The organism is Flavobacterium quisquiliarum, assembly GCF_019308285.1.
Taxonomy (GTDB): domain Bacteria; phylum Bacteroidota; class Bacteroidia; order Flavobacteriales; family Flavobacteriaceae; genus Flavobacterium; species Flavobacterium quisquiliarum.
This window is the reverse complement of the sequence record NZ_WWEM01000021.1, coordinates 1-57,671: the sequence shown is the minus strand read 5'-3', so window position 1 is coordinate 57,671 and position 57,671 is coordinate 1. Positions and strand designations below refer to the sequence as shown.

The window sequence follows — 57,671 nt, the reverse complement described above, 5'->3', positions numbered from 1 at the left end:
CTATTGATTATTCGATTATTCCATTTTGTTTGGAAGCCGAAAATACAGCCGATTTTAAGTTATTAGAATCCATTGCTAAAAGTATTTCTACAGCAGTACATTCTGTAAGTTCCGAGCAACGTAAAGCGCTTCATGTAGCGGCTGTTTTTGTCAGTAATTTTACAAATCATTTATATTCTTTGGGACAAGAAGTTTGTGAAGAAAATCAGCTGCCGTTTGCAATTTTAAGACCTCTCATTCAAGAAACTGCGGACAAGATCAATACACTAAATCCAATTGATGCGCAAACTGGTCCGGCTATAAGACACGACTCAAATACTACAGAAGCTCATATGGCTTTTTTACAAAACGAAAACAAAAAAAATATCTATAAAATCCTAACACAATCTATACAGCATAATGGCAAAAAGTTATAAAGAAATAATGAATGACATCACAACTTTTGTTTTTGATGTAGACGGAGTACTAACAGACAGTTCTGTTTTTGTAACCAACCAAGGAGAAATGTTGCGAACAATGAATATTCGCGATGGCTTCGCTTTAAAGGCGGCAATCGAAAGTGGTTATAACGTATGCATTATTTCTGGCGGAAGCAATGAAGGTGTTCGTATTCGTCTTCAAAATTTGGGTGTTAAAGACATTCATTTAGGAACGCCTGACAAAGTAAAAACATTTAAAGATTACACCGAAATCAATAATATAAAGCACGAAAATGTATTATATATGGGAGACGATATTCCTGATTTTCACGTTATGAAATTAGTAGGTCTTCCAACTTGTCCTCAGGATTCTACCCCTGAAATTAAAAATATCTGCCGTTACATTTCTCATGTAAAAGGCGGACGTGGCGCAGCAAGAGACGTTATCGAACAAGTGATGAAAGTACAAGGAAAATGGATGGAATATTTTAATGGAAAACATGACTAAATTATTTTGGATTGTTGATTTTATATTTTAGATTCCTGATTATTTACAAGCAATTTGCTTTGTCAAAGTTTAAAACTTTGACAAAGCTTGAAAGTCAATTAAAACCTTTGAACCTTTGTTCCTCTGAACCTTTGCAACTTAAAAAGAATGAAATTCCTAAAACTTATTCGCTATAAAAATTTATTAATGCTGGCTTTTATGCAGCTTCTTTTTCGTTATGCTTTTCTAAAACAGCAAAATATTCCGCTTGCTTTATCAGATTGGCAGTACGGGTTATTAGTTTTAAGTACAGTTTTATTGGCCGCTGCAGGTTATGTTATTAATAATATTTACGATGTCGCAACAGACAGCATCAATAAACCAAATGATGTTGTAGTTGGAAAAGGAATAACTGAAACCACTGCTTATAACATTTATATAGGCTTAAATATTTCGGGAGTTGCGATTGGTTTTATTTTGTCTAATATTATTCTAAGACCAACTTTTGCATCACTTTTTATCTTAATTGCTACTCTATTGTATTTTTATGCTACAACCCTAAAACAAATCATGATTTTAGGAAACTTTGTGGTAGCGTTACTTCTTGCTGTAAGTGTATTAATTATTGGTGTTTTCGATATTTTTCCTGCAACAACTGCCGAAAATCAAGCGCAGATGGCTAGTCTTTTTTCAATTTTAATTGATTATGCTTTGTTTGCTTTTATGATTAATTTTATCCGTGAAATAGTTAAAGATATTGAAGATGTAAATGGAGATTACAACCAAGGAATGAATACTTTACCGATTGCTATAGGTGTTGGAAGAGCAGCAAAAATCGCTTTAGGCTTTGCCATAATTCCGTTTATTCTATCTGCTCTTTATGTGAATACTTATTTCATGGAAAATAAGCTTTATATAGCTGTTTTTTATGCTTTTGCTACAGTTCTCGCGCCTTTATTATACTTTATAGTAAAAATATTTGATGCCAAATCTCAAAAAGATTTTCATCATCTGAGTACTATTTTAAAACTAATTTTATTCTTCGGAATTCTATCAATTTTGGTTATTGCCTTAAACATCAAATACAATGCTTAAAGAAAAATTAAAGAAATATAAAATCATTCTAGCTTCGGGATCACCAAGAAGACAGCAGTTTTTTAAAGATTTAGATCTTGATTTTGAGATTCGCTTAAAAGATGTTGAAGAGATTTTTCCACCTCAATTAAAAGCAGCTGAAATTACCGATTATCTTGCGGAACTAAAAGCTAGAGCTTTTGAAGGCGAATTAAAAGAAAATGAAATTTTAGTGACCAGCGATACCATTGTATGGCACCAGAATAAAGCTTTAGGAAAACCAAAAAACGCTGAAGAAGCTTTTGAGATGATTAAATCGATGTCTAATGCAACTCATGAAGTGATAACTTCGGTTTGTTTTAAAACGAACCACTCTTCCACTCTATTGCATGATATTACCAAAGTAACATTTAATGACTTGTCTGACGAAGCTATTTTATATTATATAGAAAACTACAAACCTTATGATAAAGCGGGTGCTTATGGAATTCAGGAATGGTTTGGTTTTATGGCAGTTGCAAAAGTTGAAGGATCATATACCAATGTTATGGGACTTCCGACAGCAAAAGTCTACGAATTTTTGATTACATTAGTGTAAAAATTTTATTTATGTTTTCCTTTAAAGAGTACAGCCGCGAAATAATAGCAACCATAATTCTCATTCTAGTATTAATTGTACTTCGAATGGTAATTGCAAAACTGGTTAGAAGTTTTGCTGCTTCGAGTCAGTTATTTGAACATCGTACCAATTTAGTTATCAAGTACATTAATATTTTGATGAATATTTTGGTCACTACAAGTTTAATTGTAATTTGGGGTGTACAAACTGAAGATATTTTTCTTACTGTTTCTTCTATTGCAACTGTAATTGGTGTTGCTATGTTTGCACAATGGTCTATCTTGAGCAATATTACTTCGGGAATGGTTTTGTTTTTCTCTTTTCCATTTAGAATTGGAGATACTATAAAAATACATGATAAAGATTTTCCAATAGAAGCAGAAATTGAAGACATCAACACCTTTCATGTAAGCTTAAAAACTAAAGAAGGAGAAAAAATCATCTTTCCAAACAATTTATTACTGCAAAAGGGAATTTCAATAATACCAGCAAAATACGAAGAAAGAGAGTTCTTTGATTAAATAAACAAATGGGAATTGTATAACGGCGAGAAAAAAAGCTAGAACGTAAAAGAACAAATTAAGTGTAATATTTGTTTTATAAATCTAGCTTAATTCTTAAAATAATGACTCGGCCCGTAACTTTACCCTTTTATGCAAAACTTGCATTTATACTTATCACTTTAATCTGTTTTGCTTTTATTTTCTGTACTGGAAAAGATATTCTAACTCCAGTTTTGATGGCGTTTCTTTTTGCTGTTTTGCTGCTTCCAATTTTCACTTTTTTAAACAATAGACTAAAATTCCCAAGACATCTAGCAGCCATAGTTTGTCTCATCATTTTTCTTTCTTTTATAGTAGGAATTCTAGTCTTCATCTCTTATCAGGTTACTTATATGGCTAATGATTTTGAAACAATAAAGAAAAATGCCAATTCCTTTATTATTGAAATTCATAAGTTTATCAGAGAGAATTTCCAAGTCAGCATTGGTGATCAGAAAAAATATCTAGATTCCGTTACTCAAGATTCTGTAAAAACAGGACAGGCAAAATTAGGCTCTTTCATAATTTCGATGAGTGATGTTCTCTTAGATAGTACTATTATCATTATTTATACGTTTCTCTTTTTAATTTATAAAGAGCATTTCAAATTGTTTTTAGCTAAACTAATACGCCAGGAAAACCATACAGTTTTAAAAGATATACTTTCTCAAATTAAAGTTTCGATAAACAATTATATCGTCAGTTTGATAATAGAAATGATCGTTGTATCGGTTTTAACTAGTATAGGATTATGGATTATCGGTATTAAATACTTTATTCTTTTAGGATTAATCACAGGAATCTTAAATCTGATACCGTATATTGGAATTTTAGTAGCAGGAATTATCACCGTTTTAGCTTCATTAACTGGTTCCGCTGAGTTTTCAATTATTTTAGGAATACTTATCGTAAACATAATTGTCCAATTTATAGATAATAACCTTTTAGTTCCATTGATTATCAATTCTAAAGTAGAAATCAACGCCTTTGTATCTATTATCGGAATCATTGTAGGTGGTGCGGCGGCAGGAATCGCTGGAATGTTTTTGGCTATTCCTCTTTTAGCCATCCTGAAAATTATATTTGACCGCATCGAATCTCTTGCTCCATGGGGTTATCTGATGGGAAATCATGTACCTAGGAAATTTAGATGGAGAACCAGAAAAGCTACAGCTGAAAACTAAAAAAGTTATTTTTTAAAACCTGCTTTTTATTCCTTACATTCATAAACGATAAAACTATTTAGAAGAAAACTACCAAATGTCTTTAAATAAAAAAATACTGTTTTTTATTTTGCTTTGCTTTTGTTTACAAAGCGGATATGCTCAGGTAGATAAAACTAAAAAAGAACCTAAGACCCAAAAAGATACTACTGAAATCTATACCAAGATTCGCAATTATTCTAAGAAAAATAAGTTTACCCAAACGATGCACAAATTATTTTTCAGGTCAAAAAAACCAAAGAAAAAAGAAGAATTACTTGTACCAATAGATTCAACTCATTATGATGGTAAAATTATTCGTAATATAAATATCATCACTTTAGACCCTTTTGGACATTCAGTTGCTGATACTATGCAAGTGCCTAAAAATTGGGGAGAACGAATGGGAAACAGGCTTCATTTAAAAACCAAAAAAATAGCTATAAAAAACTTATTGTTATTTAAGAAAAACACCCCGTATAATACCTATAAAGTTTTAGAAACTGAGCGTTTAATTCGTGCACAGCGTTATGTAACAGCCGTTCGAATTTCCAATCAATCTGTCGGACAGGCTTCTGATTCTGTAGACGTTACGATACGTGTTTTAGATTCCTGGAGTACCATTCCGAGATTTTCGATTTCAAGCAGCCAAATGTCTATCGGTTTTAAAGAAAAAGACTTCTTTGGTTCAGGACAGCAATTAGAATATCGTTACACTAACCGATTTGATGATGGACGTAATGCTAACGAGGCTACATACACCGTTCCAAATATTAAAAATACTTATATTGGAACCGTTCTCCATTATAAAATGGACATCGATAATAATTACATTAAAAGTATTGATGTAGAACGTGACTTCTACTCCCCTCTAACAAAATGGGCCGGTGGTCTTTATATAGATGAATTTTATAGAAGAGATACTTTACAGGCTCCAGATCTTTCATACGCTTATCAGCCAGTTAAATATACTTCTCAGGATGTTTGGGCTGGACATGCTTTTAAAGTTTTTGAAGATAATAATAAAGCAATCACCAATCTTATTACAACAGCTCGATTTTTAAATAAAAATTATAGTGAAACACCAACTGAAGTGTACGATCCTGATCATTTTTATTCGGACGAAAAATTAATTCTCAGCGGGATTGGATTTAATACGCGAAAATTTATCAAAGACAGTTATATTTTCCGAAACGGACAAACAGAAGACGTTCCGATAGGAAGAATATATGGTATAACATTGGGGTATCAATATAAAAATACTTTTTGGAGACCCTATGTCGGTGCGCAATTTTCATTTGGAAATTATTATCGTTTAGGTTTTCTAAGCATGAATTTTGAAGCTGGAACTTACTTCCATCAATCTAAAACGTATCAGACTGCCTTTTTATTTGAATCCAACTATTTTACAAAATTGTATAGTATTGGAAAATGGAAACTGAGACAGTTCGTAAACCCAAAACTAGTTATCGGAATAAACCGTGATGATATCATTGGCGATCAGCTTAATATTAATCAGCAAAACGGTTTAGCAGGTTTTAATACAGCAATATACGGAACTAGTAAAGCAGTATTATCGCTTCAAACCCAAACCTATTCCCCTCATGCTTTATGGGGATTTCGTTTAAATCCGTTCTTTAATTATTCTGTAGCAGTTTTGGGAAGTCCAGAAGTGGCAATGACCAAAAGCAAACCTTATTCTAAACTAACTTTAGGCTTGTTGGTCAGTAATGATTACTTGGTTTTTAGTTCCTTTCAGCTTTCTATTTCTTATTATCCAAGCATTCCATTACAGGGAGACAATGTATTTAAAACAAATACTTTTGAAACTACGGATTATGGACTCCAAAGTTTTGAATTAGCAAAACCACGTGTTGTCGATTATAGGTAATTTTTTAATCTTTTTTTCAAAGTTCTATTTTGAATAAAAACCTTTAAAAACCAACATTTTATACATTAAACAAAACTAAAAATAATTCGACGAAATGCGTTTTTTACTCGACAAAATACATCTTTACTTTTTTTTGGCACAGTATATGAATATCCTTAAACAAGATTAACAATAAAAAAATAAAAAAGATGAAAACGATAAAATTAGCAATCGCCGGATTATTTCTAATGGTTGCAAGCGCCACGCAAGCCCAAGTATCGATAAACGTAAACATAGGAACTCCTCCAGCTTGGGGACCTGCAGGATATACAGATATGGAGTATTATTATCTTCCTGATATTCAAGCTTACTACGATGTACGTGCAGCTCAATTCATCTATTTTGGAAGAGGAAAATGGGTAAGAACAACTTACTTGCCAAGACAATATAGAAATTATGATTTGTATGGAGGTTATAAAGTAGTTTTAACTGATTACCATGGTAGAACCCCTTACGTTTACTATGATCGCCATAAAGTAAAATACTACAAAGGATATCATGGAGCGCCTCAAAGACCATACAAACCAAGACCAGTATATGGTTACAATGATCACAGGGATCACAAACATTATGACAAACATGACAAGCACCGTGATAAACATGATGATCGCCGCCATCACGATGACCGCGATCACGGGCATGGAAGAAGATAATTGCTAAACAACTAATTTTCAGCACAAGAGAGTATCACAAAAATGATACTCTCTTTTTTTTACATTTTTTGTTTTGATTTTTTTTCAAAAGATTGTAATTTTAGTATAAATCACTATTAAACAAGTGTTTAAATTGTCTAATTTTAAAAATTAACCTTTGTTTAATGTGATTATGATATATATTTGCACCGAATTTCTAAAACTCAAATCGAATCTTTATGAAAAAGAATGTTTATTTGCTTTCATTTTTAGCAATGTCCCTATTAATAGGCTGTGACAGTAACGATGATAACAAAAACAACAATCAGTCGTTGGACAACATTACGATTACTTCTGATCAAAACACTTTAAGCCAAAGGCTTGATTACACCAATTCTGGAGTAATTTCGATCGAAAACGGTTCTCAGACAGGTAAATCTGCAGAGAATACTGTTACCAATTTTCCGCTTGTTCAAATTGCAGAGGTAAAACCTCCAGTTGACGCTAACGGAAGAACTTTACAAGCCAGTCATGTTACGGTAAACGGAAACTATGCTTATGTTTCTTATATCACTAGAGGTGATGTTTATTCTGGAGCAATTGACGTGATTGATGTTACTGATCCTTACAAACCTAAGTTGGTTACATCTGCTTTGATTCCAAATACAGATATTACTTCTCTTACTTATACTAACGGAAACTTAATTATTGGTGCTGCAAAAGATATAGACAAAGATCCTTTACTTAAAAATAATCCAGCTGTAGTTTATAACATGCCATTAAGTTCTGGTCTTCTTACGGATAAAACTACTGCAAATTACTTAGAAAGCAGAGTCACTACAGATGTAGCAGCTAATACTAATGATTATTTTGCTGTTACTGGAGATAACGGAAGTTTGTTTAAAATGAGTGCTTCAACAAAAGCCATAACAGGTAAAGTTGCTGTGGCTGATTTACGTTCTATCGCTTTAACTTCTGATAAAGTGGTTACTTTAAGCGGTACTAAAGGTGTTAATATTTACAATCAATCTACACTTGCTTTACAAAAAAGTTTTGCGACATCTACAGATGTAAGCGGTGCAAAAAGAACAATGGATATTGACGGAACAAAACTTTTAGTTTCTGAAGGCCCTAATGGTCTTGGTGTTTATGATATTAACAGCGGTTCAAAATTGCAGACTATTGCAATTCCAACTGCTGCTGAAGATAATGTTACGAATGCAGTTTCTGTAAATGATGGTTATGCTTTCCTTGCTAATGGAGCATTAGGATTAAATGTTTATCAATCAGGAACACAATTAAGCTTGTTAGGTTCTTTAGGAATTGCTGGCTCATCAAACTATGTTAAATCTAGTGGTAATTATATTTATGTTGCTAGCGGAACAGGCGGTTTAAAAATCATTAAGATGGAAAAACCAAATACTACATTTGCAAGCTGTTCTTCATATCCTGTTTACAATCAAGGCAAAGATTTGATTTTAAATTCAAATGACATTAAATCGTATCAAGGCGCAACTGCTATTAATTCGGCTATTATTAATTCTGGAGCTGTATTAACACACTGTGGCTCTATTGCAATTTTGAATAATCTAACTTTAAACAGCGGTGGTACTTTTAACATGAGAGGAAGTTTATCTCAAGGTAAATATCAGCAATCAAATCCAACTCAACTAATTATTAACAGCAATGCAACATTACAAGTAGAAGGTTCGGTTGTAATTTGGGGAGATCTGTTATTAAACAGCGGTGCTAAAATTAATTTCATCGGTACAGGTTCTTCTATTACAATTTACGGAAAAGTTACTAAAAATAGTGGCGTAACCATTACAGGAAATTATACTGATACAGAAAACAAATTGAAATAACATTTCGTTTATTTCAAAATCAAAATACAAAAGAGCCGTTAGAACACATCTAACGGCTCTTTTTATTTTATTCCTTCTCAATTTAAGGTACAATTATTGTGCGTTAACATTTCATTTAAATAATCTTCCATAAAATAATTAGTATTTTTGGGACAATTCTAAAAACACCTAACTTTTAATCATGCGAAAAATACAGGTACAAATCTTTCTTTTATTTTTTATAGGTTTTCAGATTTCGTTTGCACAGCAGCCTCAAAAACCAAGTTCAGTTGAAATTTACAATAAAATCAAAAAATTAAACTTTTTGGGTTCCGTATTATATCTTGCTGCACATCCTGATGATGAAAATACCAGAATGATTTCGTATTTGGCCAATGATATGAATGCGAGAACGGGTTATTTGTCTTTAACTCGTGGTGATGGAGGTCAGAATTTAATTGGATCACAATTACGCGAATTATTAGGAGTTATAAGAACTCAAGAATTAATTGAAGCTAGAAAAATAGATGGCGGAGAACAGTTTTTCTCTCGCGCCAATGATTTTGGTTTTTCTAAAAATCCAAATGAAACCTTAGACATTTGGGATAAAGATAAAGTCTTAGCTGATGTGGTTTGGACAATCAGAAAATTTCAGCCAGACATTATAATCAATAGATTTGATCATCGCTCGCCGGGAACAACACACGGTCATCACACTTCTTCTGCAATGTTGAGCGTTGAAAGTTTTAAACTAACAAATGATCCAAAAGTTTATCCAGAGCAATTGAAATACGTAATGCCTTGGCAGGTAAAAAGACAATTTTTTAATCCGTCTTGGTGGTTTTATGGCAGTCAGGAAAAATTTGATGCAGCCAATAAATCAAAATTTACCAAATTAGAAACTGGTGTTTATTACACTGGAATCGGGAAATCGAATCAAGAAATTGCCGCTTTGAGTAGAAGCCGTCATCAATCACAAGGTTTTGGAAGTACTGGAGTTCGTGGTGATGAAACAGAATATCTAGAATTGATTAATGGAGAAACGCCAAAAGACCGTGATAATTTATTTGACGGAATTGATACAAGTTGGAATCGTGTCAAAAACGGAAAACCAATTGGAGATTTAATCGCTCAAATCATTTCAAATTATAATTTCAGTAATCCTTCTGCAAGTATCCCAGATTTAGTTAAAGCCTATTCGATGATAGAAGCTTTGGAAGATACCCATTGGAAAACAATCAAATCCGAAGCAATCAAAAGCATCATTGCTTCATGTTCTGGTTTATATCTTGAAGCGGTTTCAAACGAACAGGAAGCGACTCCTGGAAGTACTATCAGATTAACTCTTGAAGCTATCAACAGATGTTCGGTTGATATGCAATTAGTAAGTATTACAACATTGCCAGACAATAAAACGACTGTTCAAAACAGTGTTTTAAAAAACAACAGCGATCAAAAAATTAATCTTCAGTTGCAGCTTCCAAATACTATTGAATATACACAGCCGTATTGGTTAAAAGAAAAAGCAACTGTCGGAATGTACACGGTTTTGAATCAAGAAATTATTGGAACTCCAGATATTATAAGAGATACTAAAGTTGTTTTTAACGTAAAAATTGCTGGTGTTGAAATTCCGTTTGAACGAACAGTTGTCTACAAATACAATGACGGCGTTAAAGGAGAAATGTATAATTTCTTGGATATTGTTCCAGAAGTTACGACTTCAATTTTAGAAAGAGTTTTGATTTTTAGAGACACTAAAAGCAAAATGATTCCAGTAAAAGTTCGTGCTGGAAAAGACGAGGTAAAAGGAAATTTACAATTGGATTTACCAAAAAGCTGGAATGTATCTCCAAAAGAAATTCCGTTTACTTTGGACAAAAAAGGAAATGAACAGATTTTTTACTTTGAAGTAACACCACCTGTTAATCCAGAAGAAGTTACTGCTAAAAGTATTGCAACAGTTGACGGCAAACGTTTTGATAAAGATCAGACGATTATTGATTTTCCTCATATTACTAAACAAATGGTTTTAAAACCGGCTGAATCAAAATGCATCAGAATTGATCTAAAAACTTCAGAAGATGCGATTGCTTACATTATGGGCGCTGGCGACGAAGTTCCTGAAAGTTTAAAACAAATGGGATACAAAGTTTCAATTTTAAAACCTGAAGAAATTACGCCAGAAAAATTAGATTCATTCAGTACTGTCATTACAGGAGTTCGTGCTTACAATACCGTTAATGCTTTAGCTAACAAACAAAACATTCTTTTCAATTTTGTAAAAGGTGGTAAAAATATGATTGTACAATATAATACAAACGGAAGATTGGTCACTGATAAAATCGCGCCATATCCATTAAAATTATCGAATGATCGTGTAACCGAAGAAAATGCAAAAATCACTTTCTTAGCACCAAATCATCCTGTTTTAAATACGCCAAATAAAATCAGTTCTAAAGATTTTGAAGGCTGGACACAAGAACAAGGTTTATACTATCCAAATGAATACGATCCTGCCTTTACTCCTATTATTTCGTCTCATGATAAAGGAGAATCTGCTAAAGATGGCGCTTTATTAGTCGCTCCATACGGAAAAGGATATTATATTTACACTGGTTTAAGTTTCTTTAGAGAATTGCCAGAAGGAGTTTCTGGAGCTTATAGATTATTATCTAATATTATTTCGCTAAAACAACCTCTTGAAGCTCCAAAACAAGATATAAAGCAATAAAATATGGAAACCAAAAAACAAAAAAAATGGAAGAAAAGCTATACCTATGTTTTGGTCGCTAATGCAATCTATATTGCTATTTTCTTTTTAATCATGCAATTATATTCATAACCTATGCAGCTATTTGACTGGATCGTACTTATTGTAACTTTATTATTTATTGTTGGATATGGCTCGTGGAAAACCAAAGGAAGTAAAAATGTTGAAGATTTCATTTTAGGAAACAACGAAACACCTTGGTATACGGTTGGTCTTTCTGTAATGGCTACTCAGGCCAGCGCAATTACCTTTCTATCAACGCCAGGACAAGCTTATCATGACGGAATGGGTTTTGTGCAATTCTATTTCGGATTGCCAATTGCTATGGTTGTGATTTGTTTAACTTTTATTCCGCTCTATCATAAAAGCAAAGTTTTTACCGCCTACGAATTTTTAGAAAAGAGATTTGACGTTAAAACACGTTCTCTTGCAGCTATTTTATTCTTGGTTCAAAGAGGTTTAGGAACTGGATTAACTATTTATGCGCCAGCGATTATTTTATCTGCGCTTCTCGGCTGGAATTTAACTGTCATGAACATTATTATCGGTGTAATGGTAATTATTTATACTTTTTCAGGAGGAACAAAAGCCGTAAACGTAACACAAAAACAGCAGATGTTTGTGATTATGTCCGGGATGTTTATCACCTTCTTTTTGATTCTTCATTATCTTCCAAATGACATGACTTTTAACAGTGCGCTTCATATTGCTGGAGCAAATGATAAAATGAATATTGTAGATTTCTCTTTTGATCCTGAAGAAAAATACACCATTTGGAGTGGTATTACTGGAGGTTTCTTTTTGGCACTTGCCTATTTTGGAACAGATCAATCGCAGGTTGGTCGTTATTTATCTGGGAAATCGGTGCGTGAAAGTCAGATGGGATTAATCATGAACGGACTTTTAAAAGTTCCAATGCAATTCTTTATTCTTTTGACGGGAGTTATGGTATTTGTATTTTTTCAGTTTAATCCTGTGCCTTTAAATTTCAATCCAAACAATAAAGCAACCATTGAAAAATCAGCTTTTAAAGGAGAATACCATAATTTGGAAGAGAAGTTAGTAAAACTTTCGGAGGACAAAAAAGTAATCAACTTACTGTATATTGATCAGCTAAATCAAGATTATGACAATCCGATTCTTCGTAAAGAATTGGTAGCATTGTCTAATAAAGAAAAAGATCTTAGAGAAAAAGCCAAAGAAATTATCCTGAAAGCCGACAGCAACTCAGAAACCAATGATAAAGATTATGTCTTTTTTCACTTTATCCTAAATTATCTTCCAAAAGGACTTATCGGATTATTATTGGCCGTGATTCTTTCTGCTGCTATGTCATCAACGGCTTCAGGATTAACGGCATTGGCTTCTACAACAGCAATTGACATTTACAAAAGAAATGTAAAAGGCGAAAAATCTGAAAAGCATTATCTAAATGCAACAAAGTTTTTTACGCTGTTTTGGGGAGTTGTAGCCATTCTTTTTGCCTGCGTTGGTACTTTGTTTGAAAACTTAATTCAGCTTGTAAACATTATTGGTTCTATCTTTTACGGAACTGTTTTAGGAATCTTTTTAGTTGCATTTTATTCTAAAAAAGTTCAGGCAAAGCCAATGTTTATAAGTGCTATTATCAGCCAGCTTACCATTTTTGTGATTTATTATTTTATGGTTTACAATCAGGAAAAACTGGGTTACTTATGGCTGAACTTTATTGGAGCTATTTTAACGATTGTATTAGCAGTAGTATTGCAATTTTTATTTTTTAAAGGTAAAAATGACCTATCCACAATTGAAGAATAATTAAATTTATAAATTTAACATTGTAGCAAATGACAAAAGAAGATTTTTTATTTCATTTACAAGGAGCAAGTTTTGTGGCTCTTAGATTTGCTGAGCGCTATGTTAAAGATAAATTAGTTACAGATTTTAAGTACAATTTAATTCTTACCGTTGCAGGTAATATTGATGGTTCAAATAAATTTGATATTTATCCTGAAGAAAATGACATTATAAAACTTGATTTAACAGAAATTGAAGTTGTTGATTTATTGTATAGAAACAATAAAATTCCGATTTGGATTGATATTAGTGTTTTAAAATCAAGTAGAAAAAGCACCACTTTTAATCTATTATGTTCAGGAAAATATTCCAATGATAAAAATGATTATTACTATAATCAAAATGGTTCAGGTCCCTTTGGAGTTAAAGGTCCAAAATTTCCAATTAATTATAAGGAGGGTAAAAAATTTAAATTATAGATCGTTTATTATTCGGTCAATCTTCTCTAAATAATCCTAATACCCTAGCCCTGATGGAAACGACATCCCTTTGTGCTAATCCCGATAGCTATCGGGAGGCACAAAAGATATAGAGGACAGGATGAATAAGATTCTTTAAAATCATATACTAAATCCAGAAATAATTCTTCTTCAATTGTAAGTAAAAAATGCTATTTTAGTCGTACGAAAAATAATCTTAAAAAGATTATCCAAAAACAACCTTCAACCAAACCAAAAGTTGTTAATGAAAATTTCAGACGATTTAGAAAAAATGTTGCCGTTTGGCTATCTCTTTCTCATTATAATGGGTATTTTTAAAGATAGCATTCAATATTACCAGCTAGGAATAAATATTTTGAAATTCTCTACTTTCATGGATATTTTAATAAGTCCTTTAGCTTATTTGACCTCAAATGTAATTATTTTAATTACCATAATTTTTTTATTCATTGGGCACTATAATCTTCCAAAGCTTCTTGTAAAATATGATCATAATCCAACTGTTCAAAAGATGTTCGAACTAAAATCTGTCAAAAGTTTTTCGTTGGAAGAGAAAAAAAGATATTATAATAATATTGCTTTAAAAACACTGGCGCTTGTACTTATGTCATTCTTTATCGGAACGGGAATGGCTGGTGGTTATTTTATTTCTCAACGTATCGAAAAAGGCACTTTAGATTACAATTATAAAATCAATTTTAATGATGAAAAACCACAACAAGTAAATCTTATTGGAACAAACAGTCTATATTATTTTTATGTTACAAAAGGAGAAAAACATATTAAAATTGCTCCAATTGGTTCTATTAAAAATGTTGAGTTAATTTATAAAACTTCGAGCCAGTAAAGCTTTAAGTTGGTTTCCATTAGTTTTTATTTACTAAAAATCGAGCATTATGAAAGATTTAAAAAAATACAGCAATAAGACAAAAGCTGCTTTTGTTCTCTTAATTGTAATGCTTCTAATTTTATTAGGAAACTTTAATACGCTTCAAAATTCTAAAAATGTTAATGATAATATCAATGCCATTTATAATGATCGTTTGGTTGTAGCGCATTATATTTTTCAATATTCCAAACAACTTCATTTTATCAAGGCTGAAGCTGAAAAACTGAACCTAAGCGATAATACAAGAAGAACTGAAATCATTCATACTTTAGACATCGTACATAATATTGATGATCTCTATACCAAAACAGTACTAACAAATAAGGAAAAACAATATTTTGACGCTTTTTTACTTTCTTGCAAAGAAATTAATAATCAGGTTGAAAATAAGAGTTGGAGAGAAATTGTAAATACCAGCGAAGAAGCATTAAAAACTTTAGAATCTTTATCACAGATCCAAATTGAAGAAGGAAAAGCAAAACTTGCAGCTGCCAATGCAATGTACAGCAAGAATAACAGTATAGGCCAATTACAGATTGCTTTACTTATTATTCTGGGTGGCATTACATTCTATCTTTTAATAAAAAAAATTAAGAAAACAGTTAAAATTCCCGAGCCTCCTAGTTTAAATTAAAATTCCGATTTTTATAAACGCCAAATTTCAAAAATATAGGAGCTTAAAAATTTAACCGCAAAGCACGCAAGTTTCTTTTAATATGCTCGCTTATTAAAAAACGTAAAGTTCGCAAAGCTTTGTCAAAAAAACTTTGCGAACTTTACTTGCTTTGCGGTTAAAAAAAAATCCCAAAACCCGAAAGCTTTGGAATTTGGTATTTTATAATTGAAAATTTAAAAAACTTATCTGCTCCACTCAGCGATACTATCTTTGTTCAATTTAACGTAATCAGCATTATTTGCTGCCTCAGCAGCCGCTAGAGAAGCTTTTGCTGTTTCGATTGCTCCTTTTTTATCTCCTTGTTTTGCTTGAATCAAAGATTTTAATCTCGAAACATAATAAGGTTTATCTGAACTCATGTCCAAAGCTTTATCTACGTAAGTTCTTGCTGTCTCAATATTTCCGTTTGCTTGAAATAAATATTGAGATGCTGCAAAATAATCGTTCCAAGTTGGACCAGCAAGAGCTTTATCAATGCTTGCTGTAGCAATTTTCGCAGTTGGAACTTCAAATTTTAAAGCTACATGAGAGTTTTCCCAAGCCATTTCTAAATAACCAAAATTTGGATCTAAACCATTAATTCCTATTGTAAATGTCTCAACTGGAGTTGGTAAGGCATCTTCTTTTACAGTAGTTTTTAAAATAACATAGTTTTCATTCCAGTTTTCTGGTAATCCCCAGTTATCTGTAGAAAGATAGAAGATAACATCCCAGCTTTCAATTCTAGGCACTGTATAAATAGCGTATTTTCCTTTTTTTAATGTTTTTCCGTCGATTACTACATCGTCACTAAAATTAATGATTGTATTTTCGTTAGCTCCAGTTCTCCATAATTTCCCAAAAGGAACTAAATTTCCAAAAACAGCTCTTCCTCTTGCTCCTGGTCTTGAATACGTAACTTCAACATCCGTTAAACCAACAGTTTGTTTAATATATCCTTTAGGACTCGCTTGCGGCGTTTTTACTTGTGCTTCTGATGCTAAAGGCGCTAAGATCAGTGCGAAAGCAATAAGTAGTTTTTTCATTCTTTTTACGTTTTTTATTTTATTCAAATTTACAAATTCAATTACCGAACAAATGTTAAATTTTATATAATTCAGGCTTTGATCTGTGATATTTTTTGTGCATTTAATTCATTAAAATGATTTATAACCAAGTCAGCTTGACTATAATCTTGAAGATTCGAATGTTGACTTCTGTAACCTACACAATAAATTCCTGCTGCTTTTGCTGCTTTTATTCCATTTGTACTATCTTCAATTATAATACAATTTTCTTTTGGCGCAATAGATAACGATGCTGCATGATTAAATATTGCCGGATTTGGTTTTGATTGTGGGAAATCTTCACCGCTTACAATATGCGTAAAATACTGATGCAGATTAAATCTGGTAAAAACGCGATCAATAGTTACTTTTGAGGCTGAAGAGGCCAAAATTAGTTGTATTCCGTTGTGGTATAAGTCTTTTATCAAATCTTCTACTCCATCTAAAAGATATAAATCTTCTTTCGTATCAAAAGCATCATTGAAGATATTTCGCTTTCGCTGAATCAAATCTTCCACTTCCTGCTTTACAGATGGAAAATAACCTTTCAATGCCTGAAATGTATTTCGAGTAGAAAATCCTGTAAAAGAGGTATACATTTCCTCAGGCACTTCTATAGTTAATTCTGAAAATTGTAAATAATAAGCATAACGATGAACGGGTTCTGTGTCTACAATAACACCATCCATATCAAAAATTACTGTTTTAATCATTTTTCTTTAAGTTTCTGAGATTCTGAGATACTAAGATTCTAAGTTTTTTTTCCTTTGACTTTTTAAAAGTTATTCTAAATACTAAGTAAAACTCTTAGAAACTTAGTCTCTTAGCGCCTTTATTTAGCAAGCAAATGTCTAATCACTGTTTCTGCGGCGTGTAAGCCAAATAACCCTGGCATATAGCTGTTTGTTCCGTAGAAAGATTTTTTAAAGTTTTTCCCGTCGGTTAATTTTAAACTTTTTTCGTCTTGGATTTCAGAAGAAAAAACCACTTTTAGTTTATTGATTTTGGCTTCTTTTAAACGCTTGCGGATTGTTTTTGAAAAATAACAATTGATTGTTTTCGAAATGTCTGTTACTTTTACTTTTGAAGCCAGCATTTTTCCACCAGCTCCCATACTGCTGATAATTTTTACTCTTTTGCGTTTAGCGGCAATAATTAAGTTTAATTTTGGTGTAATACTGTCGATACAGTCTAAAACATAATCGAATTCTGGAGAAACAATTTCGAAAGCACGTTCCGGCGAAAGAAATTCTTGAACTCTTGTTAGCTTCAACTCTGGATTTATATCCATTAAACGATCTCCAACAATTTTAATTTTTGGCTGTCCCACTGTTGAATGTAAAGCGGGTAGTTGTCTGTTGATATTAGTAATATCTACAACGTCTCCATCTACAATTGTCATATTTCCTACTCCTGCTCTTGCTAAAAATTCTGCTGCAAAAGATCCTACTCCGCCTAATCCTACTACTAAAACATTAGATTTTTGCAACTTTTCTAATCCTTCTTTTGTAAATAAAAGCTCAGCTCTTTCTGTCCATTCTGCCATATAGTATTGTTTTGTTTTTTATTTGTTTGTTTTAAAATGGTTTTAAGTTTCATGTTTTCAAACCATAAAAACACTTCTATAATTACTTGAAATAATTTCTTTTAATTCTTTATTATCTAAATCTTTGTATTCAGAAGCAATCTTGTAAACCTGTTGAATTGTCTCTTCCATTGTATCCGTTTCTAAAAAGAAAAGATTATTTGGAATGCTTTGAAAAACCGTTTTTAAATCTGGATTCTTCAATAAATATTTTCCAAAAGAAATATAAAATCCCGCTGTAATTAATTGGGATGCAACTTGTATATTCTTTGAAAAGCCATGAATAATCATGGGAACTGAAATTTTCAATCTTTTCTTAATTTCAATTACTTCTTGAAAAGCGGCTACACAATGTATAACAACAGGTTTCTTGAATTTTTCAGCTAAAGCTAATTGCTTTTCGAAAACAGAAATCTGCAAATCTAACGATACTTCAATTCTTTTATCTAAACCGCATTCTCCTATTGCTAGACAATTTTCAGTTTGGAGTTTTTCTTCAATAATTTTTAAATCTTCATTTATTCGGCTTTCATCAATATACCATGGATGAATTCCGATGGAATAATATGGAATTGAAGAATCAAAATCCTTTGGATATTGATTCACCAATTCTAAAACATTTGGTTGATTGGTAAACTGATGTGTATGAAAATTGAAGTATTCCATTAATGAAAAGTCTTTACTCCTGCTTTAATTTCGATTTTTAAATCATTTTCTAAAGGCACAAGCGGGCAAGAATATTTATAATTGTAAGCACAATACGGATTGTAAGCCTGATTAAAATCAACAGCAATAGTATTTCCTTTAGGAATTTCTAAATCAATATAACGACCGCCTATATAACTTTGTTTTCCTGTCGTTAGATCTGAAAAAGGTAAAAAAAGATGATTCTTATATTTTTCCTGTACAATAAGATCCAAACTTTGGTAAACGGCAAGCTGAAAAGGTTTTCCGTTTATTTTAAAATTTAGAGTGCCGTATTTTATATATTTTGGAGTGCGAGTCCCAGAAGTTTTCATTTCAAAAACTTTTCCGCCTTTCGCTTTTACTAAAGTTGCATTTACAAAATAAGTGGCAGAAATAGGAAAAAAATCCAAACTCTTAAAAGTTTTCAAATCTTCATCCATTAACGGACTAGTCTTAGGATCAGCATATTCTGAATTTAGTTTCTTCTGGAATTTTTCGGCTTCACTTTTACTGAACTTTTGTTGGCCAAAGCCAATATTAAAAACCAACAATAAAAGCAGGGCGTTTAGAGTTTTCATCTTAGAAATTTTCTGCAAAAATAGTTCAAAAGTAACAAAACAACAACCACTTAACGAGACAAAGTTTACTAACTTTGTGACGATAATCTATCACACACAATGCTTAAAAACATTTTTACCAATTACATCAACAACTTTAGAGGATTTACAAGAGAAGTTTGGATTCTGGCTACCATTACATTCATCAACCGTGCAGGAACAATGGTACTTCCTTTTTTATCCAAATATTTAAAAGAAGATCTTCATTTTACATACAATCAGGTTGGATGGATTATGGTTGCATTTGGATTTGGATCTATGCTGGGTTCCTGGCTTGGTGGTAAACTTTCAGACAAAATTGGATTTTATAAAATCATGATTTTTAGTCTTTTTACTAGTGGGGTTTCACTTTTCTTTGTTCAATATATTACCACATTCTGGGCATTATGTGCTGCGATGTTTGTCTTGATGACAATTGCAGACATGTTTAGGCCGGCCATGTTCGTTTCTTTAGGCGCTTACGCGAAACCAGAAAACAGAACTCGTGCTTTGACTCTTGTTCGTCTTGCAGTAAATTTAGGTTTTGCCGCAGGGCCTGCACTTGGTGGATTGATCATAATGGGAATAGGTTACTCTGGTCTTTTTTGGGTTGATGGAGCCTCCTGTATCATTTCTATCTCGATTTTTGCATTATTGGTAAAAGAAAAGAAAAAGGCAGATCACGGCGATAAGACCGAAAGTGCAGTTCAAGTAAAATCAGTCTTTCATGATAAGATTTTTTGGGTTTTCTTGTTTGTAAGTTTCATAACGGCTATGATTTTCTTTCAACTGTTTACTACTTTACCTTTATATCATAATGAGAAATTTGGCTTAAGCGAATTCCAAACAGGATTATTAATGACATTAAACGGGCTTTTAATTTTTAGTTTAGAAATGCCTACAGTCGGTTTTTTAGAAAGAAAAGCCTATCCGAAAATCAGAATCATTATTGTAGGTTCTTTTATCATGGCGTTGAGTTTCTTTTTATTATTAATTAATTTCTGGGCAGGAATATTAGTTGTGAGTATGGTTTGTATTTCTATTGGCGAAGTTCTAACCTTTCCCTTTTCGAATGCTTTTGCTCTCAGCCGTGCACCACGTGGACAAGAAGGCCGATATATGGCCCTTTATACTATGAGTTTCAGCTTGGCTCATATTATTAGTTCTAAATTAGGTTTTGAAATTATTACTCGTTTTGGTTATCAAATCAACTGGTTATTTATGGCTTGTATTGGTGTCATAGCAACTGGATGTTGTATTTGGATTAAAAATACTTTAATTACCGAAAAAGCTTCTTAGCAACTTTTAACTTTTTAAATTACTAGAATTCAATTTATTACATTTAAATTTGAATCAATTTGTAGCGTCTTAAATTCAACCTTAACTTAATTTTTAGTTAAATAACTATTTTTGTAGTTGCGTAACTAAAAAAATAGTTGTAGGTTTGAATTAAAATTAGAGAAGATGCAGAAGTTAACCAACAAAGAAGAAGAAATTATGATGATTTTATGGAAGCTTAAAAAAGCTTTTGTAAAAGAAATTCAAGCAGAGATAACGGAAGACCAGCCACATTACAACACATTATCTACTATTGTGCGTAATTTGGAAGAAAAAGGATATGTATCGCATAATGCCTTTGGAAATACACATCAATACTTTCCTGTTGTAAAAATAGAAGACTACAGAAAAGGATTTATGAAAACAGCAATTGATAATTACTTTAACAGCTCGTATAAAAGTATGGTTTCATTTTTTGCTAAAGAAGAAAAAATTTCTGCCGACGAATTGCGTGAAATTTTATCAATGATCGAAAATAAGGACAAAGAAAAATAATTTTCTATGGAAGCAGTTTTCATTTATATAGCCAAATCAGCTGTTTTAATGCTTTTATTTTATTGCGTTTACTTTTTTTTACTGCGCAGGGAAACATTTTTTAACAGCAACAGATGGTTCTTACTGTCTGGTTTGATTATCTCATCAATTTTACCAATATTGAGTTATACAAAGGTTATATGGATTGATGTTGCTCCTAACTTAAATTCTAATATTCAATCGGCATTACTATCAGCTCCGGAAAAGCAAAGTTCAGACAATAATTGGAGTTTTATAATTTTAGGACTATACGTAATTGGCTTTCTTATTTTTCTTTTAAAATTGGCAGTTGACTTTTACAGTTTAAACTCTATCATAAAAGGAAAAAAAGTAAAACAGCAAGCAGATTTTAAATTCATAGATACCGAAGAAAACATTGCGCCTTTCTCCTACTTCGAATATATTGTTTACAACTCATCACTGTACACAGTTACTGAATTAGAGAATATCATTGAGCATGAAAAAGTTCACAGCGATCAAAATCATACTATAGATGTGTTGATTTCAAGGTTTTTCAGTATCATCTTTTGGTTTAATCCAATCGTTTGGCTTTACAAAAAAGCAATTAGTCAAAATTTAGAATTTATTGCAGATAGTGAAGCTTCTAAAAAACTAGCGGATAAAAAAGCATATCAGTACACGCTTTTAAAAATAACAACACACGAAAATTGTGTTGCAATCACCAATCATTTTTATCAATCATTAATCAAAAAACGAATCGTCATGTTAAACAAAAATCAATCAAAAAAGAGGAATTCATGGAAGTATTACGTTGTAATTCCGGCATTAGCAGCTTTTGTTTTATTGTTTCAAATTGAAGTAATTGCAAAAGAGAGACCACAAATTGTAAATGAAAATGAATCAAACATCAAATCTGTTGATGTTTATAAAATTCGTAAAAACTCAACAGATGCAGAATTGAACGAAATCAAAAACAATTTACAAAAGAATCATAATATAAAATTTGAAGCTTCTGATGTTAGGAGAAATTCTTCTGATGAATTAACGTCAATTGTAGTTGATGTTACAAAAGGAAAACAGCGCGCAAAATCGGTACAATCTTCAGATAAAGCTATAAATGAATTTGGAGTTCTTGTTATCACTTATAAAAATGGAGATAAAAAAATCGGAATTCAAACAATAAATGATTCAAATAATAAAGAATCAAAAGTTGCTTTAAGTAAAGGCATTACATCTGTGAATGTAAATACTGATAAAAAAAATGATACTAATTCACCATCTTCAGATTCACACATTATCATTACTAACAATCCAAACTCTAAAACCGATACCCATGTCAACATTAATTCTTCTACTAGTACAAAAACTAACAGTAATACTAATACAGATATTAGCACTGTTGTAACTACAGATTCAGACAGCAAAACAAGTACTAAAATAACTATTGTTGGCGAAAAAAGTAATATTGCATTTTCAAACTCTGCTAAAAAAAATAAAGCTGAAGGATCTCCGCTTGTAATTATCGATGGAGAAGAAATGCCTGCTAATTATGACTTAAAAAGAATTGACTCAAAACATATTGAAGCGATTAATGTTTTCAAAGGAGAGGATGCTATTAGTAGATATGGAGAAAAAGGTTCTAATGGAGTAATTGAAATTGAACTCAAAGTAGGAGATAAACACACTAAATATTAATAAAATATCACAATGCAAAAACTAACCAATAAAGAAGAAGAAATCATGCATATTTTATGGAAGCTTAAAAAAGCTTTTGTGAAAGAAATTCAAGCAGAGATTCTAGAAGACCAACCGCATTACAATACTTTGTCTACAATAGTTCGTAATCTGGAAGAGAAAGGTTATGTTGCGCACAATGCTTTTGGAAATACACATCAATATTATCCAGCAGTAAGTATCGAAGATTACCGAAAAGGTTTTATGAGTACAGCAATTGACAACTATTTTAATAGTTCTTATAAAAGTATGGTATCGTTTTTTGCCAAAGAAGAGAAAATTTCAGCAGACGAATTACGAGAAATCTTAGACATGATCGAAAATCCAAAAGAAGGCAAATAATTAAAAACTATGGAAGCACTTTTCATTTTTATCCTAAAATCAAGCGGGTTGTTAGCAATGTTTTATTTTGCCTACATCATTTTATTACGCAAAGAAACATTTTTTAACAGTAGTCGATGGTTTCTAATTGCAGGTTTGATTACTTCTGTTGTATTGCCTTTTGTAGTTTACACAAAAGTAGTCTGGATTCAGCCAGCACCAGTTGTTCCTGAGCCAGTTTTTGTAAAAACAGCTGTTGAATCTACTCCTGTTAATATTCCTGTTAGTACTCATGATATAATTTCATACAAACCTCAATCTATTTCTACTGTAATGGAAGAAGAAAAAGGTTTTGAAGTCAATTGGAATTTGGTTTTAATCGCTGTTTATGGTATTGGTTTTAGTTCTTTTATGCTAAAATTTCTACTTGATTTTTACAGTTTAAACTCTGTTTTAAAAGGAAAAAAAGTTAAACAGCAGGAAGATTTTAAATTTATAGATGTAAATGAAAACATAGCGCCGTTTTCTTATTTCGATTATATAGTGTACAACTCATCACTTTACACTTCGGCGGAATTAGAAAATATTTTGGAACACGAAAAAGTACACAGTGACCAAAAGCATACTGTTGATGTTTTAATTTCGAGAATCTTCTGCATCCTGTTTTGGTTCAATCCAATTGTATGGCTTTATAAAAAAGCAATTCTACAAAATCTTGAATTTATTGCTGATAGTGAAGCTTCCAAAAAGATATCGGACAAAAAAGCCTATCAATACACGCTTTTAAAAATCACAACGCATGAAACATGTGTTGCAATCACCAATCATTTTTATCAATCATTAATCAAAAAACGAATTGTCATGTTAAACAAAAATCAATCAAAGAAAATGAATTACTGGAAATATTATGCCGTAGTTCCTGCTCTTGGTGCCTTTATTCTTTTATTTCAGATAAAAACGATTGCACAAGAGAAAAAACAAGATTTAACTGTTGTACAAAAAGATACGGTTAAAGACACGCAAGAAATAATTAAAATCACAAAGAATACGACTGATCAAGAATTACAAGCGTTAAAAGCAAAATTAAAAGCAGATCATAATCTTGATGTTGAAGTATCTGATGTAAAAAGAAACTCTGAAAAAGAATTAACTGCCATTCAAATCCAGACAAAATCAGATTCTGGGAAAAAACAAACTATTAAAATTGATGGAGACAAAGCCATTAAAGACTGTGAACTTGCAATTGGAATTGATGAAAAAGGAACAAAAGCTATTGTAATTAGCAGTGATAAAAATTTCAAAGCACCAATGATGATCAGAAACGAAAGAGTTATTGTTCGTAATTTAGGTGATTCAGATGTTACACCTCCTACTCCGCCAACGCCACCTACTTTTCCTTCTGGACCAATGCCTCCTGCTCCAGCAGTTGACATGTCTAAAATGCCGAAACCACCAGTTGCTCCTAAGAATCCAATGGACAAAGTTGCGATGAGTAAATTTGAAAAAGAAATTGAAGCATTTCAAAAAAAGATGGAAACATTTCAGCCAGATATGGCAGCTTACGAAAAACAAATTGAAGCTCTTATGTCTCAAAGAGAAGCTATTTATGAAAAAGAAATGGAGAAGTACGAACTAGCAATGGAAAAGTACAACGAAAAAATGGAGAAATTCAATTATAATTTCAAATTTAACTTTGGAGATGATGCTGGTATTTACGAAAGAGATATGAAGCAGTATGAGCAAGACATGAAACAGTATGAACTTGACATGAAGCAACATGAAAAAAACATGAAACAACATGCTAAAGATATGAAGCAACACGCAAAGGATATGAAAGAGCATGAGAAAAATATGAAAGTAATGGAAAAAGAGAATAAAAAGGCTTAAAAGCCGAGCAACTACATATCAGCTACATGAAAAAAATATTTTTTACTGTATTGTGTTCACTCGTTTTCCTATTTGGTTTTGGCCAAGATAAAATAACAGAAGGAAAAATCGATGCTTATTTAAAAGAAGTAATAGAAGTAAATGAAATTCCAGGTGCCGCTGTTGCGGTTATCAAAAATGGTAAAATAATTTATGAAAAATATTTTGGAGAATCTTCTTTAGAAAATCAAAAACCAGTGGATCAAAACACTGGTTTTAGACTTTTTTCTACAACTAAAATTATAACTAATGTTGCGATTTTTCAGTTAATTGAAAATGGAAAACTTAGTCTTGAAGATCCTATTTCGAAATATCTTTTCAATCTTCCAAAAGAATGGCAAGATATAAAAGTTGGAAATCTATTATCACATTCTTCCGGTTTACCCAATATTGTTGCTTTTGACGATATTCCAATTTCATTACCTTATGAAAAAAGAATTGAAATACTTGCCACAAAGCCAATGGAATTTATAACAGGAAACGAGTATCGATATAATCAGACAAATTATTTATTTCTGACAAGAATTATCGAAAAAATCACTGGCCAAACTTTTGATGAATATATTTTACAAAATCAGTTTCCGAATGTAAAATCCGGGGTTACTTTTTCTTCTAATATGAATGATGTTTTTGCAAATGGTGGTGTGAGATATACTTATGATGCCAAAACAAAAAAATATCAAAAAGGAAATACAGATTTTGGAAAAGATTCTCATTCTGCAAACGGTATGATAATCACACTTCCTGAATTTATTCGTTGGAATCAAAATCTTGACAAAAATATATTTCTTAAAGAGGATACTAAAAGTTTGATGTGGAAACCATTTAAGTATGCGTCAAATTCTCGAGATTTTGCTTACGGTTGGGAAATTTACAACTCTAATAATACTACATCTTTTGGTTTTACTGGTGGAAATGAAACTGCATTTAGAAAGTTTCTTAAAGATGACATAACTATTATTTTCTTATCTAATGGTCATAAATACTCAGGAATGTATGTACAATCGCAAGTTATAAATCATGTTGCAGGACTTATAGATAGTTCTCTTGTTGATGATCATTTTTTAGCTCATGAAAAAGTGAATTATGATTTTTTGAAACTAGACATTCAAAAAGCCATAGAAAACTACAAAACACTAAAAGCATCACATCCAGAATGGGACTTTGAATACAGATTAAATGTAATCGGCTATACTTTTCTTAACTATGGAAGAATTAACGATGCTATAAAAGTTTTTGAATTAAATTCCAAAGAAAATCCTCAATCTGGCAATGCTTTTGACAGTCTTGCTGATGCTTACTTCAATAATAAGCAATTTGAATTATCAAAACAGAATTATCAAAAAGCATTAGCACTTTCACCTGACAATAATAATGCAAAAGAGATGCTTAAAAAACTCGATGGCATGATAGTTAAATAATTGTCATGAAATTTCTTAAAGCTAATTAAAACCTAATTGAAGAAAAATGAAAAATAAACTATTAATCCTTCTTTTGTTTTTTAGCTTTTCAATTTTAGCACAGCAAAACAAAGTCGAAAGAGACATTTTTATGTCAATGGACAAAACGGCTTCACTTTTAATGAGTAAGTCAAAAGCAAATTCAATTTCTATTGGAGTTGTCAAAAATGGAAAAACTTATACGCGTCATTATGGCGAAATTGATAAAGCAAAAGAAAATATTGCCAATAATAATACTGTTTTTGAAGTTGCCTCTATTACCAAATTATTTACTGGTTTACTTGTAGCTCAGGCTGTGTTGGAAGGAAAACTAAATCCAGATGATGATATTAGAAAATATATTACAGGTTCTTATCCTAATTTGCAATACAATGGAACGCCAATAACGATTAAAGATTTAGTCTCTTTTAGAACAGGTTTTGATAAAGATCTTCCGGACAATGCTGAATTAAGAAAAAACAGAAGTGACAGCAGTTATCTTGCTTTTAAGAAAATGGATGAATCTTATACTCGTGAAAATTTCTTTGAGGATCTTAAAACAATAAAACTAGATACGCTACCAGGAACTAAATTTAAATACAGTAATGGGAGTCTTAATTTGACGGCTCACATCTTAGAAAATGTCTATCAAAAAAGTTATGAAACACTTTTAAAAGAAAACATATTCTCTAAATTAGATATGAGATCAACTGGAATAAATCTAAATCCAGAAGTTGTTGTTGCGAATGGTTATAATCTAAAAGGTCTCCTAATGCCTAGAATTTCAGATAATCTTTGGGGTGCAGCAGGAAGATTAAAATCTACTTTAAATGATTTGACTAAATTCATTGCTTATGAATTGAATACGAAGAATAAAATTGTTCAAGAATCACAGCAAAATCTGCTAAACAGCCCAACAACTTGGAACGGATATTTTTGGGATTATATTCAGGTAGATGAAAATGGAAAAAACTGCTGGAAACATGGAGGTGCATTTGGAACTCAGAATATGTTAATCATTTATCCCGAACGACAATTAGGATTTTCTATTATCGTAAATATAAGTGATGAAAATACCGCGAATGCTTTAGGAGAAGTTGTTATGAGATTATCAAGTGATTTATTAAGTGAGAATAAAAAACAATCTGGTATTTATGGTTATAAACTAATCGGTGACAATGTTGTTTTTACTTATGAACATGACAAAGCATTAAATTCTGACTTGGTAAAAAGTGTTTCAATTGCAGGTTCATTTGACAATTGGAATCCGAATGATGCAAATTTTCAAATGATTAGAAAAAACAAAAACACTTTTGAATTAACAATTCCAAAATCAAAACTTGAAAAAGACAAGACACATTTGTTCAAATTTGTCATTAACAAGACCGGCTGGATAGAAGCTCCTAAAAATGCAATAAATAGAGAAACAGAAGGCGATCAAAACCTAATTCTTAAGATCTAGATTTTCACTCTTTTATACCTCAAAAGACTTTGTTTCAAACACAAAGTCTTTTTTTATATCTTTGCCCAAACAAATCTACTATGTATAAATTTCTAGCCAAACTCAATAAAATACTATTGCCTAGTTTTACCAAACAAGGATTAGACATTGCAAAAGCAAAAAAATGGCAGATGGCAATTATTGGATATCGCGCTTTTGTAACCAAACGCGCGTTAGGCAATTAATACATATACTTTTAGTTTATTAAGCAGAAATCGTTTCTTTTCTGCCAGTGATTTATGAGAAATAGAGAAATAAACCTCCCTCCCGTTCCTGCGGTATTGCTAGCAATTATTAGTGTTCAATGTGGTGCAGCGATTGCCAAAACATTATTTCCTGCAATTGGAGCTGCAGGTACTGCGTCGCTTCGTATCGGAATTTCAGCTTTAATTTTATTGTTGGCATATAGACCAAATTTAAAGACAATTACTCCAGCACAGTGGAAAATCGTAATTCCATACGGTCTATCTTTAGGTGCCATGAATTTAATATTTTACTTTGCAATCGAAAGAATTCCAATTGGATTAGCTGTTACTTTGGAGTTTGTTGGACCATTATTATTAGCAATTGCAGGCTCCAAACGTTTAATTGATTATTGCTGGGTTCTTCTTGCTGCAATCGGAATACTATTGATTGCTCCTTGGACAAATGACCGTTTAGATTCTTTAGGAATTTTGTTTGCTCTTTTAGCCGGAGGTTTTTGGACGGCGTATATAGTTTTAGGAGGTAAAATCTCCAAAATTATGAACGGAGGACAAGCGGTTTCTACTGGAATGCTGTTTGCCGCTATTTTAATTTTACCTTTCGGTTTTCTAGAAAACGGATTAACAAACTTAACACCTAAATTTTTCGGAATGGGAGTTGCTCTGGCGCTTTTATCTAGTGCGATTCCGTTTACTTTAGAAATGAAAGCTTTAGGACAGCTTCCTCCACGAACTTTTAGCATTTTGATGAGTTTGGAACCCGCTGCTGCTTCTATTTGTGCTTTTATATTTCTACAAGAAAAATTGAATATTTATGAAATTTTAGCTGTGGTTTGTGTAGTAATTGCATCTACGGGAAGTACTTTAACAGCTAAAAGATAAAAGCTCAATAAATAGTATTTACTGAGCTTTTATAACTGTTAGATTCTGTTACTTGAACTAATTATTTCTTAGGAAGTAATACCGCATCAACAACATGAATTACTCCATTTGACTGGTTAACGTCTGCAATTGTCACTTTCGATTTATCACCTTTTTCATCTGTGATGTACAAATCTTTACCTTCCATCCAAGCTGTTAAAGTACCACCGTTTACTGCTTTTATGGTTGCTTTACCTTTTCCTGCTTTTATTGCTTTTGCAATAGCAGCCGCACTCCATTTTCCTGCAACTACATGATAAGTTAAAATATTTTGAAGCATTTTTTTATTCTCAGGTTTAAGTAATGTTTCAACTGTTCCTTTTGGCAGTTTATCGAATGCTTCATTTGTTGGAGCAAAAACCGTAAACGGCCCTTTTCCTTTTAAAGTTTCAACTAAATCTGCCGCCTTTACTGCTGCAACTAAAGTTGTGTGATCTTTTGAATTAACAGCGTTTTCAATAATATTTTTGTTTGGATACATTGCTGCTCCGCCTACCATTACTGTTTTTTGAGCAAATGATGTAAATCCGAAAGCCAAAGCTAAAATTGCTACTGCTAAAAATTTTCTAGTTTTCATAATTATTTTTTTTAAGTTATAATGTCATTTACGGGGATATATTTCTTTTGGTTTTACGAAAAATGAAAAGAATTAAAAATATCTTTGAAAAATTTGCAATATCCACTGAAAAACAACGGTTTAATCCTTAAAATTATTTTTGATTATTTTTAAAACTCCATTGAATTTTGCATTCTTTTTATTATTAAATTTAGATTCAAAACCTGTTTTTTATGAAAAATCTACCTCAAAAAGTCAGAAGTAAAAAGTTAAGTTCACGAGTTGATTTAACTGCTATGGTCAGTGTTTCTTTTCTGCTGATTATATTTTTTATGGTTGTTGGCGAATTATCGAAACCAAAAGTTATGAATTTGAGTTTGCCCGATAGATACCCAACATGTTTAGGTGATTGTTCGTTTGGTTGCTACAGTGGAAACAGGTTTTATACTGTTCTGCTAGGAGAAAATAATAAAATAGTAACATATGCTGGTTTATTATATTCTCCTATTCAAGAACCAAAAGAAACCAATTACAGTGAAAGTGGATTTCGAACAGATTTAAATCTTATCAATAAAAAAATTCTTGAATATTCTGCAGCTATAGGCAGGCCGAATCGTGGAGCAATTGTTTTTATAAAACCATCTAATAAGAGTAATTACGGAAATTTAATCGATGTATTAGAAGAATTAAGATTAGCAAATATTGATACTTATGCAGTTATAGATGAATTTTCTCCAGAAGAGACAAAACTATTAGCATCCAATTAGAAATTATCAAATAACCAAAACGCAAAAAATCATGAAAAACCTACCGCAAAAAGTCAGAAGTAAAAAACTACATTCACGAGTTGATTTAACCGCTATGGTCAGTGTTTCTTTCCTGCTAATTATATTTTTTATGTTAGTTGGAGAATTATCGAAGCCTAAAATTTTAGACTTAAGTGCAGGCAGTGACTGTTGCGACTGTCCTGTTCAGCATTATGGAGAAAATAGGACATTAACAATCATACTAGGACCGGATAACAAATTGATTTATTACGCAGGACTTTTGGCAGTTCCCAAAATTAAACCTCAGACAACTCAATATGGAAAAGAAGGTATCCGTAAAAAAATAGCAGCTTACAACAATACAGCATTAAAATATGCCGAACGACTTGGCAAACCAGGAAGAAGCATTTCGGTTATTATAAAACCAACAAAAAAATCCAATTACGGAAATCTTATAGATATTCTTGACGAATTAGAAATAGCAAATATTGATTCTTATGCTATCGTTCCTGAATTTACTCCAGAAGAAACAAAGTTACTTGCTTTAAAATAAAACTATAGTTTATTGAAATAACAGTATAAAACAAAAAAAGTCCTGCATCTCTGCAGGACTTTCTATTTATAAAAAAGCTAAGAATTATTTTTTCTCAGTTTTTTCCATTTTAGCTTTTAAAGCAGCTAATACATCATTGTTGTCACCTAAAGTTGCAGCTGGTGCGTTTGTAGATGCAGATGTAGTAGTTTCAGCAGCAGCTTTCACGTTTTTCTCTTCTTCTTCACGGAAGATAGCAGTGTGAGAAGCAACTACTCTTTTGAATTCTTTGTTGAACTCGATTACTTTGAAATCAGCAGTATCACCTTTTTTCAATTTCTTTCCGTCTTCTTTTTCAAGGTGACGAGTAGGAATGAAAGCAACGATATCATCTCCGAATTCTACAGTAGCTCCTTTGTCAACGATTTCAGAAATTTCACCATTGTGGATAGTTCCTACAGCGAAAGAATCTTCGTATTGATCCCAAGGATTAGCAGTAGTTTGTTTGTGACCTAAAGATAATTTACGTCCTTCAACATCTAATTCTAATACTACAACATCAAGTTTTTCACCAACGTTTACAAACTCAGATGGGTGTTTGATTTTCTTAGTCCAAGAAAGGTCAGAAATGTAGATTAATCCATCAATTCCTTCTTCTAATTCTACGAAAATACCAAAGTTTGTGAAGTTTCTAACGATACCTGTATGTTTAGAACCTACTGGGTATTTAGAAGTAATGTCAGTCCATGGATCTTGAGTTAATTGTTTGATACCTAATGACATCTTACGATCATCTCTGTCAAGAGTTAAGATAACTGCTTCAACAACATCTCCAACTTTCACGAAGTCCTGAGCAGAACGTAAGTGAGTTGACCATGACATTTCAGAAACGTGGATTAAACCTTCAACACCTTCAGCAACTTCGATGAAAGCACCGTAATCAGCGATTACAACTACTTTACCTTTAACTTTATCACCAACAGTTAAGTTAGCATCTAAAGCATCCCATGGGTGAGCGTTTAATTGTTTCAATCCTAATTGAATTCTTGTTTTCTCATCATCGAAATCAAGGATTACAACGTTTAATTTTTGGTCTAATTCAAGAACTTCACTTGGGTGGTTGATTCTACTCCAAGAAAGGTCAGTAATGTGAATTAATCCGTCAACACCACCTAAGTCAATGAACACACCATAAGAAGTGATGTTTTTAACAACACCTTCTAATACTTGTCCTTTTTGTAATTGACCGATGATCTCTTTTTTCTGTACTTCAATATCAGCCTCGATAAGAGCTTTGTGAGATACAACAACGTTTTTGAATTCGTGGTTGATTTTTACCACTTTGAATTCCATCATTTTGTTTACATATACATCGTAGTCTCTAATTGGCTTAACGTCAATTTGAGATCCAGGTAAGAACGCTTCGATTCCGAATACGTCAACAATCATACCTCCTTTAGTTCTGCATTTAACAAAACCGTTAACGATTTCTCCAGTTTCATTTGCTGCAATAACTCTATCCCAAGATTTGATAGTACGTGCTTTTCTGTGAGATAATACTAATTGACCTGTTTTATCCTCACGGATGTCGATTAATACTTCAACTTTGTCACCTACTTTTAAATTTGGGTTGTAACGAAATTCGTTTAAAGAAATAACACCTTCAGATTTAGCATTGATATCAACGATAACATCTCTATCTGTAATTCTAACTACAACTCCTTCAACTACTTCTTCTTGATCTGTAGCGATGAAAGTTTTTGATACTAGTTCCTCAAACTCTTGTAAGTTTTTTTCATCTACTGCATCGATTCCTTCTTGGAAGTTGTGCCAGTTAAAATTTGCTAAAAACTCTTCTTGTGATTTTGTTTGTTCAGACATGCTGATAAAAAAATTTGTATTCTGTTTTTCTCGAGTTTCTCTATGCGATAGAAAATACAGAAGTTGTTTTACATAAATAGTTGATACCTAAAGGAAACTCTTCTCTGCCAAAAGGTCTGCAAAATTACTACAAATATTTGGACTTACAAAATATTTTAAGACTGATTATCAGTGATTTTGTTAAGGAGCAACGAATTTCCGTTTTTTTATCACCTTTAGTCCCGCTATCCGCTCCAATCTTTTGTGTCTCGTTAAAGAAACGAGTCACAAAAGGATTTCCACTTCTATCGGGGCTAGGCTAGAACTTTTACTTTTTCATAAGTTCCTAAATGAAACAAATCCAACAGGTTTTAAAAACCTATCGGGTTTACTATATTTGCAATCAAGAAATTCACCGCCCATGAAACAAGAATCTCAAGATGAGGGAAAAAGTTATTTATCAATTTTACTTCTTCTAGTATTAGTTTTCCCTTCTTTTATGGCCTTTCTTTTTGCTATGGAATTTTCTGATAATTATAAAGTTATCAAAAACGAAAAAGCGTTCAGGAAAATTAAAGTGAAAATTGACTCTACAAAAACATCATCAACCAGGAGCGGAAAAAGCTCATCTATAAAATCAATAAATCATTACTTTAATAAAGGAAATGTTTTAAATCATGAATCGTATGAATCTGAAATATCCGAATACATGTCTAAACATAATGATTCGTTATACATATGGTACTTAGACAATCGTCTTTCAAGATTTGCTTATGAAAATCAAAAGAGTATAAATGTTTCACAAGAAATTGAACGCAATAATAAACTGAAAACATATATTGTAATCTGTATTTTACCTTTGTTGTTATTCCTAATATTCAGAAACAAACTTTAAAACTGATTCAAAACAAAACCTCGACAGGTTTTAAAAACCTGTCGGGGTTACTATACGAAATTACACTCTTCTAAATTTTATACTAAAAAATTTTTCCTTGCCTTGAATTCTTGCTTGTCTGCGTCCAAACTTCTGCTCTTGTAAACTTCTTATCCTCAAAATGCAGTTCCAAATTTGGAAAAACATTAAATGCAGACTCTATTCCTATATCAAATCTTAGACATAAATAATGAGAATTAAAAGCATTACTTTCACCAGACCAAAACAAATACAAAGTGAAAAAATTAATCTCATTAATTTTTTTTAATTTATCCGATGGAACATACAAACTCTTTCCTTTAAATGTTATCTTGAATAAAGTCAAATTTATCCCATCCGATTGCACAGTTACAATTTCTCCCGTTTTATAAAACAATTGAACTTCTGATATTACTATCCTCTTATAAACAATATCTTTGCAGAATTTTTCTAATTGTACATCAGTATAATCAAAACGAACTACTTCTTTATTTTTCATTACAAAAACAAGTCTTTGCGGAACTTCAATCCGATCTTTATGCGCATAAATAGCACTAAAAATAAATAATAAAAAAAATAGAAATATTGATTTACTTTTTTTCATATTAATAACATAAGTTTTAAATTAAAAATCTTAATGTGTCTCAAATTCAAATCATATTACCAAGGAGGATATTAAAAAAACAAACCCGACAGATAAAACTGTCGGGCTTAATTGTATATTCTAATGACTCAAATTCTCAATTTCTTTTGGATCGTGTTTGTGTTTAAATAAAACAGCAAAAGCAATTGCAATAATGAGAGCATACGCAGCAAAAGACAGCCAGATTGTGTGCCAGTCTTTCATCAAAATCGGGTTAGCAAAAATTCCATCTGGAGATACTGAATTCCCCTGACCTTTTACAAACTCCAACATTTTAGAGTTCGTTGTATCTGTTTGTAAAAATCCCGCTAACTCAGTTGTATTTGCAAAAGTTTTTGTAAAGAAACGATCGATTGCCCAACCAGAAGTCAAACTTCCTAAAACCGCTCCTACTCCATTTGTCATCATCATAAATAAACCTTGCGCAGAAGAACGAATTTTAGAATCGGTATTACTTTCTACGAATAATGATCCTGAAATATTAAAGAAATCAAATGCCATTCCGTAAACAATACAAGACAAGATAATCATCCATAATCCTCCAACTGGATCTCCAAAAGCAAATAACCCAAAACGAAGAACCCAAGCCAGCATACTGATTAGCATAACTTGTTTGATTCCAAAACGTCTCAAGAAAAATGGGATTGCCAAAATAAATAAGGTTTCAGAAACCTGAGAAATCGACATAATAATAGTCGAATATTTAATTACAAACGAATCTGCATATTTAGGAAAATGTTTGAACTCATCTAAAAACACATCTCCATAAGCATTTGTCAATTGTAGTGCTCCTCCTAAAAACATAGAAAAAACAAAAAACAAAGCCATTTTATAGTTTCCAAACAACTTAAATGACTCTAAACCTAAAGTCTCAATCCAAGTTGCATTTTCTTTAATTAAACGTTGTGGCTCACATTTTGGTAATGTAAAAGCATAAATTCCTAAAATTAAAGCTCCTGCTCCAGCAATATAAAACTGATATTCAGTTGCTTTGCTTCCACTTAAGTTTGTAATCCACATCGCAACAATAAAACCGATTGTTCCCCAAACACGGATTGGCGGAAAGTCTTTTACAATATTTTTATTGTTTAATTTAAGCGAAGTATAAGAAATAGAATTACTTAAAGCAATTGTCGGCATATAACAGCACATCGCCAAAAGCATTACTATAATAAAAGTATCAGGAGTTGAAACTTGTGTTATTCCAAACAAAACAGCTGCATAAAGAATATGAAGGACTCCATACAATTTTTCAGCATTAATCCATCTGTCAGCAATAATACCTGTAAGTGTAGGCATAAAAAGAGAAGCAATTCCCATGGTTCCGAAAACTAGTCCGAATTGAGTTCCTTCCCAGTTTTTTGTACCAAACCAATAATTTCCAATTGTTATAAGCCAAGCTCCCCAAACAAAAAATTGTAAAAAGCTCATTAAAATCAATCTATTTTTAATACCCATATAGTATAATTTGTCTTTAGTAAAAATGAAGCGGTAAAACTACCATTAAAAATAATATCTGCAAAAAATTATGCTGTTTTAACAACATCATTCACTAATTCTAAAACAGCATCAAACTGCTCTTCTTTATTTAAGTAAGAATTATCTATCTCAATAGCATCGTCTGCAATCACCAAAGGCGAATCTTCTCTGCTGGTATCTAAATTATCTCTCTCGACAACATTTTTAAGAACTTCCTCATAGGTTACGTTATCTCCTTTTGCCTGTAATTCATCAAAACGTCTTTGTGCACGTGTTTCTGCACTGGCCGTCATAAAGATCTTTAGTTCGGCATCAGGAAAAACAACCGTTCCTATATCTCTTCCATCCATAACGATACCTTTATTCTTACCCATTTCCTGTTGTTGTTCCACTAATTTTGAACGAACTTCTGAAACAGTCGCAACTTTGCTTACAAAATTAGAAACTTCAATTGTTCTAATTTGTTTCTCTACATTTTCACCATTCAAATACATTTCGGCAAAACCTAAATCTGCATTAAACTTGAACTCTAATTGAATTTTAGGCAATGCGCTAACTAAAGCGTCTTTATCAAAAAAATTGGCCCCAATTAAATTATGCTGCATAGCAAAAAAAGCTACCGCTCTATACATAGCGCCAGTATCTACATATACATACTCTAATTCTTTTGCCAGTTGTTTTGCTAAGGTACTTTTACCTGTTGATGAAAATCCGTCAATAGCAATGGTGATCTTTTTCAATTCTTTATTTTTAAATGTTTATTCTTTTAAAGTTCCAAAATTCTAATAATAAATACTCATTACAATTTTCGATTCAGAACTATCAATAATTTTTGCAAGTCTGTCAAAATATTTTTTATTTACCATTGGACAACCTTGGCTATTGCAAATGTAACCATCTTTCTCTTTATACGGAACATCATAATAATAATGAAAAACAATATCTCTTTTAAAAGCATTATTGTTTGTTTTGTCTAATCCATAAAGTTTGTACGCTTTTCCAAACTTTCCAATATAATGATTTTCAATCGAATATCTACCTAATGAAGTACTTAATGAATTCGGTATGTTGCTAAATTTTAATTTTCCTTTGATTCCTGTTTCCGAACCAGAACCATGAGCAACCAAACCTTGATCTAGTATTTTTTTTGTTTTCAAATCATAAACAAAAAATCGATTTTTGCCTGATGGAATTTTCATGTCAATCAAAAAAGCAATCTCTTTATTGTATTTTGAATCACTTTCTGTAATTCTTTTGATTTCTGAAACTTGAGATTCAACTCTTTCTGATTCTTCAGAAGAAAGAGAAGCAATGTTTTTTTCATTATCAATAAAAAAGTATACAGCAAAGGCCGAAACAATAAGAAAGCAAATAAACACTATTTTTTTCATTTAAAATTTGAAAAAACTGCTGAATAATTAATGAAGTATTATTACTCTTTTTAAATTTTTAATTATTGAAAATTTAAAATTAAACCGAAAAGACTTGTATTAGCAGCTAATGTATATCTAGAATAGGAATAATTAAATCGTAATTTATTTATCTTTAATCCAAATCCTAACGAAACTCCCGAGAAATTACGTTGTTCATCAACTCTTAATTCTTCTCCTCTTCTAAAATTATATCCGACGCGTAAATTAAAGGCTCTTTTCGGAAAAAGTTCTACTCCAAAAGCAACGTGTCTTAATGCATTATTAAAAAATGAAACTTTCTCTGCGCTTGTTGAACCATCAATATTGGTTTCTCCTCGATTAGGGTTCGAGAAAGAGATATTCCATTGCTGTAAATTTTCTAATGTAAGATGCCAGCGAATAGGTACATGTTCTAATTCCTGCGAAATACCAGCAACGATTTCAAAAGGCAGATTTTCTTTTATTCCAGAGTAAGTGGTGAACTGTGTTCCAATGTTGCGAAACACCAAACCAAAATTAATATCATTTCTTTCGTCTACATACAAAAGACCTAAATCAACAGCACCACCAATAGAATTATAACTTTCTAAGGATGAAGTTATAAGTTTTGCATTAGCTCCCAAATAAAGACTTGTATAAGGAACGTTGTACGCATACCCTACGGTAAGTGCACCTTCACTTCCTGTAAAGTTAGAAGTTGCTTGCCCATTTTCATCATACCCTTCAAAAGAGCCGTAATTGATGTAGCTTACACCCGCATAAAGCGTTTGCACGTGTCTATCATAAGTATAGGCGTATGAAGCTGTTCCATAAGAAGCTTCTCCGTAATAACTCCCGTAATTCATAGCCAAATGATTGTCCATGTCCGCATTTATAAGCGCTGGATTAGACATGGCCTGATTGACATCTTCATCATATATAGTAATAACATCTCCACCGAGTGAAGCCTGTCTTGGCGAAGTTGTCAAATTCAAAAATTGATAGGTGTAACGTCCTCCAACTTGTCCGAACGAAGTCGAACAAATCAGTAACATAAAAAATAAAACGATCTGTTTAAACATGTCTTTTGGAACGCTCCTATTTGTGAATAACGCAGCTACAAATATAAAATTATATAACAGCAAAAATGAAAATAAACGCTAAATAAATTCCAATAAAAAAAATCCAAATTCCAACCTATTTACTTAGAGTTGGAATTTGGATTTTAAAAATATTTGGAATTCTAAGACCTATGTTTATTTCAATGTCTTCGCATTTTTAACACTTTGATCTGTTAAAGCAATTGCTAAAACTTCGCTCATTTCTTTTACATAATGAAATGAAAGTCCGTCCAAGTATTCTGCTTTAATTTCATCAATATCACTTTTATTTTCATGACAAAGAATAATTTCTTTAATACCAGCTCGTTTTGCGGCTAAGATTTTCTCTTTAATTCCACCAACTGGCAAAACTTTTCCTCTTAGCGTAATTTCTCCTGTCATCGCTAGGCTTTTCTTTACCTTTTTCTGAGTTAAAAGCGAAACTAAAGAGGTCAGCATTGCAATACCAGCACTTGGACCATCTTTTGGAGTAGCTCCTTCTGGAACATGCAGGTGAATATTGTATTTTTGAAAAATTTCGGTGCTTAAACCTAATTTCTTGGCATTTGCTTTAATATATTCTAAAGCAATAGTTGCCGATTCTTTCATTACAGTTCCTAGATTTCCTGTAATAGTCAAAGCGCCTTTTCCTTCAGAAATCAAAGATTCAATAAACAAAATATCACCGCCGACACTTGTCCAAGCCAAACCAGTTACAACACCAGCAACATCATTATTTTCATATTTATCACGCTCTAGTCTTGGAACACCTAAAATAGCAACAATATCTTCGTCTGTCACTTTTTTATTGTACTCCTCTTCCATTGCTACCGATTTTGCAGCATTTCTAATAACTTGAGCAATTTTGGTTTCTAAATTACGAACTCCGGATTCTCTAGTATAACCCTCAACAATTTTTTCTAATTGCTTTTTTCCAATTGTTAAATCTTTTGCCGTTAAACCGTGAGCTTCTAATTGTTTTGGAAAAAGATGTCTTTTTGCAATCTCTACTTTTTCTTCAATAGTATAACCTGACATTTTAATAACTTCCATTCTGTCACGCAAAGCTGGCTGAATAGCTGACATATTATTTGAAGTCGCAATAAACATTACTTTAGACAAGTCATATCCCATTTCAAGGAAATTATCGTAGAAAGCACTGTTTTGCTCTGGATCTAATACTTCTAATAAAGCTGAAGATGGATCACCGCTATTACCGCTTGATAATTTATCAATCTCATCTAAAATAAATACTGGATTTGAAGTTCCTGCCTTTTTCAAACTTTGGATAATTCTTCCTGGCATCGCTCCAATATAAGTTTTTCTGTGCCCGCGAATTTCTGCTTCATCACGCAAACCACCTAACGAAATACGAACATATTCACGTCCTAAAGCTTCAGCAACCGAACGTCCGATAGAAGTTTTTCCAACTCCTGGAGGCCCTGTTAAACAAATAATTGGTGATTTCATGTCATTACGTAATTTTAAAACTGCTAAATGCTCAATCATTCTCTTTTTCACTTCTTCCAATCCGAAGTGATCTTTATCTAAAACTTTCTGTGCAAATTTCAAGTCGAATTTATCTTTAGAATATTCACCCCAAGGCAATTCTAAAAACAACTCTAAATAGTTTCTTTGAATACCAAAATCAGGAGACTGCGGATTCATGCGACGCATTTTTGACAATTCTTTCTCGAAATGTTTCTGCGTTTTTTCGTCCCATTTTTTGGTTTTCGCTTTTAAGCCCATTTCGTCCATTTCTTCTTCCTGCGAAACGCCTCCCAATTCTTCCTGAATGGTTTTCATTTGCTGATGAAGGAAATATTCACGCTGCTGTTGATCTAAATCAAAACGAACTTTTGACTGAATGTCATTCTTCAATTCTAATTTTTGAAGCTCGACATTCATGTAACGTAACGTCTCTAAAGCACGTTCTTTTAAACCATTTATCGATAAAAGACCTTGTTTCTCTTTTACTGATAAATTCATATTAGAAGAAACAAAATTGATTAAAAACGACTGACTTTCAATATTTTTAATTGCAAAAGTAGCTTCAGAAGGAATATTTGGGCTTTCTTTAATAATTTGAATAGCCAATTCTTTAACTGAATCTAAAATAGCTGTGAATTCAGAATCATTTTCATCTGGACGTTCTTCTGCAACTTCTTTAATAGTAGCTGTCATGTATGGTTCTTCTGAAACCACTTCGTCGATTTCGAAACGCTTTTTACCTTGAAGAATAACGGTTACATTTCCATCAGGCATTTTTAAAACACGTAAAATACGAGCAACAGTACCTATTTTATGAATATCATCTTTTGACGGATCTTCATCTTCTTCATTAATTTGTGAAACAACACCTATTATCTTTCCGCCAGCATTGGCATCATTAATAAGTTTTATCGATTTATCTCTTCCTGCAGAAATTGGAATAACAACTCCTGGAAATAAAACAGTATTACGTAGCGGTAAAATTGGCAGAGAAACAGGAAGCTCTTCATTATTCATTTCCTCTTCGTCTTCCGGAGTTAACAAAGGGATTAATTCTGCTTCTGAATCAAATTCTTGAAGTGACAGATTGTCAATAGTGAGTATTTTATGATTTGACATGATAATATATAAGTCGTTTTGTCATTAAATTTTTAAGTCTGGGTGTAAATAAAGATCTAAAAGCTCACATTTGCCACAATCTCTTTATTTACAAGACAGGCCATAAAAATAGACAATCATTATGCCAAAACCAAAAAAGACAGCTTGTAAATACTTATAAACTATTTAAAAGAAGGAAAACAACAAAGAGAAATATAAAATATATAATTTACTCATCATATGGAGTATATTTGATATCGAATCTTCCATCTCTAATTTCTGCCGTTTTATTATATTTACTATCAATACAATCAAAGAAAAAAGCACCGGATATTATCAAATTCACTTCATCAATTCTATTTATTTTCAGCTCGCCACTATAATTCTCAGTTGTCTTAAATATATAAAGATCAAACGGATTAGCACTAGATTTGGGAGAAGAATATTCTATATGAAACAAAGCATCTTCAGTTGTAATTGGATATACTTTGCCTTCTTCTATTGGTTTATCATTATTTAATGATGTTATAAAGATATATTTATGAGTCAACTCATTTGTAGCCAGTATCACCAAATTATAGCTTGACTTAATTTCGTTGCCAATTATTTTCTTTGATTCGTAATATCTCGCTGACAATATAGGTGTTTTATAACCAACACTAAAACCTCCCGAACTTTTAGGCAAAAAAATCTCTCCATCTGTTTTACATCCAAAAGTGTTTTTTCCTTCAGTAGTTATTGACGGTAGTTTTTGTGTTGTTCCATCATTATCATTGACACAAGAGAATAGAAATAACAAAAGAAATAAAGTAGAAATATTTTTCATGAAAAATTATCTAAAAATTCTTTCAAATATATAATTTAAATTCAGGAGTAATTCATTTTTAAATTAAATTTATTAGCTGTTTTTTTTAAACCAAGATTAAACAAAACACATTCTATATCAATTATTTAAAAAACCACAAATTAGAAAAGCGGTAAAAATTTATAGGAAAATTAAAATTATTCTCTATAAAGTGTAACAAACAAAAAAAAGCAAAGTCATTTATAAAAACCAAAAGCCATTACTTGAGTCAAAACAACCAAAATATCGAAGAATTAATTGCGCTATGTAAAAACAATAATCAGAAAGCGCAGTTTGAAATTTACAATCGCTATTGCAAAGCGATGTATAACGTTGCGTATCGTATTGTAAAAGATGAACATTTTGCACAAGACGTCATGCAGGAAGGATTCTTAAGGGCTTTTACAAAAATCAATGACTATAAACAAGAAGTGGCTTTTGGTGCATGGTTAAAGAAAATAATCATCAATTATAGTATCGATTTTTATAGAAAAAACAACTCTTTTCAAGTAGAAGACTTAAGTAAACAACTTTATAAAATTGAAGAAAATGACGGAATTATTTCTGAAAATATTGACTTAAACAATCTTAAAGTAAAACAGGTCTTAGATACAATTTTACAATTAAAAGATAATTATAGAATGTTATTAACGCTATTTTACATTGAAGGCTATGATCAAGAAGAAATCTGCGAAATTTTAAATATTACCTATGCCAATTGCAGAACAACTTTAAGCAGAGCAAAAGATAGTTTGAGAAAGAAATTGGAAGAAATATAAAATGAATTGGAATTATGAAAAATGAAAAAGACAATTTAGACAAATTATTCAGCAAGTTTGAAAACCAATGGGATATTGAGGAATTAAACTCAGATCACCAAGTGGATTTTATGCAAAAACTAAATAAAAAAGAGCCTAAAAAGAAATATTGGTTTATGACAGCTATTGCAGCTTCTATTGTATTGATGATTGGCGCATCTATTTTTTATAAAAATGAAAAACCAAAAGAATTCAAATTTGCTTCTAAAGAAACTAAACGTACTGATTCTATTTTCAATATTTTAATTGATAATGAACTGGTTAAATTAAAAGAAAAAAGTTCACCAGAAAATGAGCAGATTATTAATGATGCATTAAAACAAATGAAAACCTTTGATGCAGATTACCAAAAAATCATTAATGAATTGCAGAAAAACGGTGAAAACAAACAGATTATTTATGCTATGATTAGCAATCTGCAAACCCGAATTTCTTTTTTACAAACCGTTCTGAAAAGAATTGAAGACAACGAAAAATTAAAAAACACATCAAATGAAGAAACACTATAACTTACTCATTTTATTCCTTTTGATTCCTTTTTTAGGATTTTCAAATGATGACGCTTTTATTACCAAACAAAAAAACATCAAAAAAACATATATCGTAAACTCAAATGCAGGAATTGATATTGATAACAAATATGGCAATATTTCGGTATCTACGTGGGACGAAGATAAAATTGATTTGGATATTACAATCAAAGTTAACGGACCTAACGAAAATTGGGTTAACGAGCGTTTAAACAGTATCGATGTAGATATTACTGCTCTTAAAGGTATGGTTTCCGCAGTTACTAATCTTGGAAGTTCTTCTTTAAAAAGTAAAGGGAGTAACAATAGCTTCGAAATCAATTATGTAATTAAAATTCCTAAAAACGGTTCTGCTAAATTGTTCAATAAATATGGTAATATCTCTACTTTAAATTTAGAAGGAAATTCTAATATAAGCTGTAAATATGGTAAAGTTACGTTAGGAAAACTAAACGGATCCAGTAATAATGTTGAAATTGCATACTGTCAGAATTCGAGTATTGAGTATATCAAAACAGGAAACATTAATGCAAGATATTCTGGACTTAAAATTAATGATTCTGGAAATCTAAACTTAAGTGCCAATTATACCGATGTAAATCTTGGAGATGGTGAAAACATTAAGTATGAGTGTAATTACGGAACTTTTAAGTTTCAAAAAATAAACTCTTTAAGTGGCTCTGGAAATTACTTAACTATTAATATTGGTGAAATTTCAAGCAACTTTAGTTTTGATACAAATTACAGCAAAATCAACATTGGGAATCTGAATGAAAAAGCTGGAAATGTAAACATTAATTCTGGTTACACTGACATTTCTCTTGGTTATGCAGCAAATTATGCTTTTGATTTTGATATTTCTACAAGGTATTCAAATATTAAACACGACAATACTTTAGATATTTCTGTTTCTGAGACCAAAAGCAATACTAAAAGAATAAGCGGTTTCTACAAGAAAAAAGGTCAAAACAAAGTTAATATCAGTTCTAATTACGGAAATGTTTCTTTAATAAAAAATTAATCATCTAAAAATCAAAACAATGAAAAAGTCAATTCTAATTCTAACATTCGCTTTACTTCTAAGCAATTTAAAAGCTAATGCACAATGGGAATCTAATAACAAAATAAGCGGAAACGGCAAAATTACAACCGAAACCAGAACTACAGGAGATTATGACAGCATTAAAATCGCAGGCTTTTTTGATGTGGATTTAGTTGCTGGTAAAGAAGGGAAAATTACAATTAAAGGTGAAGAAAATTTACTACAAGCAATTAAAGTTGAAGTCGAAGGAAACGAGCTAAAAGTGTATGTAGAAAGAGGAACTCAAATTCGCTCTAGTTCTGGAAAAAAAATTGAAGTTACTATTCCTTTTGAAAAAATTGGGGTAGTTACTTTATCAGGATCAGGAAATGTTAGAGCTAAAGATAAAATTAAAAGTGATAACCTAACCGCTAAATTATCTGGCTCTGGTAATTTTGATTTAAATATTGAGTCAAATGATTTTGACTTAGCACTGAGTGGCTCTGGTAATGCAACTCTAAAAGGAACTACTAACTCTTTTACCAGCAAAATATCTGGTTCAGGAAATATAAATGCTTCAGAACTTAAATCTAAAATCGTTGATGCAAATATTTCTGGCTCAGGAAACAGCAAAATAACTTGTAATGAAAGTATAACAGCTAGAGTTTCTGGTTCTGGAAAAATTAAATATCTAGGAAATCCTGAAAAACGTGATGTAAAAGTTTCAGGATCAGGAAGTATCTCGAAAGGTTAATTATTTATAAAAAAATATCACGAATTACTAAACTATCATCAATCAAATAATAAGCTGCAATTCGTGATATTGATATCAAAAAGACGTTTAGTTAATTCGAAACGTCTTTTTTATGTACTCTTCTTAAAAGAAATATTGAGGTGATAAAGAAAATTGCTAAAATTACAATTGCCGCACGTGGACTTCCTGTAATTTGATCAATAATGCCGTAAACACACATTCCAATTACAATTCCAATTTTCTCTGCTACATCATAAAAACTAAAAAACGAAGCTGTGTCTTCGGTCTCAGGCAACAATTTGGAATAAGTAGAACGAGATAAAGCTTGAATTCCTCCCATTACAAATCCAGCGACAGTTGCCATTACATAAAAATGTGTTGGTAAAGTAATAAAAAAGGCAAGTGCACAAAATACTGCCCAAATACCATTGATAAAAATCAGCGTTGGAACATTTCCAAATTTCTCTGAAGCTCTTGATGTTAAAACAGCTCCAACAACTGCTACTAATTGAATAATCAAAATACAAACGATCAATCCAATTGTACTTTCCTCTTTGGAGGACCATTGGATTTCCTGAGCACCAAAATAAGTAGCAACAAGCATTACAGTCTGAACTGCCATACTAGAAACAAAAAAACCTCCTAAATAACGTTTTAATGGAATATTTTGCTTTAATAAAGCCCAAACCTTTTTTAATTCTTTGAAACCATTAAACACAACAGAACTTGTTAATTTCTGACCTGTTTCTTTACTTCCTTTCGGCAAATAATAATAAGTATATTGACTGAATAAAATCCACCAAACTCCCACCATTACAAAAGAATAACGCATAGCTTTCATTGCTGCTTCTCCATCTGTTCCAGATATTCCAAATAATTTTGGTTTCATAATCATCGCTAAATTGATAATTAACAAAATAACACTCCCGATATATCCTAACGAATATCCTTTAGCACTAATTCTATCTTGCTGTTCCTCAAAAGCAATATCTGGAAGATATGAATTGTAAAAAACTAAACTTCCCCAATATCCTAACAGGCCTAAAAAGTAAAATAACAACCCAACATAAATATTATCTAAGTCGAACCAATATAATCCCATACAAGACAGTGCTCCTACATAACAAAAGAACTTCATAAATGATTTCTTATTCCCAACATAATCAGCTATTCCTGATAACAAAGGAGAAAGAAATGAAACCACCATAAATGCAAAAGCTGTAATAAAACTAATTAATGCAGAATTTTTAAGATGCATTCCAAAAACATCAATATAATGATCACGATCTGAAAATAAAGCTTCATAAAAAATTGGAAACACAGCAGAAGCAATTGTTAAAGTATAAACTGAATTGGCCCAATCATAAAATGCCCAAGCATTTAAAAGCTTCTTATCTCCTTTTTGTAGGTTTTTCATAGAAATGGTTTTGTTAATAGGCTACGAATTTATCTAATTTTTATCATAATCAAATAGAAAATTTTCAATTCATACATTATTAAATTATGAACTGCAATAAAAAGAAAAAGCTATTCCTTTTGGAATAGCTTTTACAAATTCTATATTTAGAATATTTTTTATTTGATAGTCCCCACTTTAAGTGCAATTGCTTTAGCTTCTGGAATTAAAGCTTTTATATTAGCAATTCTCGTAGCATCGGAAGGGTGTGTGCTCATAAATTCTGGTGTTCCAGAACCGCCCGATTTTGTCGCCATTCTTCCCCAAAAAGCTACAGCATCTTCTGGATTGTAACCGGCAATAGCCATTAAAGTCAAACCTATTTTATCAGCTTCGCTTTCATTACTTCTGCTAAAAGGAAGCATTACTCCTACTTCAGTTCCCATACCATAAGCTTGAGAAAAGATTTCTCTAGTTTGAGCGGTTTTATTACTTGTTGCTGCATCTAGAACTGCTCCACCGATTGACTGTAGCTGAGCTGCACTCATTCTTTGAGCACCATGATTGGCTAATGCGTGTGAAACCTCATGCCCCATTACTGTTGCCAAACCTGATTCATTTTGCGTTATTGGTAGAATTCCGGAATAGACCACAATTTTTCCTCCAGGTAGACACCAGGCATTGACCTCTTTATTATCAACTAATTTATATTCCCAACGATAATCTTTTAAATACTGTGACTGTCCTAAATAGGCTAAATATTTTTCAGCCGCTAACTTAATTTTATACCCAACAGTTTCAACAAGTTTCGCGTCTGAAGTTCCTGTTATCACTTTATTTTCAGACAAAAATGTACTGTACTGTTGAAAGGAAGTTGGAAATAATTCACTGTTTGAAACAAAATTCAAGTTTTGCTTTCCTGTAATTGGATTCGTTGCGCAGGACAAAACAAGACTACTGAAAATCCCTAAAAACAAATATTTTTTCATAATTCGAGCTATTTTCGAACAAAAATACAATTATTACAAATTATTATTTTACAGAATTTAACAAAAAATTATCAGAATTATTATTACTCTCCAACAATATGAAGTTCATTAAACTCTTTATCAACAATTAAGAAATTATTTGACTCGAAACTAATTTTATCAAAATCAACTTTTTCATTGTCAATTTCTATTTCAGTTACTTTAAATGGCAGTCCTATTAAATTGATTTTATATTTGCTATAAGGCGTATCATATTTCCCTTCTTTGTGCAACTGAATAATTAATTCTTTATCTTTTCCAATAGTTCTCAAAGATAGGAAACTGTAACGACCTTTTTTGTAGTCGTAACCATCTTGTGCATCTTCATACACTACTGATTTTTCTTTTCCGTTTTTATAATAAACATCAAGCGTTAATTCATCAAATTCTAATTCACCAACATATTGCTGTACTGGATATTTTGGAATGATTGCACCTGCTTTTATAAATACTGGAATTTCATCAAATTTCGTATCAATCCAGATCTCCCTTCCTCCAACAAAAAGCTCATTTGTCCAGTAGTTATACCACTCACCTCTTGGGATATACATACGTCTACCTACAGCATTAGGTTCAAGGATCGGACAAACTAAAATTTGGTTTCCAAAGACAAATTCATCGTTGCGATAATGTGTTTGCGTATCATCTTGATCATAATAAACCAAGGGTTTTAACATTGGAACTCCCTCTTCGATATACTGCCAAAACATGGTATATAAGTAAGGTAATAATTGGTAACGTAGACTTACAAATTTTCTAGTAATATTGATCACTTCTTCATCAAATGACCATGGCTCTTGATTTCCATGATCTCCAGATGAATGTGTTCTACAGAATGGATGGAAAACCCCTAATTGAATCCAACGCGCATATAATTCTCCCGAAGGCTGTTCGGCAAATCCACCAATATCTGAACCTGTGAATCCCATTCCAGAAATTGACATTCTCTGCACCTGAATATTTGCAATCCATAAATGTTCCCAAGTTGCCACATTATCCCCTGTCCATGACGAAGTATAACGTTGTGCGCCTGAATAAGCCGATCTTGTAATAACAAAAGGACGTTTTGGATAAACAAATCGTTTTACTCCATGATAAGTTGCCCTTGCCATTTGGGTTCCATATATATTATGAGCTTTTCTATGACTGCAAGGATTTCCATCATAAAGATGGCGAACGTCCATTGGAAATGTTTTATTTGGAACCTCCATAACAGCTGGTTCGTTCATATCGTTCCACACTCCTTTAACTCCAATATCTGCAATTAATTCTTTAAATAAACCTGCCCACCATTCTCTTACTGCGGGATTTGTGTAATCAGGAAAGTTACATTCTCCCGGCCATACTTTTCCTTTCATATAAGGTCCATCGGCTCTTTTACAGAAATAATCTTTTTCCAAAGCTTCTTGATAAACCCAGTAATCTTTATCAATTTTAATTCCAGGATCGATAATGACAACAGTTTTGAATCCGTCCTCGGCTAATTCTGCCACCATTTTCTTTGGATCTGGAAAATAATTTTTATTCCAGGTAAAACATCTAAAACCATCCATATAATCAATATCCAGATATATAGCGTCGCATGGAATTTTAAGTTCTCTAAATTTAGAAGTAATTTCTTTTACTTTACTTTCTGGATAATAACTCCATTTACATTGATGATATCCTAAAACCCAAAGCGGTGGTAATTCTGGTTTCCCCGTTAAATCGGTATAAGTAGTTACCACATCCTGCATTTGAGGCCCATAAATGAAGTAATAATTCATTTCGCCACCCTCTGCCCAGAAACTTGTAATATTTCTTCTTTCCTGACAAAAATCAAAGAAAGTTCTAAAAGTATTATCGAAAAATATCCCGTAAGACTGTTTATTATGCAACCCAATATAAAACGGAACTACTTTATACAAAGGTTCTTGATCCTTTTGATAAGCATATTGATCAGTAGCAAAATTTTCTACTCTTTTTCCTTTAAGGTTCATCTGAGTAGCTTTATCTCCAAGACCATAGTAACATTCTCCGTCTTTAGAAAATTTACTCATTTTTACGATGTTACCACCATATTCATAACTTTCTTCCCAATGAAAACCAAGTTCGTCCTCAAGAATAAGAAAATCATTTAAATCGTAGACAGCTAAACGAAGATCCGCTTTCTGAATTTTACATTTTACCTTACTTGTTCTGATTTCAAAATAGGTCTCTTCTTCGGTAAGTTCTAAAAAATTATACCCATGAAGCTGGGTTTTATCAATGGCATACGAAAAATCGTTGCTAAAATAGCCCTTCGTAGTAAATCGAAATCGAATTAAACTGTCTCTAAGAATAGTAACTTTTAAGATTACCTTGTTATCCGTATTAAAGGAAATCGAATCGCCTTCATGCTCGTAAGAAACGATTTTTGATGGATATAAATCGCCTTTGTATTCTAATGATGTGTTTGTAATCATATCGATAATGAATTAATTATAACAATAATCTCTATTCCAAACATACAAAAAAAGTTCATAAAGCCCTATGAATAAAAGGTTTAATCACGAAAACGTTTTTTCTGATTGAGTCGTAAATATTAGATCAAAAAAGCAGCAAATTGACAATTTTAAAACGATAAACTGACAAAAAGCTGCTTATATAAATAAATGTAGGATTTTTCTAAGCGAAAGAATATACAGTTACACTTAAAGGAGGAAGAATTAATTCAACCGAAAAATCTCTTCCATCATATTTGAAAGCTTTTGTTTCAACTGAATGATGATTTCCAACACCGCTTCCTCCGTAAATCGAATTATCTGTATTAAAAATCTCTCTTAATTTTCCTTTTTTAGGAATACCAATTCGATAATTTTCCCTCACAACTTGAGTGAAATTGCAAACTACAATTAGGTTTTCATTTTCATTATTTCCTTTTCTTATGTAAGACATCACAGCATTTTGGTGGTCAGAGTAATTGATCCACTCAAAACCTTCTGCTGAAAATTGTTTTTCATAAAGCGCAGGATAGGATTTGTACAAATTATTTAAATCTGTAATTAACGTTTTAATTCCTGAATGAAAATCATATTGCAGTAAATGCCAATCTAAGCTTTGCTCAAAATTCCATTCTCCAGTTTGTCCAAACTCAGCTCCCATAAACAATAATTTTGTCCCAGGGTGTGTGAACATATAACCGTATAGTAATCTCAAATTAGCAAATCGTTGCCATTCATCTCCTGGCATTTTATAGATAAGCGATTCTTTTCCATAAACCACTTCATCATGAGAAAACGGAAGCATAAAATTTTCTGTAAACGCATAAGTCATTGAAAATGTCAAATCGTTCTGATGATATTTTCTGTAAACGGTTTCTTTTTGAAAGTATTTTAAAGTATCGTGCATCCAGCCCATCATCCATTTCATTCCAAAACCCAAACCGCCAAAAGATGTTGGTTTTGATACCATTGGAAAGGAGGTGCTTTCTTCTGCAATAGTTTGGACTCCATCAAAATTAGAATAGATTACTTCATTAAATTCTTTAAGAAAACTAATACTATCTAAATTCTCTCTTCCACCATAAATATTAGCTTCCCATTCGCCGTCTTTTCTAGAATAATCCAAATATAACATCGAGGCAACGGCATCAACTCGTAAGCCATCAGCATGATAATTTTGAAGCCAGAAAACGGCATTACTAATTAAAAATGCTCGGACTTCATTTCTTCCGTAATTAAAAACCAAACTTTTCCAGTCAGGATGATATCCTTTTCTGCGATCTGGATGTTCGTATAAATGAGAACCGTCAAAATAACCTAAACCATGTGCATCGTCAGGAAAATGTGACGGAACCCAGTCTAAAATAACACCAATTCCTTCTTGATGCAATTTATCAACCAAAACCATAAAATCCTGTGGTTTTCCAAAACGGGAAGTCGGTGCAAAATATCCAGTTAATTGATACCCCCACGAAGGATCATACGGATACTCCATTATAGGCATAAACTCGACATGTGTAAAACCAGTCTCTTTAACGTATTTTACCAAATCATCTGCTAATTCCAGATAACTTAAAAAACGATTATGATCAGCTCTTCGCCAAGATCCTAAATGTACTTCATAAACAGAATATGGTTTATCTAATGCATTCTTATCTTTACGATTTTGCATCCATTTTTCGTCCTTCCATTTATAATCTAAATCCCAGACTACAGAGGCAGTATGCGGTGGTTTTTCACAATACAAAGCAAAAGGATCTGCCTTTTCTGTTACAACACCATTAATATTAGAGTGTATTTTATATTTATAAAGTGTTCCTTTTGAAATATCGGGAATAAATCCTTCCCAAATTCCTGATGAATCCCAACGAACATTTAAATTATGCTCTCCTTGTGTCCAGTAATTAAAATCGCCCACAACCGAAACCGACTGTGCTGTTGGAGCCCAAACTGCGAAATAAACGCCTTTTACTCCATTAACTTCAATTAAATGTGCTCCTAATTTTTCATATAATTTGAAGTGTTTTCCAGCTTTGAATAAATCGATATCAAAATCAGTAAAAAGAGAATGTGCGATTACTTTAGTCATGTTTATTTATTAAGGCAAAAATTGATATTGATATTGAAAACTATTCTATTCTAAAATTATCTGATAATGTAACTCCTTTTTTAATCACAACAATTCCGTCTTTTATACTGTATAATTCGTTAGTGAAATTATCCAAATGCTTTCCACCGCTGATGTGAACATTGTTCCCAATACGTACATTTTTATCTATCAAAGCATTTTGAATAAAACAATTTTCCCCAATGCCAACATGAATTTTACTGATACTACTTTCATGATTCAATTCGTCAAGATCCTGATAGAAGTCATTCCCCATTACATAACAATTCTCCAAAACGGTTCCTTCCCCAATTCTAGAACGAATACCTATTACAGAACTTTTAATTTCTTTGGCATTTATGATGCATCCTTCTGAAATCAAAGATTGATTAATAATTGAGTTTCTAAACTTTGATGGAGGTAATAATCTTGGTCTAGTGAAAATTTTATTCTCGTTATCAAATAAATTAAATTCTGGAATATCTGCTGTTAAACCAATATTTGCTTCGAAGAACGATTCAATGTTTCCAATATCTGTCCAATAACCTTCATATTGATAACTTAATATTTTATGTTTTCCAACGGCTTGTGGAATAATTTCTTTTCCAAAATCTTTCGTTTCCTGGTTAGACATTAACTCCTCTAACAATGGCTTATTAAAAATGTAAATACCCATTGAAGCTAAATATTTTTTACCTTTCTCTTGCATATGTTCACTTACTTCCGATTCCCATTCTGGCAATAATGAAGCATGTGGTTTTTCTATAAAAGCGTGAATATTGTTTTCGTGATCGGTTTTAAGAATCCCGAATTCTGGTGCATCTTTAGCATTTACAGGCAGAGTTGCAATCGAAATTTCAGCATCGGCAGCAATATGAGCTTCCAGCATTTCATTAAAATCCATTTGATACAATTGATCTCCTGACAGAATTAAAGCATGATCAAAATCGTGTTTTAAAAAATGTGACATACATTGTCTTACGGCATCAGCGGTTCCCTGAAACCATGTCGGATTATCTGGGGTTTGTTCAGCAGCTAATATATCTACAAAGGACTGACTGAAGATACTAAAGTTAAAAGTGTTTTTGATATGAGCATTTAAAGATGCAGAGTTAAACTGTGTCAAAACAAATATTTTAAAAATATCCGAATTAATACAATTAGAAATTGGAATATCGACCAGACGATATTTTCCACCGATTGGAACAGCCGGTTTAGATCTCGTTTCTGTTAATGGGAATAAACGCGATCCCTGTCCTCCTCCTAAAATAATAGCAACTACATTTTTCTTTTTAAATTTCATTTTTCTCAATTATTAAGGTGTATATTTCGATATATTCTTGGCAAACTCTCTCCCAGGAATGATCAGTTGACATTCCTCTTTGAACTACTTTATTGAAATTTATTTTATCATAGTACAATTTCACAGCTCGATTTATGGAATAACAGATATCTCCCACCGACGCCTGATCGTGACATATTCCATTTCCTTCATCTCCATAATCAATGACGGTATCTCGCAAACCTCCAGTTCTCCTAACAATTGGGATTGTTCCATATCGCATAGCATACATTTGATTCAAACCACAAGGCTCAACTCTGGATGGCATTAAAATATAATCTGAACCCGCATAAATCAAATGTGCTAATTCTTCATTATAACCTATAAAAACATTATAATTTCCTTTATAATCGTTTCGCAATTGTGTTAACTGTTCTTCTATTACGGCATTTCCTGATCCTAAAATCAGAATATTAATCTCTTCAAAATGTTCTGATAAAGCTAAAGCTGAAGCTTGTGGCAATAGATCTCCTCCTTTTTCTTCAAACAAACGTCCAATGAAGCTAAAAAGAGGTTTTGAAGGATCTAGCTCAAACTGCTCACATAACTTTTCTTTATTTTTCTGTTTTCCAATTTCAAAATTTTCAATAGAATAATTCTTAGTAATCATTACATCTTTTAATGGATTCCAAACTTCAAAATCAATTCCGTTTAAAATTCCTCTTGATTTATTGCGAACAGCCTGAAACAAGCTTTCCAACCCATTTGCCGCATTATTTATTTCATTCAGATAACTTGGAGAAACTGTTGTTACTGCATTCGCACATTTAATTCCGACAGCTAGTGAATTAATAGAATTATTCCATTCTAACAATCCAATATGTTTTAAATCGAACTCTGGCAGATAATACAATTTATCAAATCCAAACCAACCTTGATATAAGCCGTTATGAATAGTTATAACTGTCTTTACATTCTTGAGGGTTTCATATTTATAAGCCAACTGTAACATAAATGGAATTAATCCCGTATGATGATCATGACAATTGATTATATCAGGAATTTTATTTCGGGCTATAATCCAATCTAAAGTTGCGATCTGAAAAGACAAAAAACGTTCTATATCATCTTCGTATCCATAGACATTTGGGCGATTAAATAAATCATTAATTTCGATAAGATATAATTCATAACCCAATTTATCCGTAGTTTCTTTAAGAACGCTGAAAGGAAAATCAAAATTTCCAAGTTTCACTGTTCCCCAATGAACGCATTCAAAATCATTTTCTTTTCTAAATTTTGTATCATAACAAGGAACTACAACTCTAGCCTGATGACCTGCATTTGTCTGATATTTGGGTAATGCTCCAACAACATCAGCCAAACCGCCGACTTTTGCCATAGGATAACACTCTGCACTTATATGAAAAATCTCCATCTCAGAAATTAATTTGCGATTATTTTTTACGAAACAATCATTAATATGCTACTTTTATCTTTTTTTAAATTTAGCAAAAAAACAAGCAAAGTACTGCACTTAAACAAGTTTTATTGAAATGGCAAAAAAGGCAATTAATCCTATTAAATCATTAAAAATTCCACAGATAATTATACTATCTGCCAAGGTTTGTGCATTTGTATCGAAAAATCTCGCTACCAAATTTGCAGCGAAAATATTCACAACTCCAATAAAACATAAAGTTCCCAAACGAGAATTTGAGATGGATTCTAAAAGCTTACAGCAAGTCTTACAAGTCCCTGCCATTAATAAAAAGATCACAGTATATCACTATGGACAAAGTGAACGTAAAATACTACTAGTTCATGGCTGGTCTGGAAGAGGAACGCAGCTGTTTAAAATTGCTGACGAATTATTAAAACAGAGATATTCTACTATCAGTTTTGATGCTCCGGCTCACGGAAAATCAGAAGGAAGTACAACAATAATGTCCGAATTTATCGCCTCTATTCTTGAAATTGACAAACAATTTGGCCCGTTTGAAATTGCAATCGGACATTCTTTAGGTGGTATGTCTGTTTTGAATGCTATTAAAGATGGTCTAAAAATAAATAAAGCTATTATAATTGGAAGCGGAGATATTGTACAAGATATATTAGATGAGTTTATTTCAAAACTAATGTTAAACAAGGAATTTAGTGAGCGTTTGAGAATATTTTTTGAAGATAAATATAAATTGAAAATGGATGACTTTTCAGCTTATCGTGCAGCTGAAAAAGTTAAAATTCCAGTTTTAGTTATACATGATAATGATGATCCTGAAGTTCTTGTAAAAGCAGGAATTCACATTCATCAAAACCTTGAAAATGGTTCATTATTTCTAACTGATGGATTAGGTCATAGAAAAATACTTGGAAATCAAAATGTTATAAAAAAAATATTAGAATTCATCAAAAACTAACTAACTTTATAGTTAACTATCTAAAAATCAAATAATTTTAATGATGGATTTATTTGGAGAAACAGAAAGCTGGGAAACAAAATTAGAACCTATTTTAAAAAAATATAAAGGAAAAAAACACCCTTTGCATTATAAAAACACCTATCAGCTTTTGGTAATGGTAGTGTTATCTGCGCAAGATTCTGATGCTAATATTAATTCAATTTATCCTCTTTTATTTGAAAAATATCCAACGCTAAAAAGTCTATCTGAAACAAATTTGGAAGCTTTTATACCTTATATAAGTAAAGTTCGAAACTATTCCACTAAAGCACAATGGCTTTTGGATATTGCCAAGACAATAAAAGAGGATAAAAATATACCTCTAAATATGTCAGCTTTAACTGCTTTGAAAGGTATCGGAAGAAAATCTGCGAATGTAATTTTAAGAGAAACTCATCAGCCAGCCGAAGGTATAATTGCCGATTTACATGTTATAAGAGTAGCACCAAAAATTGGAATCATTAAAGAATCCAAAGACGGCAATAAGGTGGAAAAAGATTTAATGCAGGTTTTACCAAAAAATATCTGGTCAGAAATTGGAATGGCGATTTCTTTTTTAGGAAGAGAAACTTGCAGACCAAAACCAAAATGTGCTGAATGTCTTCTAACGGATATCTGTTTGTATTATTCTACTGAGTATCAGAAAAATTAATATTATTTTCTTCTTGTATCTATCAAATAAATAATTTTCCAATTGTCTTTTTCTTTAAACAAAGTGAAGGTATTTACACCTGAATGAGTGAATTTATCATTTATGTAAAATTCATAAGGCGCCCAAACATGAGCCATAACCCCATCAATCTGAATATTATAACTTAATATTTTTTCCTGAAATTTCATACTTAACGGTATAGACGCTATTGCTTTATAAAATGCAGCCGCACTTTCATTAGATAATTTATTGCCTTTTACAGAGTTTTCGCTAATCGACTGCAAAATCATTTTATCTGCACAGACGGTTTTAATTTTTGCAGAATCTCTTTGATGGAATCCTTCAAAAAAAAATTCTATACACTTTTGAACCTCTTGCTTTTGCGCATTACAAATTATACCAAGAAACAAAAAATATAAAAGAAAATAAGTTCTCATAAGTAAATAAAATATAATTATACGCCAAATTGAGTAAAGTGATGATCTAAATGTTTTGCGAACATATTATTCCATTCTTTAGCACTTAATTTTCCAAAAGAAAGAGATTCTTTCCCTTCAAACTCGTTCTCACCTAATTCTCGAGTTTTATTGATATAAGATATAAGTCTCTTTTTTTCAAGGTTAAAATCACGATTTCCATTTATAATAAATTGAGGAGCCGTTCTTATATTTTTTGGATAAGGAGTTTCATCGACTACTTTCTTTTTTACAAATGATTTTAAAATAAACTTAAAAAAAGCATTGGGTTTTGGATGAATGTTATCGTAAACCATTTCATAGGTCACGTTGCAATGAGCCAGCATTTGATCCACGCTCATTTTACCCCAAAATGGTTGTGAATTTGGTTTCAACTTATTAATTCGATTAATAAATTGTTCGCAATCTTCTAGAAGAAAAATATTCTGCATAAGTAAAACTATATTGGTTTATAGATAACGTAAAAATATAAAATTTACGCTCCAATATGCTTAACGAATAACATTTAAATCTTACAAAAGGAAAAATTACTACAAAAAAAAACTCCAACTAGCAAAACTAGTTGAAGTTTTAGTACTCAGAGCGGGACTTGAACCCGCACGAACATTGCTGTTCACTGGATTTTAAGTCCAGCGTGTCTACCAATTTCACCATCCGAGCATTATGTGGTACCTCCAGGGATCGAACCAGGGACACATGGATTTTCAGTCCATTGCTCTACCATCTGAGCTAAGGTACCATTTCTACTTATAAATAAGTAAAAGTTAGAATAAAAAACCCTGCTCAATTCGGACAGGGTTTTCAAAAGAAAGGCGACGACATACTCTCCCACAATAATGCAGTACCATCTGCGC

54 protein-coding genes and 2 tRNA genes (1 of these 56 running past the window's edge) are annotated in these 57,671 nt (G+C 31.9%); 32 read left to right on the top strand and 24 right to left on the bottom strand.

The window, feature by feature from the left end; genetic code table 11:
- The 14 genes from GSY47_RS10075 to GSY47_RS10010 all read left to right on the top strand — a co-directional run.
- Nucleotides 1-416 carry the 3' portion of a Rossmann-like and DUF2520 domain-containing protein gene (locus tag GSY47_RS10075; RefSeq protein ID WP_179001956.1) on the top strand. Its footprint begins 346 nt before the window's first position, so only the last 416 of its 762 coding nucleotides appear in the window; the start codon falls outside the window, past its left edge; its stop codon occupies nt 414-416.
- Nucleotides 400-927, top strand: coding sequence for a KdsC family phosphatase (locus GSY47_RS10070; RefSeq protein WP_179001958.1), 528 nt, complete (start codon nt 400-402; stop codon nt 925-927). The genes GSY47_RS10075 and GSY47_RS10070 overlap by 17 nt, the downstream gene beginning before the upstream one ends.
- A 147-nt stretch (nt 928-1,074) precedes the next feature.
- Nucleotides 1,075-2,001 carry a geranylgeranylglycerol-phosphate geranylgeranyltransferase gene (locus GSY47_RS10065; protein ID WP_179001960.1) on the top strand — a complete coding sequence of 309 codons (927 nt, stop codon included), beginning with the start codon at nt 1,075-1,077 and terminating at the stop codon, nt 1,999-2,001.
- Complete coding sequence (locus tag GSY47_RS10060) at nt 1,994-2,578, top strand: Maf-like protein (RefSeq protein WP_179001962.1); 585 nt, start codon at nt 1,994-1,996, stop codon at nt 2,576-2,578. Before GSY47_RS10065 ends, GSY47_RS10060 begins: the two co-directional genes overlap by 8 nt.
- A gap of 11 nt (nt 2,579-2,589) precedes the next feature.
- A complete protein-coding gene (locus tag GSY47_RS10055; protein ID WP_109193503.1) occupies nt 2,590-3,120 on the top strand; it encodes a mechanosensitive ion channel domain-containing protein in 531 nt (176 codons plus the stop codon).
- Between the two features lie 104 nt (nt 3,121-3,224).
- Nucleotides 3,225-4,325 carry an AI-2E family transporter gene (locus GSY47_RS10050; protein WP_179001964.1) on the top strand — a complete coding sequence of 367 codons (1,101 nt, stop codon included), beginning with the start codon at nt 3,225-3,227 and terminating at the stop codon, nt 4,323-4,325.
- 76 nt (nt 4,326-4,401) lie between these two features.
- Nucleotides 4,402-6,234, top strand: coding sequence for a hypothetical protein (locus tag GSY47_RS10045; protein WP_179001966.1), 1,833 nt, complete (start codon nt 4,402-4,404; stop codon nt 6,232-6,234).
- Nucleotides 6,235-6,422: 188 nt separating this feature from the next.
- Nucleotides 6,423-6,926, top strand: coding sequence for a hypothetical protein (locus tag GSY47_RS10040; protein ID WP_179001968.1), 504 nt, complete (start codon nt 6,423-6,425; stop codon nt 6,924-6,926).
- A gap of 218 nt (nt 6,927-7,144) precedes the next feature.
- Nucleotides 7,145-8,770: an LVIVD repeat-containing protein gene (locus GSY47_RS10035; protein WP_179001970.1), complete on the top strand. Its 1,626-nt coding sequence runs from the start codon at nt 7,145-7,147 to the stop codon at nt 8,768-8,770.
- Between the two features lie 181 nt (nt 8,771-8,951).
- Nucleotides 8,952-11,483 carry a PIG-L family deacetylase gene (locus GSY47_RS10030; protein ID WP_179001972.1) on the top strand — a complete coding sequence of 844 codons (2,532 nt, stop codon included), beginning with the start codon at nt 8,952-8,954 and terminating at the stop codon, nt 11,481-11,483.
- A gap of 114 nt (nt 11,484-11,597) precedes the next feature.
- A complete protein-coding gene (locus tag GSY47_RS10025) occupies nt 11,598-13,319 on the top strand; it encodes a sodium:solute symporter (RefSeq protein ID WP_179001974.1) in 1,722 nt (573 codons plus the stop codon).
- A 29-nt stretch (nt 13,320-13,348) separates the two neighbouring features.
- Complete coding sequence (locus GSY47_RS10020; protein ID WP_179001976.1) at nt 13,349-13,777, top strand: hypothetical protein; 429 nt, start codon at nt 13,349-13,351, stop codon at nt 13,775-13,777.
- Nucleotides 13,778-14,042: 265 nt separating this feature from the next.
- Nucleotides 14,043-14,645, top strand: a complete 603-nt coding sequence (locus GSY47_RS10015) for a hypothetical protein (protein WP_179001978.1) — start codon at nt 14,043-14,045, stop codon at nt 14,643-14,645.
- Between the two features lie 49 nt (nt 14,646-14,694).
- A complete protein-coding gene (locus GSY47_RS10010) occupies nt 14,695-15,321 on the top strand; it encodes an MCP four helix bundle domain-containing protein (RefSeq protein WP_179001980.1) in 627 nt (208 codons plus the stop codon).
- A 224-nt stretch (nt 15,322-15,545) separates the two neighbouring features.
- Here the strand turns inward: GSY47_RS10010 and GSY47_RS10005 are convergent, their stop codons facing one another.
- From GSY47_RS10005 to GSY47_RS09985, 5 genes are all read right to left on the bottom strand, one after another.
- Entirely contained in the window at nt 15,546-16,388 is an 843-nt protein-coding gene (locus GSY47_RS10005; RefSeq protein ID WP_179001982.1) for a DUF2911 domain-containing protein, read from the bottom strand.
- Nucleotides 16,389-16,459: 71 nt separating this feature from the next.
- Nucleotides 16,460-17,122, bottom strand: a complete 663-nt coding sequence (locus tag GSY47_RS10000) for an HAD family hydrolase (RefSeq protein ID WP_179001984.1) — start codon at nt 17,120-17,122, stop codon at nt 16,460-16,462.
- A 119-nt stretch (nt 17,123-17,241) separates the two neighbouring features.
- Nucleotides 17,242-17,955, bottom strand: a complete 714-nt coding sequence (locus GSY47_RS09995) for a tRNA threonylcarbamoyladenosine dehydratase (RefSeq protein ID WP_219071250.1) — start codon at nt 17,953-17,955, stop codon at nt 17,242-17,244.
- Nucleotides 17,956-18,012: 57 nt separating this feature from the next.
- On the bottom strand, nt 18,013-18,660 hold the full coding sequence (locus tag GSY47_RS09990) for a TatD family hydrolase (protein ID WP_179001988.1): 648 nt from the start codon (nt 18,658-18,660) through the stop codon (nt 18,013-18,015).
- Entirely contained in the window at nt 18,660-19,259 is a 600-nt protein-coding gene (locus GSY47_RS09985; protein ID WP_179001990.1) for a DUF1684 domain-containing protein, read from the bottom strand. Before GSY47_RS09985 ends, GSY47_RS09990 begins: the two co-directional genes overlap by 1 nt.
- Nucleotides 19,260-19,358: 99 nt before the next feature.
- Here GSY47_RS09985 and GSY47_RS09980 point away from each other — a divergent pair, with 99 nt between their 5' ends.
- The 9 genes from GSY47_RS09980 to GSY47_RS09940 all read left to right on the top strand — a co-directional run bounded on the left by GSY47_RS09980 (nt 19,359) and on the right by GSY47_RS09940 (nt 29,116).
- A complete protein-coding gene (locus tag GSY47_RS09980) occupies nt 19,359-20,576 on the top strand; it encodes an MDR family MFS transporter (protein WP_179001992.1) in 1,218 nt (405 codons plus the stop codon).
- Nucleotides 20,577-20,741: 165 nt separating this feature from the next.
- The gene (locus GSY47_RS09975) at nt 20,742-21,110 is read left to right on the top strand and encodes a BlaI/MecI/CopY family transcriptional regulator (RefSeq protein WP_091498878.1); all 369 of its coding nucleotides are present in this window, start codon (nt 20,742-20,744) and stop codon (nt 21,108-21,110) included.
- A 6-nt stretch (nt 21,111-21,116) separates the two neighbouring features.
- Entirely contained in the window at nt 21,117-22,805 is a 1,689-nt protein-coding gene (locus tag GSY47_RS09970) for a M56 family metallopeptidase (protein WP_179001994.1), read from the top strand.
- Between the two features lie 12 nt (nt 22,806-22,817).
- Complete coding sequence (locus tag GSY47_RS09965) at nt 22,818-23,186, top strand: BlaI/MecI/CopY family transcriptional regulator (RefSeq protein WP_008468912.1); 369 nt, start codon at nt 22,818-22,820, stop codon at nt 23,184-23,186.
- Nucleotides 23,187-23,195: 9 nt separating this feature from the next.
- A complete protein-coding gene (locus GSY47_RS09960; protein ID WP_179001996.1) occupies nt 23,196-25,052 on the top strand; it encodes a M56 family metallopeptidase in 1,857 nt (618 codons plus the stop codon).
- 26 nt (nt 25,053-25,078) lie between these two features.
- Complete coding sequence (locus GSY47_RS09955) at nt 25,079-26,512, top strand: serine hydrolase domain-containing protein (RefSeq protein WP_179001998.1); 1,434 nt, start codon at nt 25,079-25,081, stop codon at nt 26,510-26,512.
- 46 nt (nt 26,513-26,558) lie between these two features.
- Entirely contained in the window at nt 26,559-27,992 is a 1,434-nt protein-coding gene (locus GSY47_RS09950) for a serine hydrolase (RefSeq protein WP_179002000.1), read from the top strand.
- Between the two features lie 80 nt (nt 27,993-28,072).
- On the top strand, nt 28,073-28,216 hold the full coding sequence (locus GSY47_RS09945) for an SsrA-binding protein (protein WP_091498870.1): 144 nt from the start codon (nt 28,073-28,075) through the stop codon (nt 28,214-28,216).
- 54 nt (nt 28,217-28,270) lie between these two features.
- The gene (locus GSY47_RS09940) at nt 28,271-29,116 is read left to right on the top strand and encodes an EamA family transporter (protein ID WP_179002002.1); all 846 of its coding nucleotides are present in this window, start codon (nt 28,271-28,273) and stop codon (nt 29,114-29,116) included.
- A 61-nt stretch (nt 29,117-29,177) separates the two neighbouring features.
- Here the strand turns inward: GSY47_RS09940 and GSY47_RS09935 are convergent, their stop codons facing one another.
- Nucleotides 29,178-29,732, bottom strand: a complete 555-nt coding sequence (locus GSY47_RS09935) for a fasciclin domain-containing protein (protein ID WP_179002004.1) — start codon at nt 29,730-29,732, stop codon at nt 29,178-29,180.
- A gap of 212 nt (nt 29,733-29,944) precedes the next feature.
- Between GSY47_RS09935 and GSY47_RS09930 the strand changes: the two genes are divergently transcribed.
- Both GSY47_RS09930 and GSY47_RS09925 read left to right on the top strand, forming a co-directional pair.
- Nucleotides 29,945-30,478, top strand: a complete 534-nt coding sequence (locus GSY47_RS09930; RefSeq protein ID WP_179002006.1) for an ExbD/TolR family protein — start codon at nt 29,945-29,947, stop codon at nt 30,476-30,478.
- A 31-nt stretch (nt 30,479-30,509) separates the two neighbouring features.
- Nucleotides 30,510-31,031 carry an ExbD/TolR family protein gene (locus tag GSY47_RS09925; RefSeq protein WP_179002008.1) on the top strand — a complete coding sequence of 174 codons (522 nt, stop codon included), beginning with the start codon at nt 30,510-30,512 and terminating at the stop codon, nt 31,029-31,031.
- A gap of 84 nt (nt 31,032-31,115) precedes the next feature.
- On the opposite strand, the gene rpsA is transcribed toward GSY47_RS09925, so the two are convergent.
- Nucleotides 31,116-32,891 (bottom strand): 30S ribosomal protein S1, encoded by a 1,776-nt coding sequence (rpsA, locus tag GSY47_RS09920; RefSeq protein ID WP_109193527.1) that lies wholly within the window; start codon nt 32,889-32,891, stop codon nt 31,116-31,118.
- 400 nt (nt 32,892-33,291) lie between these two features.
- Between rpsA and GSY47_RS09915 the strand changes: the two genes are divergently transcribed.
- Nucleotides 33,292-33,765, top strand: coding sequence for a hypothetical protein (locus GSY47_RS09915; protein WP_179002010.1), 474 nt, complete (start codon nt 33,292-33,294; stop codon nt 33,763-33,765).
- Nucleotides 33,766-33,847: 82 nt separating this feature from the next.
- Here GSY47_RS09915 and GSY47_RS09910 read toward each other — a convergent pair whose 3' ends face one another.
- The 7 genes from GSY47_RS09910 to GSY47_RS09880 form a co-directional block, all read right to left on the bottom strand.
- A complete protein-coding gene (locus GSY47_RS09910) occupies nt 33,848-34,387 on the bottom strand; it encodes a hypothetical protein (protein WP_179002012.1) in 540 nt (179 codons plus the stop codon).
- 120 nt (nt 34,388-34,507) lie between these two features.
- Nucleotides 34,508-35,884 (bottom strand): nucleoside permease, encoded by a 1,377-nt coding sequence (locus GSY47_RS09905; RefSeq protein ID WP_179002014.1) that lies wholly within the window; start codon nt 35,882-35,884, stop codon nt 34,508-34,510.
- 68 nt (nt 35,885-35,952) lie between these two features.
- Entirely contained in the window at nt 35,953-36,645 is a 693-nt protein-coding gene (cmk, locus tag GSY47_RS09900; RefSeq protein ID WP_179002016.1) for a (d)CMP kinase, read from the bottom strand.
- Nucleotides 36,646-36,687: 42 nt separating this feature from the next.
- Complete coding sequence (locus GSY47_RS09895) at nt 36,688-37,296, bottom strand: murein L,D-transpeptidase catalytic domain-containing protein (RefSeq protein ID WP_179002018.1); 609 nt, start codon at nt 37,294-37,296, stop codon at nt 36,688-36,690.
- A gap of 62 nt (nt 37,297-37,358) precedes the next feature.
- Complete coding sequence (gene porQ, locus GSY47_RS09890; protein ID WP_179002020.1) at nt 37,359-38,378, bottom strand: type IX secretion system protein PorQ; 1,020 nt, start codon at nt 38,376-38,378, stop codon at nt 37,359-37,361.
- 174 nt (nt 38,379-38,552) lie between these two features.
- Nucleotides 38,553-41,006 carry an endopeptidase La gene (gene lon, locus GSY47_RS09885; protein WP_179002022.1) on the bottom strand — a complete coding sequence of 818 codons (2,454 nt, stop codon included), beginning with the start codon at nt 41,004-41,006 and terminating at the stop codon, nt 38,553-38,555.
- 208 nt (nt 41,007-41,214) lie between these two features.
- Nucleotides 41,215-41,784 carry a hypothetical protein gene (locus GSY47_RS09880; protein ID WP_219071249.1) on the bottom strand — a complete coding sequence of 190 codons (570 nt, stop codon included), beginning with the start codon at nt 41,782-41,784 and terminating at the stop codon, nt 41,215-41,217.
- Nucleotides 41,785-42,053: 269 nt separating this feature from the next.
- On the opposite strand from GSY47_RS09880, the gene GSY47_RS09875 reads away from it, so the two are divergent.
- From GSY47_RS09875 to GSY47_RS09860, 4 genes are read left to right on the top strand one after another with little or no spacing between them, the layout of a single operon-like run.
- A complete protein-coding gene (locus GSY47_RS09875) occupies nt 42,054-42,608 on the top strand; it encodes an RNA polymerase sigma factor (RefSeq protein ID WP_179002026.1) in 555 nt (184 codons plus the stop codon).
- 14 nt (nt 42,609-42,622) lie between these two features.
- Nucleotides 42,623-43,156 (top strand): anti-sigma factor, encoded by a 534-nt coding sequence (locus tag GSY47_RS09870; RefSeq protein ID WP_179002028.1) that lies wholly within the window; start codon nt 42,623-42,625, stop codon nt 43,154-43,156.
- Nucleotides 43,140-44,198 carry a DUF4097 family beta strand repeat-containing protein gene (locus tag GSY47_RS09865; RefSeq protein ID WP_179002030.1) on the top strand — a complete coding sequence of 353 codons (1,059 nt, stop codon included), beginning with the start codon at nt 43,140-43,142 and terminating at the stop codon, nt 44,196-44,198. The genes GSY47_RS09870 and GSY47_RS09865 overlap by 17 nt, the downstream gene beginning before the upstream one ends.
- Nucleotides 44,199-44,217: 19 nt before the next feature.
- The gene (locus tag GSY47_RS09860) at nt 44,218-44,952 is read left to right on the top strand and encodes a head GIN domain-containing protein (RefSeq protein ID WP_179002032.1); all 735 of its coding nucleotides are present in this window, start codon (nt 44,218-44,220) and stop codon (nt 44,950-44,952) included.
- Nucleotides 44,953-45,043: 91 nt separating this feature from the next.
- Here the strand turns inward: GSY47_RS09860 and GSY47_RS09855 are convergent, their stop codons facing one another.
- The 6 genes from GSY47_RS09855 to GSY47_RS09830 form a co-directional block, all read right to left on the bottom strand.
- The gene (locus GSY47_RS09855; RefSeq protein ID WP_179002034.1) at nt 45,044-46,369 is read right to left on the bottom strand and encodes an MFS transporter; all 1,326 of its coding nucleotides are present in this window, start codon (nt 46,367-46,369) and stop codon (nt 45,044-45,046) included.
- A 158-nt stretch (nt 46,370-46,527) separates the two neighbouring features.
- Nucleotides 46,528-47,337: a M48 family metallopeptidase gene (locus GSY47_RS09850; RefSeq protein WP_219071248.1), complete on the bottom strand. Its 810-nt coding sequence runs from the start codon at nt 47,335-47,337 to the stop codon at nt 46,528-46,530.
- 83 nt (nt 47,338-47,420) lie between these two features.
- Nucleotides 47,421-49,820, bottom strand: coding sequence for a glycoside hydrolase family 31 protein (locus GSY47_RS09845; RefSeq protein ID WP_179002038.1), 2,400 nt, complete (start codon nt 49,818-49,820; stop codon nt 47,421-47,423).
- A 202-nt stretch (nt 49,821-50,022) separates the two neighbouring features.
- Entirely contained in the window at nt 50,023-51,927 is a 1,905-nt protein-coding gene (glgB, locus tag GSY47_RS09840; RefSeq protein ID WP_179002041.1) for a 1,4-alpha-glucan branching protein GlgB, read from the bottom strand.
- Nucleotides 51,928-51,967: 40 nt separating this feature from the next.
- Nucleotides 51,968-53,248 carry a glucose-1-phosphate adenylyltransferase gene (locus GSY47_RS09835; protein WP_179002043.1) on the bottom strand — a complete coding sequence of 427 codons (1,281 nt, stop codon included), beginning with the start codon at nt 53,246-53,248 and terminating at the stop codon, nt 51,968-51,970.
- Entirely contained in the window at nt 53,238-54,665 is a 1,428-nt protein-coding gene (locus GSY47_RS09830) for a glycogen synthase (RefSeq protein WP_179002045.1), read from the bottom strand. The genes GSY47_RS09835 and GSY47_RS09830 overlap by 11 nt, the downstream gene beginning before the upstream one ends.
- A gap of 118 nt (nt 54,666-54,783) precedes the next feature.
- Here GSY47_RS09830 and GSY47_RS09825 point away from each other — a divergent pair, with 118 nt between their 5' ends.
- Nucleotides 54,784-55,647: an alpha/beta fold hydrolase gene (locus GSY47_RS09825; protein ID WP_179002047.1), complete on the top strand. Its 864-nt coding sequence runs from the start codon at nt 54,784-54,786 to the stop codon at nt 55,645-55,647.
- Between the two features lie 40 nt (nt 55,648-55,687).
- Nucleotides 55,688-56,341, top strand: a complete 654-nt coding sequence (locus tag GSY47_RS09820) for an endonuclease III domain-containing protein (RefSeq protein ID WP_246611308.1) — start codon at nt 55,688-55,690, stop codon at nt 56,339-56,341.
- A gap of 2 nt (nt 56,342-56,343) precedes the next feature.
- On the opposite strand, the gene GSY47_RS09815 is transcribed toward GSY47_RS09820, so the two are convergent.
- The 4 genes from GSY47_RS09815 to GSY47_RS09800 form a co-directional block, all read right to left on the bottom strand.
- Nucleotides 56,344-56,778 (bottom strand): nuclear transport factor 2 family protein, encoded by a 435-nt coding sequence (locus GSY47_RS09815; protein WP_179002048.1) that lies wholly within the window; start codon nt 56,776-56,778, stop codon nt 56,344-56,346.
- 17 nt (nt 56,779-56,795) lie between these two features.
- On the bottom strand, nt 56,796-57,248 hold the full coding sequence (locus GSY47_RS09810) for a DUF1569 domain-containing protein (protein ID WP_179002050.1): 453 nt from the start codon (nt 57,246-57,248) through the stop codon (nt 56,796-56,798).
- Nucleotides 57,249-57,391: 143 nt separating this feature from the next.
- Nucleotides 57,392-57,477, bottom strand: a tRNA-Leu gene (locus GSY47_RS09805).
- Between the two features lie 6 nt (nt 57,478-57,483).
- Nucleotides 57,484-57,556: transfer RNA gene (locus GSY47_RS09800), tRNA-Phe, on the bottom strand.
- Nucleotides 57,557-57,671 lie beyond the last annotated feature (115 nt).

What these genes read in the sequence shown, in the direction of transcription:
- GSY47_RS09985 (WP_179001990.1), bottom strand. Translation starts at nt 19,259, where the DNA reads ATGAAAACTCTAAACGCCCTGCTTTTATTGTTGGTTTTTAATATTGGC.
- GSY47_RS09915 (WP_179002010.1), top strand. Translation starts at nt 33,292, where the DNA reads ATGAAACAAGAATCTCAAGATGAGGGAAAAAGTTATTTATCAATTTTA.
- GSY47_RS09970 (WP_179001994.1), top strand. Translation starts at nt 21,117, where the DNA reads ATGGAAGCAGTTTTCATTTATATAGCCAAATCAGCTGTTTTAATGCTT.
- GSY47_RS10005 (WP_179001982.1), bottom strand. Translation starts at nt 16,388, where the DNA reads ATGAAAAAACTACTTATTGCTTTCGCACTGATCTTAGCGCCTTTAGCA.
- GSY47_RS09950 (WP_179002000.1), top strand. Translation starts at nt 26,559, where the DNA reads ATGAAAAATAAACTATTAATCCTTCTTTTGTTTTTTAGCTTTTCAATT.
- GSY47_RS09990 (WP_179001988.1), bottom strand. Translation starts at nt 18,660, where the DNA reads ATGGAATACTTCAATTTTCATACACATCAGTTTACCAATCAACCAAAT.
- GSY47_RS09850 (WP_219071248.1), bottom strand. Translation starts at nt 47,337, where the DNA reads ATGAAAAAATATTTGTTTTTAGGGATTTTCAGTAGTCTTGTTTTGTCC.
- GSY47_RS09965 (WP_008468912.1), top strand. Translation starts at nt 22,818, where the DNA reads ATGCAAAAACTAACCAATAAAGAAGAAGAAATCATGCATATTTTATGG.
- GSY47_RS10035 (WP_179001970.1), top strand. Translation starts at nt 7,145, where the DNA reads ATGAAAAAGAATGTTTATTTGCTTTCATTTTTAGCAATGTCCCTATTA.
- GSY47_RS09810 (WP_179002050.1), bottom strand. Translation starts at nt 57,248, where the DNA reads ATGCAGAATATTTTTCTTCTAGAAGATTGCGAACAATTTATTAATCGA.
- lon (WP_179002022.1), bottom strand. Translation starts at nt 41,006, where the DNA reads ATGTCAAATCATAAAATACTCACTATTGACAATCTGTCACTTCAAGAA.
- GSY47_RS09825 (WP_179002047.1), top strand. Translation starts at nt 54,784, where the DNA reads ATGGCAAAAAAGGCAATTAATCCTATTAAATCATTAAAAATTCCACAG.
- GSY47_RS10030 (WP_179001972.1), top strand. Translation starts at nt 8,952, where the DNA reads ATGCGAAAAATACAGGTACAAATCTTTCTTTTATTTTTTATAGGTTTT.
- GSY47_RS09860 (WP_179002032.1), top strand. Translation starts at nt 44,218, where the DNA reads ATGAAAAAGTCAATTCTAATTCTAACATTCGCTTTACTTCTAAGCAAT.
- GSY47_RS09910 (WP_179002012.1), bottom strand. Translation starts at nt 34,387, where the DNA reads ATGAAAAAAAGTAAATCAATATTTCTATTTTTTTTATTATTTATTTTT.
- GSY47_RS09930 (WP_179002006.1), top strand. Translation starts at nt 29,945, where the DNA reads ATGAAAAATCTACCTCAAAAAGTCAGAAGTAAAAAGTTAAGTTCACGA.
- GSY47_RS10055 (WP_109193503.1), top strand. Translation starts at nt 2,590, where the DNA reads ATGTTTTCCTTTAAAGAGTACAGCCGCGAAATAATAGCAACCATAATT.
- GSY47_RS09940 (WP_179002002.1), top strand. Translation starts at nt 28,271, where the DNA reads ATGAGAAATAGAGAAATAAACCTCCCTCCCGTTCCTGCGGTATTGCTA.
- GSY47_RS10020 (WP_179001976.1), top strand. Translation starts at nt 13,349, where the DNA reads ATGACAAAAGAAGATTTTTTATTTCATTTACAAGGAGCAAGTTTTGTG.
- GSY47_RS09855 (WP_179002034.1), bottom strand. Translation starts at nt 46,369, where the DNA reads ATGAAAAACCTACAAAAAGGAGATAAGAAGCTTTTAAATGCTTGGGCA.
- GSY47_RS09980 (WP_179001992.1), top strand. Translation starts at nt 19,359, where the DNA reads ATGCTTAAAAACATTTTTACCAATTACATCAACAACTTTAGAGGATTT.
- GSY47_RS09975 (WP_091498878.1), top strand. Translation starts at nt 20,742, where the DNA reads ATGCAGAAGTTAACCAACAAAGAAGAAGAAATTATGATGATTTTATGG.
- GSY47_RS09995 (WP_219071250.1), bottom strand. Translation starts at nt 17,955, where the DNA reads ATGGCAGAATGGACAGAAAGAGCTGAGCTTTTATTTACAAAAGAAGGA.
- porQ (WP_179002020.1), bottom strand. Translation starts at nt 38,378, where the DNA reads ATGTTTAAACAGATCGTTTTATTTTTTATGTTACTGATTTGTTCGACT.
- GSY47_RS10025 (WP_179001974.1), top strand. Translation starts at nt 11,598, where the DNA reads ATGCAGCTATTTGACTGGATCGTACTTATTGTAACTTTATTATTTATT.
- GSY47_RS09935 (WP_179002004.1), bottom strand. Translation starts at nt 29,732, where the DNA reads ATGAAAACTAGAAAATTTTTAGCAGTAGCAATTTTAGCTTTGGCTTTC.
- GSY47_RS10065 (WP_179001960.1), top strand. Translation starts at nt 1,075, where the DNA reads ATGAAATTCCTAAAACTTATTCGCTATAAAAATTTATTAATGCTGGCT.
- GSY47_RS09895 (WP_179002018.1), bottom strand. Translation starts at nt 37,296, where the DNA reads ATGAAAAAAATAGTGTTTATTTGCTTTCTTATTGTTTCGGCCTTTGCT.
- GSY47_RS09820 (WP_246611308.1), top strand. Translation starts at nt 55,688, where the DNA reads ATGATGGATTTATTTGGAGAAACAGAAAGCTGGGAAACAAAATTAGAA.
- GSY47_RS09835 (WP_179002043.1), bottom strand. Translation starts at nt 53,248, where the DNA reads ATGAAATTTAAAAAGAAAAATGTAGTTGCTATTATTTTAGGAGGAGGA.
- GSY47_RS09960 (WP_179001996.1), top strand. Translation starts at nt 23,196, where the DNA reads ATGGAAGCACTTTTCATTTTTATCCTAAAATCAAGCGGGTTGTTAGCA.
- GSY47_RS09955 (WP_179001998.1), top strand. Translation starts at nt 25,079, where the DNA reads ATGAAAAAAATATTTTTTACTGTATTGTGTTCACTCGTTTTCCTATTT.
- GSY47_RS10040 (WP_179001968.1), top strand. Translation starts at nt 6,423, where the DNA reads ATGAAAACGATAAAATTAGCAATCGCCGGATTATTTCTAATGGTTGCA.
- GSY47_RS09870 (WP_179002028.1), top strand. Translation starts at nt 42,623, where the DNA reads ATGAAAAATGAAAAAGACAATTTAGACAAATTATTCAGCAAGTTTGAA.
- GSY47_RS10010 (WP_179001980.1), top strand. Translation starts at nt 14,695, where the DNA reads ATGAAAGATTTAAAAAAATACAGCAATAAGACAAAAGCTGCTTTTGTT.
- GSY47_RS09865 (WP_179002030.1), top strand. Translation starts at nt 43,140, where the DNA reads ATGAAGAAACACTATAACTTACTCATTTTATTCCTTTTGATTCCTTTT.
- GSY47_RS10015 (WP_179001978.1), top strand. Translation starts at nt 14,043, where the DNA reads ATGAAAATTTCAGACGATTTAGAAAAAATGTTGCCGTTTGGCTATCTC.
- GSY47_RS10070 (WP_179001958.1), top strand. Translation starts at nt 400, where the DNA reads ATGGCAAAAAGTTATAAAGAAATAATGAATGACATCACAACTTTTGTT.
- GSY47_RS09815 (WP_179002048.1), bottom strand. Translation starts at nt 56,778, where the DNA reads ATGAGAACTTATTTTCTTTTATATTTTTTGTTTCTTGGTATAATTTGT.
- GSY47_RS10060 (WP_179001962.1), top strand. Translation starts at nt 1,994, where the DNA reads ATGCTTAAAGAAAAATTAAAGAAATATAAAATCATTCTAGCTTCGGGA.
- GSY47_RS09845 (WP_179002038.1), bottom strand. Translation starts at nt 49,820, where the DNA reads ATGATTACAAACACATCATTAGAATACAAAGGCGATTTATATCCATCA.
- GSY47_RS10050 (WP_179001964.1), top strand. Translation starts at nt 3,225, where the DNA reads ATGACTCGGCCCGTAACTTTACCCTTTTATGCAAAACTTGCATTTATA.
- GSY47_RS09830 (WP_179002045.1), bottom strand. Translation starts at nt 54,665, where the DNA reads ATGGAGATTTTTCATATAAGTGCAGAGTGTTATCCTATGGCAAAAGTC.
- GSY47_RS10045 (WP_179001966.1), top strand. Translation starts at nt 4,402, where the DNA reads ATGTCTTTAAATAAAAAAATACTGTTTTTTATTTTGCTTTGCTTTTGT.
- GSY47_RS10000 (WP_179001984.1), bottom strand. Translation starts at nt 17,122, where the DNA reads ATGATTAAAACAGTAATTTTTGATATGGATGGTGTTATTGTAGACACA.
- rpsA (WP_109193527.1), bottom strand. Translation starts at nt 32,891, where the DNA reads ATGTCTGAACAAACAAAATCACAAGAAGAGTTTTTAGCAAATTTTAAC.
- glgB (WP_179002041.1), bottom strand. Translation starts at nt 51,927, where the DNA reads ATGACTAAAGTAATCGCACATTCTCTTTTTACTGATTTTGATATCGAT.
- GSY47_RS09905 (WP_179002014.1), bottom strand. Translation starts at nt 35,884, where the DNA reads ATGGGTATTAAAAATAGATTGATTTTAATGAGCTTTTTACAATTTTTT.
- GSY47_RS09925 (WP_179002008.1), top strand. Translation starts at nt 30,510, where the DNA reads ATGAAAAACCTACCGCAAAAAGTCAGAAGTAAAAAACTACATTCACGA.
- GSY47_RS09945 (WP_091498870.1), top strand. Translation starts at nt 28,073, where the DNA reads ATGTATAAATTTCTAGCCAAACTCAATAAAATACTATTGCCTAGTTTT.